Raw genomic sequence first — 46,523 nt, 5'->3', positions numbered from 1 at the left:
GTTTTGATGGAGGCCACAACTGCAAGATCGGCGGAGAGGGGGCACCGTGAGCGCCGCCGCACCGGCGGCACGCCGCCGCCGCACCGGCGACGTGCCGCCTCCCCACCACGGAATCAGGTTCTGCGGGCCGGTACGGCCGTGGCCAGGCGCGCGAGGGTCAGGGCGGCCAGCAGCAGGCCGAAGTCGCGCAGGGCGATGTCGTAGTAGTCGGGGATCAGGAGCAGGTTGAGGATGATGCCCGCGAGCCAGGCCGCCACCAGGTAGCCGCCGAAGCGGGGCATCAGCAGCACCACGATGCCGGCCACGATCTCGACGACCCCGACGGCGTACATCGCCTGCTGGGCGGTGCCGGGAACGAGGTCGTCGATGGTCGGGGCCAGGTAGCCGGGCCAGTCGGTGAGCAGGTTGAAGAACTTGTCGAGACCGAACAGCACCGGCGCCACCGTGAACCCGATGCGGAGCAGCCAGAACGCCTGGAAGACGGGATCGGTGCGCAGGCGTTCGCGGTTGTCTACGGCTGTCATTCGAGCTGTCCCTCCTTCTAGGAGAAGTCAATCTGTACGTTAGAAGGGTGGGATTCTTTCGTCAACTACTCTGTCTGTTAGAGGAGGGGTGCCGTGACTCCAGAGGACTTCGACACGCAGGTCGCGCGGGTGGCCGCGCTCGGTGAACCGGTCCGCCGGTCGCTGTACCGGTTCGTCGTGGGGCAGCCCGACGCGGTCAGCCGCGACCAGGCCGCCGCCGGCGTCGGCGTGGCCCACCACGTCGCCAAGTTCCACCTGGACAAGCTGGAGTCCGACGGGCTGCTCGACGTCGAGTACCGGCGGCCACCGGGTCGCGGCGGTCCCGGCGCCGGCCGTCCCACCAAGCTCTACCGGCGGGCGGCGCGCGACGTGGCGGTGAGCCTGCCGGAACGGCGCTACGACCTGGCCTCACGGATCATGGTCGAGGCGATCGCGGCGGCACAGAGCGGCGGGACCCCGGTGACCGAGGCGCTCGGTTCGGCCGCCCGCGCGTTCGGCACGGCGTTGGGGGAGCGGGCCACCGACCTCGCCGAGGTGCTCGCCGAGAACGGCTACGAACCGCGCGCCGACGACGCCGGCGTCACGCTGGCCAACTGCCCGTTCGGCGGGCTCGCGCAGACGCACACCGAGCTGGTGTGCGGCATGAACCTCGACCTGATCGACGGCGTGCTCACCGGGCTGCGGTCCACAGTGGACCGTCGTCGGGCGCGGCTCGCGCCGGCTCCGGGACGCTGCTGCGTGGTGGTCACCGAGGCGTGAGGCGGACGCTCGCCGGCGTGCGGCCGAACTCGCGGCGGAACGCACGGTGGAAGCTCGCGACGTCGCCGAACCCCGCCTCGGCGGCGATGTCGACCACCCGCAGGTGGCCCAGCCCGGGGTCGCGCAGCGTGCGCAGCGCCAGCTCCAGCCGCATCCGGCGGACGGTGCCGGCGTAGGAGCGTTCGCGGCCGGCGAACAGCCCGTGCAGCGAGCGCACCGAGATCCCCAACCGGCGGGCGGTCGCGGCCGGCGACAGGTCGTCGTCGGCGAGATGCTCCGCGATGTCGGTCAGCGCCGCGCGGTGGTCGCGGCCGGTCGCGGCGGTGTCGGCGGTGGTGACCGCGTCAGCGCTGGTCGCGACCTGGAGGAGACCGGCGGTCAGCGCGGCGAGCCGGGTGGCGGACCCGGGAGCCACCGACGATCCGGCGAGGGCGGTCATCGCGTGCCGCACCGCGGCACCCACGCCGACGGCGGTGCCCACGCGGGTGGCGGTGCGCCGGGTGTGCAGCAGCCGGCCGGGTACGAACAGCGACAGCTGGGTGAAGTCGGAGCCGAACTCGAACTCGAACGGCTCGTCGGTGTAGACCACGGCGAGGTCGCCGGGCGCGAGCACGGCGGTGCGGCCGGCCTGGCGCATCACGCTGCTGCCGCGCACCTGCAGGTTGGCGTAGTAGCCGGCGCGCGGCGCCCGCTCGATGTCGCGGCCGGTGCGCCGCACCCGCTGCGGCTGCGACCCGATGCGCGCGATCCCCGACGGCCACTGGGTGACCGTCCCGCGGAACCGGTCGCGCTGCGGCGACTCGGGGCTGAGGTCGAGGAAGGCCTCGCAGATCAGCTCGCGCCAGTAGGCGAACTGTTCCCGCGGTTGGGTGTCCACTGTGGACCAGGTGCGGGTCATTGTCGCCCCTGTCGGGTGGCCGACGGTTGCACGCGGTGCGAGGCGCCGTGCGCCGGATGCGACACCCGCACCGGCGCGGTCTGCCACCGTGCCGCCATGACATCGACGACGCTGCACACGCGGTTCACCGAAGCGTACGGTCTCACCACGCCGGTCGCCCAGGCCGGCATGGCCTTCGTCGGAATGACGCCAGATCTCGCCGTCGCGGTCAGCGAGGCGGGCGGGCTTGGCGCCGTGGGCGTCGGGCTGATGCCGCCGCCGGCCCTGGCCGCGCTGATCGCGGCCGTCCGCGCCCGGACGGCGAAGCCGTTCAACGTCAACCTGATCACGCCACTGGCCACGGTGGACCACGTCGCGGTCGCCTGCGAGGCCGGCGTTCCCGTGGTCTCGTTCCACTGGGGGCACCCGTCCCGGGCGTGGATCGACCGCCTGCACGCGGCCGGTGTGCGGGTCTTCGAGCAGGTGGGGTCCACAGTGGACGCGCGCCGCGCCGCCGACGACGGCGTCGACGTGATCGTGGCGCAGGGACAGGAGGCGGGCGGCCACAACTTCGCGACCCTGCCGACGTTCGTGCTCGTGCCGCTGGTCGTCGACGCCGTGGCGCCGACGCAGGTGCTGGCGTCGGGCGGCATCGCCGACGGTCGCGGACTGGCCGCCGCGCTGATGCTGGGCGCCGACGGCGCGTGGGTCGGCACGCGGTTCGTCGCCACCACCGAGTCGCAGGCCCACGACGGCTACAAGGAGCGGCTGGTAACCGCCTCGGCGACCGCGACGGCCCTGACCGGCATCTTCGGCCCGGAGAACCCCCGCTTCAACCCGACCCGGGTGCTGCGCAACCGCGTGGTGACCGAGTGGCACGACCGCCTCGCCGACATCGGACCCGACCAGCCCGTGATCGGGCACACCACCCTGGGCGGCGTGGACGTCGAGATGCGCCGGTTCTCCAACCTCGTCCCGATGCGCGACGCGACCACGGGCGACCTCGAGGAGATGGCCCTGCTCGCCGGGCAGGGCGTCGGCCTCGTCGGCACGATCGAACCCGCCGCGACGGTGGTGGAGACGATGACCGCCCGGGCCGCGGAGCTGCTCGCTAGGTAAGGCCGGGCGGCAGGCCGAATGCGGGGAACAGCGCCGGGACGTGGAACACGTCCATCGCGGCCAGGTCGCCGTCCCTGCCCGGGCTCAGGACGCTCAGCACGAACGGGCGGAACACCGTGTCGCCGGCGGCGCGGACGTACCCGGCGACCGCCGGTTGCCGGTTCGCCGACGTCGGGAGCATCCGCCACGCGCCGGGGGTGGTCATTCCCTCGTGGAGGGCGCCGGCGACCGCCGCGCGGCCGGTCCACTCGCCGACCTCCGGTTCGATGGTCAGCCGGACGTCCTCGCGTAGCAGGGCCACCAGCGCTGCCGGGTCGGCCCGCTCGTGGGCGGCGATGTAGCGCTCCAGCAGGTTCCGTTGGGTGGCGTCCGGGGCCTCGGCCGGCGCCCAGTCGCCGCGGCCCGCCGGCCAGCGGGCGCGGAGCGTCCCGCGGGCGCGTTGCAGGGCGCTGTTGGCGGCGGTGACGGTCGTGTCGAGGAGGTCGGCGACCTCGCGGGCCGACCAGTCGAGCACGTCGCGCAGGATGAGCGCGGCGCGCTGGCGGGGCGGCAGCAGCTGGATCGCGGCGAGGAACGCCAGCGAGATCGTCTCGCGGCCGACGGCGACGGCCTCCGGGCCCGGGTGCCCGTCGAGGAGGTGGTCCGGGTACGGCTGCGGGCGCGGGGTCGACCGGCGCAGCGTGTCGAGGCAGGCGTTGGTGGCGATCCGGTACAGCCACGTGCGCGTGCTCGACCGGGATTCGAACGAGTCGCGGGCACGCCAGGCCCGCAGGAACACCTCCTGCACGTGGTCCTCTGCGGCCTCGTAGGAGCCGAGCATCCGGTAACAGTGGACGTGCAGCTCACGGTGGTGCCGGCGGGTCAGGTCCGTGAAGTCCACACCAACGTTCATACCGGTAACGACGGAAGAAGATCTTCAGAATCACCGGTGAGTTCCGGCCGCGGCCGCGTCTACCCGGGTATGGCAACTGTGGAAGCGGACATCTCGATGTCGGTCGACGGCTACGTCACCGGCCCTGACCTGGACACCCACCCGGGCTACGGGCGCGGCGGTGAACGGCTGCACGCCTGGCTCGGTCACGACGAGGGACGACGGCTCAGCGCGGCGACGTTCGCCGCCTCCGGCGCGGTCGTCACCGGTCGGCGGGTGTACGACGACACCGACGGATGGGCGTCGGAGAACGGCTTCTTCGGGATGCCGGTGTTCGTGGTGACGCACCGTCCCCACGAGCCGGTGACCCGGGGCGGCACCACGTTCACGTTCGTCACCGGCGGGGTGCGGGCCGCGATCGGCGCGGCCGTCACGGCCGCGGGCGGCAGGAACGTGCACATCATGGGCGGCGCGTCGGTCATCCGACAGGCGTTGCGCGCCGGGCTGGTGAACCGGCTGCGGCTGCACGTCGTGCCGCTGCTGCTCGGGTCGGGCACCGCCCTGTTCGACACCGCCCTGTTCGACGGGGAACCGGGGCCGGCCCTGGAGATCGAGGAGGCCGTCGGGACGCCGGAGGCGACACATCTGTCGTACCGGTGTGATTGGTTGGCCCCATGACGACGGAGGTTCCCGGCCTGCGCTACCAACCGGACTGGCTCGACGAGGCCGCCCAGCGCGGTCTGCTCGCGACCATCGACGCCGCGCCGTGGTCGTCCGAGCTGCGCCGGCGGGTGCAGCACTACGGTCACCGGTACGACTACGGCCGCCGTTCGGTCGCCGGCGGACGGGAGGCGACCCCGGTGCCCGGCTGGGCACGCGAGTTGGCCGAGCGCCTGCACGCCGAGGGCCACACCGACGAGCCGGCCGACCAGGTCATCGTCAACGAGTACGAGCCGGGCCAGGGCATCAGCGCGCACATCGACTGCGTGCCCTGCTTCGGCCCGGCCGTGGCGGCGGTCAGCCTCGGGTCGGCCTGCGTCATGGACTTCACCGGGCCCACCGGCGCGCAGCGGGTCGGTGTCCGGCTCGGGCCGGGCAGCCTCAGCGTGATGACCGGGCCGTCGCGCTACGAGTGGCGGCACGCGATCGCGGCGCGCCGGAGCGACCCGGCTCCGGGTGGCGGGCGTGTCCAGCGGGGAAGGCGGGTGTCGGTCACGTTCCGGACGGTCCTCCAGGGCCGGGAGTGAGGTCGGCCGGGGCCGGAGCACCCGAGGAGGTCGGGCGGCTCGCGCGTAGCAGGCGGTCGAGGAGGGCGGGGTCGCCGGTCACGCTCACGCGGTCCCATGGCGGAGCGCCGTCGAGGACGGCCTGGACCTGAGCCTGGGGCCCGGCCACGACGACATCGGGCGTGTCGGCGGGGCCGCGGGCGAGCTCGGTGAGCCGGCCGTTCTCCACGCGCAGGCGGAACACGTGCCGGTCGAGGCGGAACTCGAAGAGGGCCGTCCACGGCCGCGGCACCCGGTCGGCGTCGAAGAACGTGCGCAGCCCGAGCATCACCGAGTCGGCGGTGAGGCGGCCCTCGCGGGGGACCGGCGACCCGACGCCCCAGCGCGCCAGCGCGCGGAACACCGGTTCGAGGTCGGCGCCCCACGGGGTCAGCTCGTAGACCTGCGCGGCGGCCGGCGGCGGCAGCGTGCGGCGGGTCAGCACGCCGCCGGCCTCCAGGTCGCGCAGCCGCCGGGTCAGCACGTTGGGGCCCGCGCCGGGCAGGGCCGTCTGGAGGTCGCTGTACCGCCTCGGCCCGAGCCGCAGCTCCCGGACCACGAGCAGCGCCCACCGGTCACCGATCACGTCCAGCGCGTGGGCCACCGGGCATGCCTCGCCGTACCGCCGCTCCGCCGTCACGGGGTCTCCTCAGCACTTGACCGAACCGACTATCGAGATGATAGCTTGAACTATCAAATCGATAGAAGGGCTGGCCATGCATCCGGAGAAGATGGTTTCCGGGAACGGGGTCGACCTGTGCGTGCAGGAGTTCGGCGCGCCCACCGACCCCGCCGTGCTGCTCATCGGCGGCGCGGCCAGCTCCATGGACTGGTGGGAGGACGCCTTCTGCGAACGGCTGGCCGCCGGAGGACGCCGGGTCGTGCGGTACGACCTGCGTGACACGGGGCGCAGCACCGCCTCGCCGGCCGGGAAGCCGAACTACGGCGGCCCCGACCTCGTCGCCGACGTGGTCGGGCTGGTCGACGCGCTGGGCCTCGCCCCGGTGCACCTCGTGGGCCTGTCGATGGGCGCCGGGATGTCCCAGCACCTCGCGGTCGACCACCCCGACCTCGTCGCCACGCTGACGCTCATGTCGACGTCACCCGGCGGACCGGGTGGCCCCGACCGGCCCGACCTGCCGGCACCCGAGCCGCGCGTCGCGGCCGCGTTCTCCAACCCCGCACCCGAACCCGACTGGGCCGACCGGGCCGCGGTCGTCGAGCACATCGTCGCCAGCTTCCACCCGTTCTCCGGCGGGTACGGCGTCGACGAACCGCGCGTCCGCGCGCTCGTCGGCCGGATCTACGACCGCACCACCGACATCGCGGCGAGCCAGACCAACCACTGGATCCTCGAGGGCGGCGAACCGGTCCGCGGCCGGCTGGGTGGGATCACCGCGCCGACGCTGGTCCTCCACGGCACCGACGACCCGCTGTTCCCGCTCGCCCACGGTGAGGCGCTGGCCCGCGAGATCCCGGGCGCCACCCTGCTGCCGCTGCCGAAGGTCGGCCACGAGTACCCGCCGGAACCGGTGTGGGACGTCGTGGTCGAGGCGATCCTGCGGCACACGTCCCGGTAGGTCACGGATGCGGCCTCCAGTTGGTACCGTCGATCCGTGGTGGAGCTACGGGGTGGGGTTTTCGGCCGGGGGTCGTCCGTCGGCGCGGTCGATCTGACGTATGACGAGTTCCATCGGCTGGTGGGGCAGGGCGGGCGGCTCGTCGTCAACTTCTGGGCCGACCGGTGTCCGTTGTCGCGCCAGTTCCACCCCATCTTCGAGCGGGCCGCGCCGCGCCACCCCGACGTGGTGTTCGGCAAGGTCGACGTCGACGCGGTAAAGGGGCTCACCGGCCCCCTGGAGATCTCCCAGCTGCCCACGTTGACGGCGATCTACGGCGGGTCCCTGCTGTACAAGGAGTCGGGCGTGCACCGGCCCGACCAGGTCGACGAGGTCGTCGCCGCGCTGCGCCGGGTCCGGTAGCGGCGGCCGTCGTGACGGTCGACGGCACGTCGACCGCCGCCGCGCAAGTCGGAGGTAGCCCTGGAATGCGGTGACGTCAACCATCCGACGTTCCCACCGCACGATGCCATCTGCCGTCAGGATCTGTGGTCAACTGCGCTCAGGCCACCGATCCGAGGAGCACAAATGTCGACCGCAGCCACGGCCGCCATCACGTTCGCCGCGCTGTACGCCTCGCACCAGGTCGGTGACCACGTGGTGCAGTCCGACTGGGCCGCGACCACCAAGGCCGCGCCGAGCGCCGAGGAGCTGGCCGCCGGCGTGCCACCGTGGACCGGCTGGTCGGCGTGCCTGCGTCACGTCGCGAGCTACACCGGTACGCAGGCGGTCGCCCTCGGGCTGGTCTGCTTCGTCGCGCCGCTCGGGATCGCCGGGATCGGTGCCGCCCTGCTGGTGTCGTCCAGCACCCACGCGGTCATCGACCGGCGGTGGATCGTGCGCCGGCTGATCCGCGCGAAGCGCTGCCACGGCTGGCGGGAGGGCCCGTACCTGATCGACCAGTCGTTGCACATGGGCGCGCTGCTCGTCGCGAGCGTCCTCGCCCCCACTGTCGGTGGCGTCATGGGGGTTCTGGCCGTCGGGGGCGCGGCGGTCGCGCTGGTGGCGGCCGCGTTGGCGGCCGAGCGGAGGCTGGGGGCGTGGTCGCGCTCCGCGGCGCCCGCGCACGGTTGAGGCTGGGACGCGGCGCCCGCACCGACGGTTCTGGACTGATTCCAGTAAGGCGACCTCTGGGCGCCGCACGCGCGACACATAGTATTATGCGCATGTGTGCACTACTGGGGGGACCTGATGGGTCACGGGCATGACCACGGGGTGACCGCCACCGGGCGGCACCGCCGCGTGCTGGCGCTCGTCGTCTGCGTGTCGGCGGTGATCTTCGCCGTGGAGGTCGTCGGCGCGTGGGTCACGGGCAGCCTCGCGCTGCTGGCCGACGCCGGGCACGTGCTCGCCGACGCCGGCGGGGTCGCGCTGGCCCTCGGTGCGGCGCTGCTCGCCGCGCGGCCTGCGTCGGGACACCGCACGTTCGGCTGGGCCCGAGCCGAGATCCTCGCGGCGGCCGTCAACGGGCTGGTGCTCGCCGGGATGGGCGTCTACATCCTGGTCGAGGGCGTGCGGCGGATGGTCGAGCCGGCCGAGGTCGAGGCCGGCGGGATGGCGGTGTTCGGCGTCGTCGGCCTGGTCGGCAACCTGGTGGGCGTCGCCCTGCTGTACCGGGCCCGGACGGCCAGCCTCAACCTGCGCGGCGCGTTCCTCGAGGTCGCCACCGACACCCTCACATCGGTCGGCGTCCTCGTGGCGGCCGCGGTGATCGCGCTGACCGGCTTCACCCGGGCCGACGCGATCGTGTCGGTGCTCATCGGCCTGATCGTCGCCCCGCGCGCGGTGAAGCTGCTCCGCGAGGCGGCGCACATCCTGCTCGAGGCGGCACCGGCCGGCGTCGACCTGGCCGAGATCCGCGCCCACATCACCGGCCTGGACCACGTGCAGGGCGTCCACGACCTGCACGTGCACACGGTCACCTCGGGCCTACCGGTGCTGACCGCCCACGTCGTGGTCGACGCCTCCTGCTTCCACGACGGACACGCCCCCCAGCTCCTCGACGAGCTGCAGGCCTGCCTGGCCGGCCACTTCGACGTCGAGCACTCGACGTTCCAGCTGGAGCCCGCCGGCCACGCCGACCACGAGTACGCCACCCACCACTGACCCGCGCGAGCGGCATACCGTTGCCGGGTGGGACGGCTGGCAGGTGTCGGAATCGTGGGCGGCGCCGCCGTCGTCGCGCTCTGCTGGGCGGTGGGTGCCGCGTTCTACGGGCCGTCGGCTGCGGCACCACCGCACCGACGTCGTGCACCAGGCCATCGACCCGGTGGTCGTCGCGGCGCCGTGGCTGATCGCCGCCGGCGCCGCGTACCTCGTGTTCCGTCACGTCTCCAGGAGGACCACGTCGACCCAGTAGTTGCCGGTTGACGCCGTCGTGGGGGCCTCGCCGCCGGAGCCGTAGCGGTACACCGAGCCCGTCGCCGTGAGCGGACCGCGGGTCACCGGCTCGGCGAAGCCGCCGGCCGTGAGCGAGTACCGCCCGACCGTCGTGTGGTACGAGACGGTGTACGTCACGCCCGGGTCGATCGCCACCGGCGTCGCGAACAGCAGCGTCTGCCAGCCGTCGGCGCTCTCGACGAAGGTGCCGGTCGCCATGCGTTCCCCGGTCGGCGACCACAGCGATCCCGTGTGGCTGCCGGTGTTCTGGCTGCCCTTGTGGAAGCGCACGCCGGCGACGGTGCCGGCCACGGTCGAGCTGAACCGCACGCCGAGCTCGACCGCGTCGGTGTCGTCCCAGTTGGTCGCCGCCGGGGTGTCGCCCGGCCCGAAGATCAGCTGGGACCCGGGCGGCGGGCTCGGCGGCGTCGGCGGACCCGGCGGCGGGCCGTCGGGCACGAACATCGCGTCGACCCAGTAGTTCGTGGAGTTGTAGGTGCCGGTGGGGAACCCGTCGGAGCCGTAACGGTAGACGCCGTTGGAGCCGGCCGGCGCCGTCAGCGTGCCGTCGCCGTTGGTCCAGCCGGTGCCGAAGAAGCCCGAGCTGACCGCGTAGTTGCCGTTCGGCGCGTAGTAGGCGACCACGTACGTCGTGCCCGCGGTCACCTCGACCGGCCCTCCGAACTCCACGCTCTGCCAACCGGTTCCGCTGGCGGCCGGGAACGTCGCCCTCGCCAGTTCGTCGCCGTCGGCCGAGTACAGCGTTCCCGTGTGCGGGCCGGTGTTGCCGGCGCCGCGCCAGAAGCGCACGCCGACGATCTCCCCGTCGACGGTCGGGGTGAACCGCACGCCGAGCGTGATCGCCTCGGTGTCACCCGACGACGTCACCGCCGGCGCGTCGCCGGAGCCGAACAGCGTCGACACCTGTTCGTACTGGGACGTGGTGAACGTCCACGTCGCCGGCGCATCCATCGGCGTGCCGGTGGCGCCGGTGGCCGTCACGGTCGCGGTGTACTGCTCGCCGTACGCCAGGGCCACCGCCGGGGTGAACGTCGCGGTGCGGGTGGGCGCGTCGTACCCGGTGGCGCCGCTCACCGGAGCGCCGCTCCCGTCGGTCACCGTGAACTGGACGCTCGCGGCCGCGACCGGTCGCGAGAAGAGCGCACCGGGACGGGCATCGACCGCGACGCCGGTGGCGCCGGCCACCGGCGAGGTGGTCAGCACCGACGGCGCCGCGCCACCGTCGACGAACATCACGTCGACGTAGTAGTTGACGTCCCGGGACGAGGCCTCGACGGGGAAGCCGGCACCGGGGCGGAACAGGCCGTTGCCGCCCGAGGTGCGCCCGCGCGGGGCGACCAGCGGCGCCGCGACGTGGTCGAGGCTGCTGAAGAACCGCTCGTCGGCGGCGTAGTGGCCGTTCGGCGCGAGGTAGGACGCGACGTAGGTGGTGCCCGCCGTGACCGGCAGCGGCTGGCTGAACTGCAGCGTCTGCCACCCGCTCGCGGACTCGTCGGTGAACGTGCCGGTCCGCAGGAGCTGGCCGTCGGCCGACCACACCTGGCCGGTGTGCGTGCCGCCGTTGCCGGTGCCCTTGTAGAACCGCACGCCGGTGATGGTGCCGTCGGTCTGCGGCACGACCTTCACGCCGAGCGTCACCGCGCCGGAGTCGTCGGTGGCCGGATGAGCCGGCACCCGCTGCCCGAACAGCGTGCTCGGACCGGTGAGCGTGAGGCCGAGCGTCGCCGGCGTCTGCCCGAGGTTCCCGCTGTCGTCGACCGCGCGCACCTTCACGACCTGGCTGCCCGGACCGTTGCTGTGGAACGTGTAGCTCCACGCCGACGTGCCGGTGGCCGGGTGCCACGTGGTGCCGCCGTCGGTGGAGACCTCGACGCCCGCGACCTCGCCGCTGCCGGCGTCGACCGCGGTTCCGGAGACCGTGACCGCCGCGCCGTTGGCGACCGACGTCCCGTTCGCCGGCGACGTGACCGTGACGCTCGGCGCGGTGAAGTCGGTCGACATGGTGGCCGGGTCGAGGCCGGACATCAACGTGGTCGGCTGCGCGCCCATGTCGGCGAGCAGGTTCACGGTCGCCTGCTGCATCGCCTCGTCGGGCGCCGACCGGATGCCGTCGTGGATGTCGTCGAGTCCCCACGCCCACTGGATCGTGCCGGCGCCGAACACCAGGGCACCGCTCGTGGCCCGGTACATCGTGACATGGTGGGTGGTGGTGCCGGTGTCGGTGAACCGGCCGAAGTCCTGCAGGTACTCCGGGGTCGGACCGGTGGTGGTCGACAGCCGGAACAGCCCCGGTGGCCGGAAGCCGTTGTCGTGGTCCTCGTTGGACTCGTACCCGACGGTGTGCGGCGCGAGCGTCGCGGTGTCGCCATCGTTCTGTGCGGCGACGGACGTGTTGCGCCAGAACCGGTTGCGGCCCTGCTGGGCCGGCACCTGGATCGCGAGGTCGGTGTTGTTGGACATGTAGAGGTTGCCGACCAGCGCATTCTCCGGCCGGCCGCCGTCGGAGGGCGGGCTGAATCGCGGGTCGCGCCAGGTGCCGGTCCACTCGGTGGTGCTCTCGTCGAGCTTGCGGTCGGCCCAGGTCTCCTTGTAGCAGACCAGCGTGCGGTACGGCGTGCCCGCACCGTCCACACTGGACTCCCACCTGGTCTTCCAGTACACCTCGTTGCCGGTGAAGAACGCCAGGTTGACGCCCGCGTCGCGGGCGGCCTCCACGTGCGACCGCTGCTGCGCCGACCAGTACTCGTCGTGCCCCACCGAGAGGAAGGTCCGGTGGTTGCGGATGAGGTTGCCGCGCCGGTCGGAGTCGACGTCGGTGGTGTAGCTGATGTCGTAGCCGTTGCGCTCGAGGAACCGGATCATCGGGTACTCGTTGCTGAAGAACCAGTCGCGGCCGTTCTCGACCCGCCGGGTGGCGAACGGCCGGTTGTAGCTCACCTTCAGCGCCCGGCCCTGCGGCCCGCCCCAGTAGAAGTTGGAGCCGCCGAAGTCGTTGTACGCCTGCCACGTCGCGTCGGACGTCTGGAAGAACAGGTCCGACGTGCTCGTGTCGTCGCGCACGACGAAGATCATGTGGCTGGTGCCGGACTCGCCGTCGGTGCGTACCAGTTTCGCCACGTACACCCCGGACACGGCGGTCGCCGGTACCGACCAGGTCGCGGAGACGCGCCAGGTGCCGCAGTCGTAGATCTCGGTGTCGGGGTCGGTGACGCAGTCGTCCTGGTCCTGCGCGAGCGCCGGATCGGGTTCGAGCGTGTGCACCTTGCGCGCGCCCTTCCCGCCGTACCAGCCGATGCGGTAGATGTCGACGCGGTACGCCGTGGCGACCGTCGACACCTTGAACTCGACGGTGCCGCCCCGGTTGACGCTGATGTCGGTCGTGAACCCCTGGATGTCGGAGTCGCCGGCGCCGTGGATGTCGTCCCACTCGGTGTCGTCGACGCCCGCGTTGTTCTGGTTCTCGCAGACGATCGCGTTGTGCGGGCAGAACTCCTCGGCCGAGGCGGGCTGCCCGGCCACGATCCCGGCGGCCAGCAACCAGAGGACCGACGTGGCCGCGACAAGGCGGCGCCTGGTCAACAGGCTCTTCGTCGTGAACGTCGGTATCGATGCGTGCCGGCCGCGACGGGACGAACCACCGCCGATTAACGGAACCACCGCGGGATAGTAGCGACCGGCGGAGTGTCGGCAACTCGTCCGGTCGGCTGAACCGTGTGGCGATCGTGTGGTGGTTGTTCATAACCTGCGCCGGTTTGCCGATCGGTGCTGTCGCATTCGCGTCAGCCGGCGGGAAACGCCTGCACACAAACGAAACCGCATTGTCCAAAGGGGACCATCATGACCACGACCGCCACCCAGACCGGCCAGAAGTCCTGGATCGTCGCGCTGCTGCTCTGCCTGTTCGTCGGCATGCTCGGCGCGCACCGCTTCTACGTCGGCAAGGTCGGCACCGCCATCGTGCAGATCCTGACCATCGGCGGCTTTTTCGGCATCTGGGTCCTCATCGACCTGATCATGATCCTGATCGGCAAGTTCTCCGACAAGGACGGCCACGCCCTGGCCCGCTGACGCGTCGACGCCGACGCGAACCCGCTGCCGCGGACCCCACAGGTTCGCGGCAGCGGCACGCCAGCCCCGAGCCCGGCCTCAGCGCAGCCCCGCCTCAGCGCAGCCCGGCCTCAGCCGAGGATCGCGGTGACCGCCTCGGTGTCGCCGGCCCGGTGGGCGGCGAGCAGCTTCGCGAACTCCTCCGACGGCAGGATGCGCACGCCGAGTTCCTCCGCCTTGGCGGCCTTGGACCCGGCGCCGTCGCCGACGACGACGAGGTCGGTCTTCTTCGACACCGAACCGGACGACTTTCCGCCCAGCTCCTCGACGGCCTCGTTGCCCTCGTTGCGGGTCAGGCCCGGCACCGAACCGGTGACGACCACGGTCATCGGCGTACCGTCGGCCCGCTGCAGGGGGAGCGCCCCGCCGGCGGCCGGCTCCGCGGGGGACGCCGACGGGGATGCTGACGGGGGAGTGGCACCCGGCTCGACCATGTTCACGCCGCGCTCGGTGAGCTTCGCGATGACCGGCGCGAGGTCGACCAGCTCGGCGGCGATGACCGTGGCGCGTTCCGGTCCGACGCCCTCGACCCGTTGCAGCGCCTCGACGTCGGCGTCGAGCAGGTTCCGCATCGTGGCGAAGTGCCTGGCCAGACGGCGGGACATCGACCGGCCGGTCATCCGCACGCCGAGGCCGGTGAGCACGCGGGACAGCGGCTTCTCCTTGCTGGCGCGGATGTTGTCGACGAGCTTGGTGGCCGACGTGCGACCGAGCCGGTCGAGCTGCGACAGCGTCTCGACGTCGAGGTCGTACAGGTCGGCCGGGTCGACGACGAGGGCGCGGGCGACCAGGTTGCGGATGATGGTGTCGCCGAGCCCCTCGATGTCCATGCTGTCGCGGGCGGCGAAGTACTGCAGCGCCTCGGCCGCGCCGCAGGCCCGGCCGCGCACGCAGCGCCAGCGCTTCTGGGACCGGTCGATGTCGCCGCCGCAGCGCGGGCACACGTCGGGTGGCTCGAACGCGACCGCGTCGCCGGGACGCAGGTCGTGCTGCGCACCGGTGATCTCGGGAATGACGTCGCCGGCCCGCCGCACGAACACCGTGTCGCCGACCCGCACGTCGCGGCGCACCAGGTCGTCGAAGTTGTGCAGCGTCGCCGAGGTGACCACGACGCCGCCGACCTGCACCGGCGCCAGCACCGCGACCGGAGTGATGACCCCGGTGCGCCCGACCTGCACCTCGATGCCCAGCAGGACCGTGGTGCGGGTGTCGGCCGGGAACTTGAACGCGATCGCCCACCGGGGAGCCCGGCTCGACGAGCCCGCCCGGTTGCGGTCGTCGGCCCGGTCGGCCTTGACCACCGCGCCGTCGACGGCGAACCCCAGCTCGCCCCGGCGGGCACCGAGCGAGCGCACCGCCTCGACCACCTCGTCGATCGTCGCGCAGCGGGCCATGCCGGCGGTCGACCCGCCGGTCGTCGCCAGTCCCAGCGCCGTGACCCGGGCCATCGCGCCGCTGTGCGTGTCGCCTCTCTCGGCGACAGATCCACCGTTTCCGCCGTTCTCGGCGGCCGGCAGATCCTGGACGCTGTAGGCGAAGAAGCTCAACGGCGCCTCGTACTTGCGGTCCTGCGCCCGGAGCGTGCCGGCGGCACCGCTGCGCGGGTTGGCGAACGGCGGCTCGCCGTGCCCGGTGCGCAGCTCGTTCGCCCGCTTGAAGTTGGCCTCGGTCATGAACACCTCGCCGCGCACCTCGACGGTGACCGGCTCGGCCAGCGTGGCCGGCAGACCGGCGACCAGCCGCGCCTGCGGCGTGACGTCCTCGCCGGCCAGGCCGTCGCCGCGGGTGACGAGCCGGTCGAGCCGCCCGTCGACGTACCGGGCGGAGACCGCCATCCCGTCGATCTTCGGCTCGACCGTGTACCCGCCGGTGGCTCCCCCCACCAGCTTCTCCAGCCGGACCGCCCAGGCGCGCAGCCCGTCGTCGTCGAACACGTTGTCGAGGCTGAGCATCGGCGTGCTGTGCGGCACGTCGCCACCGGCCGCGCCGGCGGCCACCGTGACCGTCGGCGACGCCTCGACCGTCCACTCCGGCCGCGCGGCCTCGGTGGCGGCGACCCGCGCGACGAGCGCGTCGTACTCGGCGTCGTCGATCACCAGGTCGGTGCCGGCATAGTACGCCTCGGCGGCGCCCCGGATCGCGACGACGGCCGCGCCGTACTCGGCCTCGCTCGGGTACGGCTCGGCGTGCCTCGCGTCGACTACCGGATCGACCGACGGAACAGACATGTATCCCCCCAACGCCTTCATGACAGCACCGATCCTAGAGAGCCGGTACGACACAAACAGGGGCCGTTCAGGATTCTGCAAGGTCTCCGCAGGCACCGTCCGCTTGGATCGACAGAGTTGCATCTGAACATCGGTCCCGGGGGGTGTCCGCATGTTTTCCCAGTTGCTGTACAGCCATCGGCGCCGCCGTGCGATGTCCCAGGAGGACCTCGCCCGGCGGGCCGGGCTCACCGCCCGCAGCATCCGCAACCTGGAGGGCGGCAGCGTCCGCACGCCCCGCCCGGGCACGGTGCAGCGGCTCGCCGACGGGCTGGCGCTCAACGGCGCCGACCGGGAGCGGTTCGAGTCGGCCGCCGTCGCCACCTACCTCGGTGAGCGCGAGTTCGAGACCGGCACCGCGCCGGGCCGCCCGCGGTTCGTGGTCACCGAGGGCGTGGTCAGCACGCCCGGCGGCGGCCTGTCCGTGCGGTGGACGCAGGAGTCGTCGGCCGACGCGTCCGACAACGAGTTCTGCGTGACCGTCCGGGGCTTCACCCCGCCACATACCGCCCGCCGTCCGGCCGACCTGCTGCGCGCGGTGCTCGACGCGTTGGGCGCGCACGCCCAGGACATCCCGGCGGATCCGGGCGTGGGGGCCGGCCCCGCAACGGGGGCGGACGCCGCGGCACCCGCGGCGTCCGTCGGGGCCGGGCCCCCGCCGGCGTCGCAGAACGGTCCGGCGTCGCAGAGTGGGCCGGCGTCCGTCGGGGCCGCACCACCGCTAGCGCCGCAGCGCGGTCCGGCGCCCGTCGTTGTCCCGCAGGTCGGGGTCGAGGCCGGCGTCGAGCAGCCGCCGCACCACCGCCGGGTCGAGGCCGTCCGCGACATGCAGCAGTGACTGACCCTGCGGCCCGCGCACGCCGCGCGGGTCGACGCCCGCGTCGAGCAGCCGGGCCACCTCGGCGGCGTCACCGTAGGCCGTCGCCAGGTAGAGGTGACGCGCGACAGCGCGCATCCTGCGCGGCAGCCGGCCGGCGCGCCGCTCCCAGGCGTGCTCGACCTCGAAGCAGCCGAACCGGCGCGCACCGAGCGCGTGGAGCACGCGTTCCCGGTCGGCGTCGCCGTGCGACAGCAGCCGGAGCTCGCCGTCGCGCCAGCCGACGTAGTGCCGGGCGCGGTGGCACTGCACGTGGAACCGCTCCGGCACGCTCACCCCGGGGGCGGGGAGGTACGGCCCGCGCGGCCGGTCGGAGAACACCGCCGTGCGTACCAGGGGCGGCAGTGCCGACGGGGCCAGGTCGCCGGTGTTCAGCGGGTCGAGGTACCAGGTGTAGGGAGGGGCCGCGTCGCGGAGGCCGTCGAGGTGCCGCACGTCCCACACGCAGCGGGGCAGGCGCGGCGGGTGGTAGACGGACCCGTCGACGACCAGCAGCACGAGCGGCACCGGCGCACCGGACTGGCGCGGCGCCCGCACCACCAGGGAGAGCTTCCCGTACCGGGCCAGCTCCAGCTGCCGGTGCACCAGCGGCTCCAGGTCGCCGCGGAGCAGGTGCCACCGCAGCACCTCCGGCGCCAGGTGGCGCATGTCGTCCTCGAACGCCGGCACGCCGTCGAGCCGTTCGAGAGTGAGGTCGAGGTCGACGCGGGTGACGCGGCACGCGCCGCGCCAGTCGCCCGCGTACCGCCGCACGGTGGCCGCGTGCACCACGTCGACACCCAGGTCGTACCGCCGCATCGGACCCCCTACCGGGCGGGACGGCCGGATTCGAACCGGCGTCCTCCGGGAAGATGAGTCCCGGCGCGACGACCTCTGCGCTACGCCCGCCGCGGGACATGCTAACCGGAGCCGGGATAGGTTCACGGCATGAAGATCCGGTGGCTCACGGTGTTCCTCGACCTCGCGCACGACCCGGACACCGCCGAGCCGTTCTGGGCCCGCGTCACCGGCACCGCGCTGTCCACCCGCCGCGGGCCCGACGGCGAGTTCGCCACGCTGCTGCCGCCGCACGGAGACGCGTACCTCCGCGTCCAGCGGGTGCGGTCGGAGGCCGGCGGCTGCCACCTCGACCTGCACGTCGACCCGGACGCGCTCGACAATGCCGCCGCCCGCGCGGTGGACCTCGGCGCGCGGGAGCGGTTCCGCGAGGCCGGCGAGGTGATCGTCCTCGACAGCCCCGGCGGGTTCCCGTTCTGCTTCGTGCCCTGGACCGGCGAGGCCACGGTCCCCGAGCCGCCGGACCTCGACGGCGCGGGACAGAGCCGGCTCGACCAGCTGTGCCTCGACGTGCCGCCGCACCTGCTCGACGCCGAGCGCGCGTTCTGGGCGGCGGTCACCGGCTGGGAGGCGCGCACCGGGTCGCGCCCGGAGTTCGGGTTCCTCGTCCGCCCCGCCGGCATGCCGGTCCGCATCCTGTTCCAACGGCTGGACAGCGACGGCGCGCGCGTCACCGGTCACGTCGACTTCTCCAGCGACGACCGCGAGCGCCTCGCGGCCGCGCACACGGCGGCGGGCGCGCGGACCGTCGCGACGTTCCCGATGTGGACCACGATGGCCGACCCCACCGGCCGGCTCTACTGCCTGACCGCCCGGGACCCCCGCACCGGCGGGCTGCCTCAACCGGCGCCGGGCAGGTAGTTCTCCAGCAGGGCCGGGGTGAGGCCGGCCGCCTTGATCGCCTGCAGGGCCGCGATGAAGTCGTCGACGAACCGCGGCCGGAAGTGCATGAGGATGATGTCGCCGCGCCGCACGGTCGCACCCTCCTGGAACCGGACCACGCCGTCGTTGACGGTCTCCTTCCAGAACAGGGCGGCGAGCATCCCGCAGTCGCGCATGACCTGCAGCGTGGTGGCGTCGTGCTCGCCGAACGGCGCCCGGAACAGCGTCGGCCGCCGGCCGTAGATCGCGCCGAGCTGGTCGGCCGACCCGCAGACCTCCCGCCGCTGGAAGGCGTACGGCATCCCCTTCAGCCGCGGATGGCTCACCGTGTGCGCCTGGATGCCGGCGCCGGGGAACCCGGTGAAGTAGGCCGGGTCGCCCCGGATGGCGTTGACGGTCAGGAACAGCGTCACCGGGACCCCGGCGGCCTTCACCAGCGCGACCGCCTCGGGCAGCCGCACCCACCCGTCGTCGATGGTGATGAACGCCACCGGCTGGTCGGTCGGGACCCGGGCCAGCCACGCCGCGCGCGGACCGGCGGCGAGCGGCACCGGGACGGCCGCCGGCGGCGGGTCGAACCGCGGCACCCGGCTCATCACCTCGGCGGGCACCCCCGGATGCGCCGGCCCGGCCGGGTCCGGCGGACGCACGGCCGCCGCGGGCGGTTCGAGCGCGAGGCGGCCGATGACCCGCACCGTCTGCCGGGCCGTGGCCGGTCCGAGCGTGGCGAGCAGCACGAGGGCGAGCAGCAGGCCGGTGATACGGGCCGGCGCGTTCTCCATATGCTCCTCGACGGGCCGGACCGGCAGATCGGTTGCCCGGGACCGTACCGGTGCCGACCCGTCGAATCAGGCGTTTGCTCATCTCCCCCGCCATCAGGTGATCCCGGGGTAAACCGGGTGTCCACCCCGCGCTCACGGAGCGCGTCCGTCACAATTGATCAGTGACGACCCATGCGGCGCAGGCATATCTCGATCTCGAGCGGGAGGTGGCCACCCGGGGCTCCGGCCTCGACCGGCTGCACCTCGTCGAGGTTCCGTTCGTGCCGGAGGTGCGGCTGCACCTCGCCGAGGACCCCACCGTGTGGTGGGCCAGGATGGAGGCCCGGGCCGACGCGCGGCTCGCGCCGCCCTACTGGGCCTCCGCGTGGGCCGGCGGCCGCGCCGTCGCCCGGTACGTGCTCGACCACCCGGAGACCGTCGCCGGCCGGCGGGTGCTCGACCTGGCCGCCGGGTCGGGCCTGGTGGCCATCGCGGCCGGGCTGGCCGGAGCCACGAAGGTCGTCGCCAACGACGTCGACCCGTACGCGATCGCGGCGATCACGCTCAACGCGAAGGCCAACGACGTGGCGGTCACCGAGTGCCACGCCGACCTCCTCGACGGAGACGACGGGTGCGGCGCCGACGCGCAGGTCGTGCTCGCCGGTGACGTGTTCTACGACGACGCGCTGGCCGGGCGCATGCTGGCGTTCCTGGACCGCATGGCCGCGCGGGGCGCCGTCGTGCTGGTCGGCGACCCCGGCCGGGGTCACGTACCCGAGGGCCGGTTCCAGACGCTCGAGACCTACCCGCTGCCCCGGGCCGACGCCTTCGCCGACGCCCAGCTGACCACGATGAACGTGCTCCGGCTGCTGGGCTAGCCCGCGTCCTGACCGGGCGCTACCGGGCCAGGGCGTCGACGATCGCGTTCACCACGCCCTGCCAGTGCTTGCGCTGCAGTTCCCGTTCCGCCGCGTCGGCCAGGCGCTCCTGGTGCACGCCCAGCCGCGCCCGACCCTCGCCGGCCGGCGTGACGCTCAGCTGCAGCGTCGTGTCGTGCCGCCAGTCCGGCGGCCGCCAGGTGAGCCGGATCCGGCGGTGCCGCGTGAAGCTGCGGGTCTCGCCACGCACGCCCGCCGTGGTCTCGTAGCCCTCGCCGGGCTCGGGCGACACCGTGACGCCCTCGCCCAGCCAGATCGCCGTGCCGGCGGAGGAGGTGAGGAAGTCCCACACCTCCTCGACGGAGTGGTCGAGCGTCTTCGAGACACCGATCTGCCAGCCGGCGTCCTTCGTCCGTCCCACCTCCGCCGGTCTCATGACGCCGGCACCGCCGCGACGGCACTGACCTCGACGAGCGCACCCGGCACGCCCAACCGCGCCACGAACGCGGCCGCGACCAGCGGCGCCGCGCCCTCCAGGCCCTCGGCCGCGACCGGGTAGGCCGCGGCGATGTCCTCGCCGTCGACCATCAGCACGTTCACCACCACCAGATCATGGACGGTGGCACCGGCGGCCGCCAGCGCGGTGCGCACGTTCTCCATCGTCTTCCGGGTCTGCGCGGCGATGTCGCCCTCGCCGACCAGCGTGCCGTCGGCGGTGACGGAGTTCTGGCCGCCCACGTACACCGTGGTCATACCCGGCGGCACGATCGCGACGTGGGTGAACGCGGGCGACTGGACGAGTCCTTCGGGACGCAGCAGTGTCTTCATACCGCCGAGCGTGGCAGCCAACCCGGACAGTTTCTGTCAGGGTATGGGGATGAGCGCCGTTTCCCGCCGGCTCGAGGTCCTCGCGCTCCTGCAGGCGCACCCGGGCATCTCCGCGGTCTCCCTGTCCGAGCGCCTCGGCGTCACCGAGCGGACCACCCGCCGTGACATCGCCCAGCTGCGCGACCTCGGCTACCACATCGAGGGCGAAGCCGGCCGCGCCGGCGGCTACCGGCTCGGGCCCGGCCGCGAGATGCCGCCGCTGCTCCTCGACGCCGACGAGGTGGCCGCCGTCGCGGTCGGGCTGCGTACGGCGGTCGCGGTCGACGGTCTGGAGGCCGCGGCGGTCACCGCGTTCGCGAAGCTCACCCGCGTCGTGCCGGCGAAATGGCGGACCCGCCTGAGCGCGCTCGGCGAGGTCCAGTCGCTACCGGACGCCCACCCGCGGCGGGCCGGCCGCGACGTGCTGGTCGCCCTGGCCCTCGCGTGCCGGGCCGGCGAGGCGGTGCGGATCCGGCACCGCCGCAACGGGACCGGTGCCCTGAAGCCGGTCGAGGTGCAGCCGCACCGGGTGGTGGCGGTGCGGCGGCGCTGGTACCTGGTCGCGTGCCCCCGCGGCGCCGACCGGTGGCTGGCGTACGGGGTCGACCGGGTCGAGTCGGCGCAGCCCCTGGGCGTCCGGCTGGACGTGCCCGACCCGCCACCCGACGCGGTCGCGTTCGTGGCGGAGAAGCTGGCCCACGGCCCGTGGCGCCACCGGGTGCGCGTCCGGGTCCACACCTCCGCCGACCTGGTCCGCGACCTGGTCGACCCGACCACCGCCACCGTCGTGGACGACGGCGACACGTGCGAGCTGAGGTTCGGCACCGACGACCTCGACTGGGCCGCGCGCTGGCTGACCTACCTGAACCTCGACTTCGACGTGATCGAGCCCGAGTCCCTGGCCACCCACCTGGGCGGGCTCGGCGCCTGGCTCGCCGACCGCTACTGACCCCATCCGCCGGCTTGACAGCCGCAGCGTTTGGTTGCATGGTTAGTTACACCTGTAGCTAACCAGTTGGGCGGCTAAGCAGACGATGGACGACGACCGACCGATCTTCCTTCAGATCGCCGAGCTGATCGAGAACTCGATCATCGACGGGTCGCTGGCGGAGGAGGCACAGGTCCCGTCCACCACCGAGCTCGCCGCCTTCCACCGGATCAACCCGGCCACCGCGCTCAAGGGCGTCAACCAGCTCGTGTCGGAGGGAACGCTCTACAAGCGACGCGGCATCGGCATGTTCGTCGCGGGTGGCGCCCGGGCCAGGCTGCGGGAGCGGCGACGGGAACGGTTCACCGAACAGTACGTGGAACCCCTGCTCGCCGAGGCGCGCAAGCTCGGCATCGGCCACGAGGAGCTGATGAAGATGATCGATTCATTCGGTGCGGATGTCGGGAGGGACCTGGGATGACGGCGGTGGTAACCGCACACGGGGTGACCAAGCGCTTTGGTGACGTCATGGCGCTCGACGGCGTGAGCTTCACGGTGGCCGAGAACACGATCTACGGCCTGCTCGGGCGCAACGGGGCGGGCAAGACCACCCTGATGCAGATCCTCACCGGGCAGGCGTTCGCGTCGTCGGGGAACGTGTCGGTCTTCGACGCGCCACCGGTGGAGAACCCGGCCGTCCTGTCGAAGGTATGTTTCGTCCGGGAGAGCCAGCGTTACCCCCACTTCTACACCGTGCGCCACGTCTTCGGCACCGCCCGCCGGCTGTTCGCGAACTGGGACGACGTGTTCGCGCGCGGCCTCGCCGCGGACTTCCAGCTACCGGCCGGGCGGCTGGTCCGCAAGCTCTCGCGGGGCATGCTGTCGGCCCTCGGCGTGACCGTCGGGCTGGCCGCACGGGCGCCCCTGACGCTCTTCGACGAGCCGTACCTCGGGCTCGACCCGGCCGCCCGGCAGCTGTTCTACGACCGCCTGCTCGCCGACTACGCGGGGCATCCCCGCACCGTGGTGCTGTCGACCCACCTCATCGACGAGGTGAGCGATCTGGTCGAGCGGGTGCTGCTCATCGACCGTGGCCGGCTGCTGCTCGACGAGGACGCCGACGACCTGCGCGGGCGGGCGGTGGCGGCCACCGGTCGGGCCGAGGCCGTGGACGGGTTCGCGGCCGGACGCACCGAGCTGCACCGCGAGCGGTTGAGCGGCCAGGTCCGGTCGACCATCCTCGGTGGGCTCGGACCGCACGCGACGGCGCTCGCGCAGGCGCTGGACGTGAAGCTGGAGCCGCTGTCGTTGCAGCAACTCGTGGTCCGCCTGACCGCACCACCGAAGACAACAGCGCCGCCGGCTTCGGCGCCCGCGGACCGGGAGGCCGCCCGATGAACCGCATCCGTCGGGTGGCCCGTCTCCAGCTACCGGCCTGGCCGCACATGGCGGGCTGGACGTGGGGCATGACGGCCGTCGTGTTCGGCATCAACCTGCTGAGCGTCATGGCGAACCGCGACCCGGGCGACGGCGTGGCGAACACCGGCGGCGTGGCCAGCCTGTACGCCATCGCGATCGGGATGGCCACCACCTCGGTCACCCAGATCTTCCCGTACGCGCTGGGCATGAGCGTGACCCGCCGGGAGTTCTACCTGGCCTGGTCGCTGCTCGCGGTCGTCCAGTCGGTGGTCTACGCGCTGGTGCTCTGCCTGCTGCGCGCCGTGGAACAGGCCACCGGCCACTGGGGGGTCGGGATGCGCTTCTTCGACCTGCCGTTCATGGACGACGTCGACCCGGTGCTGCTCCCGGTCGGGTACGCGGTACCCATGCTGGTCGTGACCCACCTCGGGATCCTGCTCGGCACGGTGTACCTGCGCTGGGGCAGCACGGGCGTCCTCACCGGCATCACCCTGGCGATCACGGCGCTCGGGCTGGCCGCGGCGCTGATCACGTGGACCCGGCAGTGGCACGAGATCGGCCGCTGGCTGCTCGACCAGTCGCACACGGCGCTGCTCGTCGGCTGGCCGGTCCTGGTGGCCGCCGCGTTCGCGGCGGGCGGGTACGGGCTCATCCGCCGCGCCACGGCGTAGTCGCGGCGCCGACATCGCCGCGGTCGACGCCCACCGGGCGGCGACGTTCATCGATACGATCGGGCGATGCGGCGGGTCACGGCCACACAGGCGCTCCTCGGTGGGATCGTCGCCGGCGGCGCGATCACCGCTCTCGTCGCCGCCAGCACCCTCTGGCTGAACCGCCCCGACCTCCTGCCCGACGCCGGCTCGCACTGGTACCGCTGGCAGCGCCCCGGCAGGTCGACCACCGTCATGGTCGGTGCCTGGACGCTCTACGCCCTGCACCAGGTCGGCTTCTGGGCCCTGATCCGGTACGGCCAGCAGCGCGTCGGGCGGTACACCCCGGGCCTGCACCGGGTGAACGTGCTCGCCCTGGCCTGGAACGGGTTCTTCGTCGCCGTCCACTATGTACAGACGCAGGCCGGGTACGACGGGCTGGCACAGGACGTGCCGATCTGGACGTCCCAGTGGTCGGTCATCGTGCTGCTGGTCTGGGTGCTGCTGATGGAGGAGGACCGGCGCGGCCTGTTCTTCGGCCGCACCGTGCCCACGCCCGGCGGGAAGGCGACGAGGGACTGGGCCCGGAAGTACCACGGCTACTACTTCGCCTGGGCGGCCGTCTACACGTTCTGGTTCCACCCGATGGAGACGACCACCGGCCACCTCGTCGGGTTCCTCTACATGTTCCTGATCCTGGTGCAGGGCAGCCTGTTCCTGACCCGCGCGCACGTCGACCGGCGCTGGACGGTCGTGCTCGAGGTGCTGGTGCTCTTCCACGGGTTCCTGGTCGCCCTGAACAGCCCGAAGCAGCTGTGGTTCCAGTTCGGCTGGGGCTTCGCCACCATCTTCGTCGTCACGCAGATGCACGGGCTCGGCTGGCCCCGCTGGGCGAAGTGGACCACCGGCCTCGCCTACGTGCTGTCGGTGTGCGCGGTGGTGGCCTGGTTCGGCACCGACCGGCTCACGGAGCTGCCGCGCGTACCGGTCGCCGAGTACGCGGCCGTGTTCGTTCTCGCCGGTCTGTTCGCGGCCGGCCTGGCCATCGCGAGAGCGGCCAGGGTCAACGCGCATCGATAGGGTCGCCTATCATGCCCGGAGCACACGTCACCCAATGACGTCGGTCGATGCTGGCCGTGCGCATCCCGAAGAGGTGAGCATGAGGCGCCGGAACTGGTCCATCAGGTCGCGGATCGTCGCGCTCGTCCTCCCGCCGATGTTCATGTTCGTCACGTACTGGCTCATCGGCATGATGGCCAGCGGCATCGCCTCGGTGAACCTGCTCAACGCGGAGGAGGCGCGCACCGGCGTCCTCGACCCGGGTGCCACGGTCGTCACCGAACTGCAGCGCGAGCGTCAGCTCTCGGCCGCGACCATCGCCGGGCGCGGCGACGCGCCGGCGGGCCTGCGCGAGCAGCGGACCCGCACCGACGCCGCCGTCGCCGACTACGGCCGCCGGGCGACGAACGCCGACGGGGTCTCCGACCGGGCCGCGACGCGCGTCGCGGAGAGCGTCACCGCGTTCGACTCCCTCGGCGCGACCCGGGCCACCGTCGACACCACGCTGCCGGAACGCGTCGCCGCGCTGGCCGACTACGACCGGCTCGTCGACGCGGTGTTCCGCGTGTACCAGCCGCTCATGGAGCTCGACGACCCCGAGGCGACCCGGCTGCTGCGCGCGTCGGTCCACGTCGCCGCGGCCCGTGAGCAGCTCGCGCGGCAGGACGCGATCCTCACGCTCGGCCGGTTCACCGCCGCCGAGCAGTCCCAGTTCAACCGCGCCACGGGTGCCCGCCGCCAGCTGCTGGCCGAGGCCTCGACCGAGCTCGACGGCGCGGCGCGCACCGGCTTCTCCGAGCTCGCCTCCTCCACCGAGCTGGTCGCCCTGGAGACGCTGGAGAACCGGGCGACCGCTCCCACGCCGGCCGAGTGGTCCGCGGTCCGCGGGCCGGCCGACCGGCGGATGCGGGCGTTCGAGGCCGACCTGAACGGGTGGCTCGCCGAGCGCGTCGACACGGTCAGCACGCTGTGGTACTGGCGGTTCGGGCTGGCCGCTGTCGTCGGTCTCGTCGCGATCGTCCTCACGATCGCGATCACGCTGCGCGTGGGCAGCTCGCTGATCCGCAGGCTGCGCGGCCTGCGCAGCGCCGCACTCGACCACGCCCTGGTGCGCCTGCCCGGCGTCGTGCGGCGGCTGCGCCACGGCGAGCCGGTCGACCTGGCCGCCGAGGCGCCCGAGCTGGAGTTCGGTACCGACGAGATCGGCGAGGTCGGGCGCGCGTTCAGCGCGGCGCAGCGCACGGCGGTGGAGTCGGCCGTGCAGGAGGCGCAGGTGCGGCGCGGTCTCAACGAGGTCTTCCTGAACATCGCCCGGCGCAGCCAGACGCTGCTGCACCGGCAGCTGACCCTGCTCGACCGGATGGAGCGGCGCACCACCGACCCGCAGGAGCTGGAGGACCTGTTCCGCATCGACCACATGGCCACCCGCATGCGCCGCCACGCGGAGGACCTGGTGATCCTGGCCGGTGCCGCGCCCGGGCGCGGCTGGCGCGAGCCGGTGCCGCTGGTCGACGTGGTGCGCGGCGCGGTGTCCGAGGTCGAGGACTACACGCGCGTCGAGATCCGCACGATCCCCGAGGCGTCGTTGAGCGGCCGCGCGGTGACCGACCTCATCCACCTGCTGGCCGAGCTGATCGAGAACGCCACCTCGTTCTCGCCGCCGCACACGAAGGTCAACGTCGTGGGCCAGCTGGTGCCGAACGGGTTCGCGGTCGAGGTCGAGGACCGCGGCCTCGGCATGAGCGAACCGGAGCTCGCCGACGCCAACGCCCGCCTGCGCCAGCCACCCGAGTTCGACCCGACCAACAGCGCCCGCCTCGGCCTGTTCGTCGTGGCACTGCTCGCCGCCCGGCTGGGCGCGCAGGTCACGCTGCGCCAGTCGCCGTTCGGCGGGGTCACGGCCGTGGTGCTGGTCCCGCCGGATCTCGTGGTCACGGAACCGGTGGCCGTCTCCGTCGGGGTCGAGGCCGTCGCGGCGCTGCCCGCTCCGCCGCCGGAGATTGTGAAACCGGCGTCGGGGCCGGAGCCACTCGACCAGCTTCGCGGGCCAACGCCGCTCGACCGGCCCGTCGGCGGCCCTACCGAACCGCTGGCCGAGCTGACCGAGGACGGCCTGCCCCGGCGCGTCCGCCGGTCGGCACCGCAACCGGCCGCCGACGCCACCGACGAGCCGGTCGCGCGGCGATCACCCGAACAGACCCGCGCCATGATGTCGGCGTTCCAGAGCGCCTCCACCCGTGGACGGCGCGACGCCGCGGCAGAACCCGAGCAGGAGACCTGATGTCCGACACGACCAGTCGCGCGACGCTGGACTGGCTGCTCGACGACCTCGTCAACCGGGTCCCGTCGACTCGGCACGCCGCCGTGATGTCGGCCGACGGGCTGCTCACCGGATGCTCGGCCGGCCTGGGGCGCGAGGACGCCGAGCACCTCGCCGCGATCGCGGCCGGGTACCAGAGCCTCGGCCGCGGGTCGGCGCGTCGGTTCGGTGGGGGCCGGTCGGTGCGCCAGACCATCGTGGAGATGGAGTCGGGTTTCCTGTTCGTCACCGCCGCCGGTCAGGGTGCCTGCCTGGCGGTCATCTCCGACGCCGACGCCGACATCGGTGTCATCGCCTACGAGATGGCGATGCTCGTCGCGCGCGTGGGTCCGTACCTGTCGACACCGACCCGGCCGGGTGTCCATGGTTGACCGGTCCCACAGATGGCTCGACGGTGACGCCGGCCCCCTGGTACGCCCGTACACGCTCACCGGTGGCCGGGTCCGCCCGTCGGCCGGGCTGAACCTGGTCGCCTACGTGGTGGCCACCGGTGCCGAGCCCGACCCGACGCGCTACCGGACGCCGGAGCACCGGCGCATCCTCGCGATGGCGGCCGCGCCGACGTCGGTCGTCGAACTGGCGGCGCGCCTCGATCTCGCGCTGAGCGTGGTGCGTATCATGCTCGGCGACCTCGTGGACGACGGGCTGATCAGCGTCCACGAGCCGGCCGGCGACGCCGACGACACCGCGACCCTGGAGGCGGTCATCCATGTCCTACGGGAGCTCTGAGCGGCGGCGGCCCGCTCCCGTCGCGTTGAAGATCCTCGTGGCGGGCGGGTTCGGGGTCGGCAAGACGACGATGGTCGGTGCGGTGAGCGAGATCATGCCGCTGCGCACCGAGGAGCAGCTCACCGACGCCGGCGTGGGCGTCGACGACGTGGCCGGCGTGGAGGAGAAGACGACCACCACGGTCGCACTCGACTTCGGCCGCATCACGATCAACGAACGCCTGGTGGTGTACCTGTTCGGCACGCCGGGCCAGAAGCGCTTCTGGTACCTTTGGGAGGACCTGGCGATCGGCGCCCTCGGCGCGGTGGTGCTGGCCGACACCCGCCGGCTCGCCGACTGCTTCCCGTCCCTGGACTACTTCGAGGAGCTGGGCCTGCCGTTCCTCGTGGCCGTCAACTGCTTCGACGGTCGGCAGATCCACACCTCCGACGCCGTGCGCCGGGCCCTCGACCTCGACCCGATGGTGCCGATCCTCCTGTGCGACGCCCGGGAGCGGAACTCGGCCCGGGACGTGCTGGTGGCCCTGGTCGAACACGTCCGCGACCTCCGCCTGGCCACCCGCCGCTGACCCGCGTTCCCTGACGCCCGGCGACACGGGCACCCCGTCGACCGGACGGTCAGGCGAACTCGTGGTACATGACGTGCAGGCCCACGCGGCCCAGCGTCGGGTGCTCGAACGCGCGCGGTACCGTGCCGACGACGTCGAACCCGAGCCGCCGGTACAGCTCGACCGCCGACCGGTTCGTCTCCACCACGGCGTTGAACTGCATGGCGGCGTACCCGTCGCGCCGGGCCCAGTCGAGCGCGTGGCGGCACAGCGCGGTGCCGACGCCCCGTCCCCGGTGGTCGGCGGCCACGAGGAACGTGGCGGTGCTCACGTGCGCACCGGGTCCGCTCCGGTTGGGTCCCATCTTCGCGGTCCCGACGACGGTGCCCTCCGCGGTGACCGCGACCACGACGCGGCCCGGCGGCGCCTCCGCCCAGACCGACCGGCCCTGCGACTCGCTCATGGCCGGGTCGTACGGAATAGTCTCCCGGGCGCCGACCACCTCCCGGAGAATCGCCCACACAGCGGGCCAGTCGTTCTCGTGGAAGTGGCGGATCAGCACACGTCGACCCTATGCGAGCCGGCCGAGGCCAGCGACCGTGGAGACGCGGCCCGGCTCAGTGCAGGGTGAGCCCGTGCACGAGGTCCGGCCCGAAGTGGCGCCTGGCGACCTCGTCGATGGCCGGGCACGGGTCGTGTTCGCCGAACTTGAAGGTGTGGACGATGCACACGCCCGCCTGCTGGGTCGGACCGCCGGGTTCGTCCATCAGCTGGTTCATGACCAGCCACCGGGCCTGCGGACGCGACAAGCCGTAACAGACCAGCACGGTACGCGCGTCCTCGTACCAGTAGTGCTCCAGGATCCGCGGGTTGTCGAAGTCGAGGCTGGCGAAGATCACCGCCACGTCCTCGTCGCCGACCGGCGCCCGCGCCAGGGCCGGCAGCACGTCGAGCACCTCGTCGCCCTTCGCCAGCACGCGGGCGTCGGTCAGCGGGTCGCCGGCGACGGCCTGCCACACGGCGCCGTCGCTCCACAGCAGGGTCTCGTTGACGTCCACGCGACCGGCGACGAGCGTCCACGGCGTCCGCACGATGCGGCTGCGCGCGAGGTCCAGCACGAGCCGCCCCAACGCCTCGGCGTCGGGCGCCGTCGCCTGCCGCGGCGCGACGAACGCGTCCTTCCAGATCCCCATCGCCGCCCAGTATGGCCGGCGCCGCAAGTGGGTACCGTGGCTGATCGTGCACGTCGCGCTCGAGCTGCTCGTTCTCGCCGGGGTGCTCGGGTTCGCGGTGGCCCGTCCGCGTGGGCTGCCGGAGGCGGTCGCGGCCGTGCCGGGCGCCGCGGTGGTCGTCGTGTTCGGGCTCGTGTCGTGGCGCGAGGTCCGCGGCGAGGTCGCCGCGCTCGCGCCGACCGTGGGGTTCCTGGCCGCCGTGCTCGTGCTCGCCCATCTGGCGGACCGGCACCGCGTGTTCCAGTACGCCGGGACGCTCATCGGCGCGGCCAGCCACGGCTCGCCCGTCCGGCTGCTGCGCCTGGTGTTCGTGCTCGCGGCGGTGGTCACGGCGGCCCTGAGCCTCGACGCGACGGTGGTACTGCTGACCCCGGTGGTGCTGGCGACCGCCACCCGCACCGGGATGCGCCCGGGTCCGCACGTGTACGCGTGCGGTCACCTGGCGAACTCGGCGTCGCTGCTGCTGCCGGTCTCGAACCTCACGAACCTGTTGGCCTTCCACGCCAGCGGCCTCAGCTTCGTGCGGTTCGCTCTGGTCATGGCGCTGCCGTGGGCCGCGGTCGTCGCGGTCGAGTACCTCGTGCTGCGCCGGGCGTTCGCGGCCGACCTGGCCGCGTCGGCCCCCGAGCCGCCGCCGCCGGATCCGCAGCGGCCGCCAATGTTCGCGCTGGCCGTTCTGGCGATGACCCTCGTGGGACTGGCGGTGGCCGAACCCGTCGGTGTACCGCCGGCCGTGGTGGCGGCGGTGGGCGCGCTGGCCCTGGCGGTTCCGCTGTTCCGCCGCGGGGAGGGCGGTGTGGTGGACCTGGTGCGTGCGGCGAACCTGCCGTTCTGCGCGTTCGTGTTCGCGTTGGGTGTCGTCGTGCTCGCGGTGCGCACCGGGCCGGTCGGGTCGTTCGTGGGGCGGTTCGTGCCCGACGGCGGCGGCCTCGTCGCCATGCTGGCCGTGGCGGTGCTCGCCGCCGTGCTGGCCAACCTCGTCAACAACCTGCCGGCGACGCTGATGCTGGTGCCGCTGGTGGCCCACTCGCCCGAGCTGGTGCTGGCGATGCTGGTGGGGGTGAACGTGGGCCCGAACCTCACCTACGTCGGTTCGCTGGCCACGCTGCTGTGGCGGCAGGTGCTGCACACGCGTGACCATCCGCCGGGGACCCGCGACTTCCTGCGTCTCGGCGCGCTGACCGTGCCCGCGTGCCTGCTCGTCGCGGTCGGTGCGTTGTGGGTGGGCCTGCAGGTGTTCGGGGTTCGTCCACAATGAGTCGGATGAGGATCGTCGTGTGGGTGGCCGAGGCCACGTGGCCGTCGTGTGTCGACGCCGCCCGGATGCTGCCGGCGTCGGAGGTCGTGCTGCTGCACGTCACCGGTCCGGACACCGAACGTGCCGTCGACGGCGCCCGCGCCGGTCTCCTCGGCCGGGGCCTGCCCGCCGACGGGTCGGCTGCCGCGCTGCTCGAGGCCGCCCGGAACGCGCTGCTCGACGACGCGACGGCGAGGCTGGGACGCGCCGCCACGCGCGTCACCCGCCAGGGCCGCCCCGAACGCGAGGTGGTCGCCGCGTGCGCCGAGGCCGACCTGCTGATCCTCGCCCGCGACGGCGACCGTGGCCGGCTGGGTCCGAAGAGCCTGGGCCCGCACACCCGGTTCGTCGTCGACCATGCGCCGTGCCGGGTGCTCCTCGTCTGGCCCGACGACCCACCCACCCTGGAGACGATGCCGCCCCCGCCGCCGCACTAGATTTAGCTAGTGCTGGACCGTGATGGCGACTTTTCGCGGTTCTGGCGCGGGCGAAACAGCAGAAAGTCGCCACCACCATGGATCTTGCCGACCGGGCGGTCAGGGCGTGACCCGTCAACCCTCGCAAGACTTCTGCGGGCGGTAATACTTCGTTACGTCGCAGACCGCACCGTGCCGCTGATGGCCGTGCGGCCGGCGGCCGGCGGCCGGGCAAAGCCGAAATTCTGCCTCGGATTCCCCCGGCTCTGATCGCTGAATGCGAGCGGCGGTGATCCGGCATGGCCTAGCGGCGCATCGTGCCGAAGAGCGCCTTCGCCTTCTCGGGTGGCACCGCGACGAACGTGCCGGTCGCCTCGACCAGGATGGCGTCCGGGTCGGCGGCGGTGGCGATGATGCCGTGTGCGGTGACCTTGCGGCCGTTGACGTCGGTGACGCGGCCGGTCAGGTGCAGCGGGGTCTGCAGCGGGACGGGCGCCCGGTAGACGGTGTCGAGCCTGACCGTCATGCCGGGGTGGCCCGACGCGGTGGTGGCGTAGCCGAGCATGTGGTCGAGCAGCAGCGCGCTGATGCCGCCGTGTGCGTACATTGGCGGACCCTCGTAGGCCAACCCGAGCGTGCACGCGCCGACCACCACCCCGTCGACGATCTCGGCCCGCACCGGTGGCGCGAGCGCGCTGCCGGTACCGGACACCGGGTTGTACATGCGGATGCCGCCGAGGAGGTCGTCGGCGGTGGGCAGCTGCGTGCGACCGCGCGGGCGGTCGGCGAGGGGACCGGTGACGCGGCGGACGTCGTCTGCGACCCGGCGGATCGTCTCGGCGTCGACCTCGGTGACGGTGGCCCGCTCGACCAGCTCGCGCAGCGCGGCACCCAGCTCGTCGATGGCGGTGCGCCGGTCGTGCAGCGCTTCGTCGTGTGCGCCGTTGCCGGTGCTTCCGTGTGTGGGGTGGTAGCTGCGCCAGATCATGTGGACCTCCGCGCAACGGTATCACGTTCTATTCCTGGCCCATCAAGTGCCATAGTCAAGCGCGGATCCGTCGGTATAACCTGTTCTAGTCTTGCGCCTCGCTCGAAGGGGGTCGGATGCCCGAGTTCGATGTGGTGGTGGTCGGTGCGGGTGCGGCCGGGATGGCCGGCGCGCTCACGGCCGCCAAGCGTGGGCTGCGCACCGTGGTCATCGAGAAGGCGGCGGTCTTCGGGGGCTCGGCCGCCCGGTCGGGCGCCGGCATCTGGGTCCCGAACAACGAGGTGATCCTCGCGGCGGGGGTGCCGGACACGCCCGCGAAGGCCAGCGAGTACATGTCGAGAGTGGTCGGCGACGACGTGCCGGCGGCCCGGATCCAGGCGTACCTCACCAACGGCCCGGCCATGATCGCGTTCCTGCTGCGCAACAGCCCGCTGCGGTTCGCGTGGATGGAGGGCTACTCCGACTACTATCCGGAGCTTCCCGGCGGCATGCCGAACGGCCGGTCGGTCGAGCCGCAGGCGCTCGACGCCAACATCCTCGGCGCGGAGTACGCGAACCTGAACCCGTCGTACATCCCGTCGCCGCCGGGAACGGTCGTCTACACCATCGACTACAAGTGGCTCGCGCTCATCGCCCGTCACCCCAAGGGTCTCGCCACGGCGACCGAGATGGTCAGCCGTTACCTGGCGCTGACGCTGCAGGGCAGGAAGCCCATCACGATGGGACAGGCGCTCGCCGGTGGGCTGCGCGCGGGTCTTCTCGCCGCCGGCGTGCCGGTGTGGCTGAACACGCCGCTGGTCGACCTGGTGGTCGAGGGTGGCCGGGTCACCGGGGTGAAGGCGGTGCAGAACGGTCAGGAACTGCTGATCCGGGCGCGGCGCGGGGTCATCGTCGGCTCGGGCGGGTTCGAGCACAACGAGGCGATGCGCAAGCAGTACCAGCAGGCGCCGATCGGTTCCGGGTGGACGGTCGGCGCGGCCGCCAACACCGGCGACGGCATCGAGGCGGGGCAGCGCGCCGGTGCCGAGCTCGACCTGATGGACAGCGCGTGGTGGGGTCCGATGATCCCGCTGCCCGAGGGCCCCTACTTCTGCCTGTCCGAGCGCACCCTGCCGGGCAACATCTTCGTCGACGCGACGGGGCGGCGGTTCGTCAACGAGGCCGCGCCGTACGGCGACGTCGTGCACGTCATGTACGAGGGGAACCACTTCCCCGCGTGGATGGTCACCGACCAGCGTTACCGGAACCGGTACCTCTTCAAGGACCTGTCGCCGGCGCTGCCGTACCCGGAGGAGTGGTACCGGTCCGGTGCGCTCGTCAGGGACTGGACCATCGAGGGGCTCGCGGCGAAGATCGGGGTGCCGCCGGCCGCGTTGCGGGCGACCGTCACCCGCTTCAACGCGATGGCCCGCGCCGGGCGCGACACCGACTTCCGCCGTGGCGACAGCCGCTACGACGCCTACTTCGCCGACCCGACCAACTCGCCGAGCCCGTGCCTCGCCGAGCTCGTGCTGCCGCCGTACTACGCGATGAAGATCGTGCCGGGTGACCTCGGCACGAACGGCGGCCTCCGTACCGACGCGCGGGCCCGCGTCCTGCGCGGGGACAACACCGTGATCCCCGGCCTGTACGCCGCCGGCAACGCCAGCTCCGCCGTGATGGGCTACGGCTACGCGGGAGCGGGCTCCACCCTCGGGCCCGCGATGACCTTCGGGTACGTGGCCGCCCGCGACATCGCCAGCTCTTGATCAAGCAGGGCCTGAGCTCTTTCAAGGAGGTTCGTAATGCCGAAGGTCAGCGTGTCCCAGGAAGCCGCCGTCCCGCCGGAGCGCGCGTGGGAGCTCGCGAGCAACCTGTCGCGGTACGGCGAGTGGCTCACCATGCACGAAGGGTTCACCACCGACGTTCCGTCCGACCCCAAGGCCGGCGACACCTACAAGCAGAAGGTGAAGCTGATGGGCATGCCGGCCGAGATCGCGTGGCGCGTGGTCGCCGCCGAGGCGCCCGGCAGGCTGGAGCTGGCGGGCGACGGTCCGATGAACGTGAAGGCCAGCAACCGCACCACGATCGAACCCTCGGAGACCGGCTCCCGGATCACCCTGGAGATGGAGTTCAACGGCCCCGCGCTGGCCGGCCCGATGGCCGGAATGGTGGAAAAGCAGGCCGGCTCCGCCGCAAAGGACTCGCTCGCGAAGTTCGTCGCACTGCTGAGCTGACGCCCGCTCACGGCGGACGCGAGGTGGTGGGGGCCGCATGTTGCGCAGCGGAGCTCGACGCTCTACTCCGCGGAGCAACATGCGGCCCCCACCACCGTCCTAACGCATCAGGAGGCGCGCCGCCAGTTCCAGATGGTTGAGGACGTCGTTCGCCGACGCCCGGCGGGTGACCCACGCCACCAGGTTGGACAGCCACACGTCGCCGATGACCCGTGCCACGGCCCGGTCGTCGGCCGACGCCTCGCCCTCGTGCATGGCGCGGACGAACATGTCCTCCATCAGGCGCGCCACCGTGTTGACCTCGGCCGCGGCCGACGGGTCGGCGAACATGAACGCGCGGGTCATCGCCTCGGTGAGCTGCGGTTCGCGCTGCATCGTGCGGGTCACCTTGCCGAGCACGAACAGCGTGCGCTCGTACGAGGAGTCGCCCGGGATGTTCATGCGGTCGAGCTTCTCGAGCGTGCGCTCGAACTCGCGGGCCAGCGCCGACACCAGCAGGTGGATCTTCGACGGGAAGTACCGGTACAGCGTTCCCAGGGCCACGTCGGCCTTCTCGGCCACCGTGCGCATCTGCACCGCGTCGTACCCGCCCTTGGACGCGAGGGCCAGCGTGGCGTCGAGGATGCGGCGACGGCGTTCGCGCTGGGCGGCCGATCCCTGTTCGGCATCGGTCGGGTCCTTCAGCTGCTTCAGCCCGCCCGTACTGGTACGTGTTTTAGGCGCTGCCATCGGGTCCTCTCGTGGCGTCGACTCGAGCCGGTCGCGCTCTATGGTTCCGGGTGCGTGTTTCTGTTCGATGAACTGCCCATTCTAACGTCGTGCCGGCAACCCGCCATCCAGCGGACGGCTGTCCCGCTCTGGCGCGAGTCCACTGAAACGTGTTCTACTTTTCGCGTGCCGGTCGTGATCGCCGCGGAGCAGGTGGCCCTTCAGGAGTCGATCGGGGCCTGGGCTGCGCGGGCCGCAACCGTGGCGACCGTGCGGGAGCAGGAACCGGGTCAGCCGAACGGGCGTCCCTGGGAGCGCCACTGGGCCGATCTGGTGGGGCTCGGGGTCCTCTCGATCGCGGTACCGGAGCACGCCGGCGGCGCCGGGGGGTCGGCGCTCGACGTCGCCGCCGCGGTGGAGTCGGTCGCCGGTGCACTGGTTCCCGGTCCGGTGATGTCCACTGTGCTCGGTGGGCTCCTGCTCGCCCCGCACGCCGACGTTCCGGCGGTGAAGGACCTGCTGCCGGCGATCGCCTCGGGCGGCGCGTCACTGGCGGTGGTGCTCCCGCCACCCGCACCACCCGGTACGGCTTCCGCCGCCCCCGGCCCCGCGTCCGCGCCGGCCTTTGATAGGCGACGCTCTATCCAGAGCGGTTCTCCGCCCGAATCCCGCACTGGATCGAGCGTCGTCAGTGCGACAACGGCAGTAGCGACGACGACCGCGGAGGGCGGTGCGGTCCGGCTCAGCGGCCGCGTCGGTCCGGTGCTCGACGCGGGCAGCACCACGCATCTGCTGGTGTCGGACGGATCCACGTGGTTCCTGCTCGACGCGTCGCATCCCGGCGTGCGGGTCGAGCCGCGCCCGCCGGTCGACTTCTCCCGGTCGCTCGGCGATGTGCACCTCGACGTCGTGGTCGGTGCGGACAGCGTCGTCCCGCTGGACGGCCACCGGGTCCGCGACACGGCCGCGATGCTCCACGCCGTGGAGGCCGCCGCCGTCGCCGGGTGGTGCCTGCGGACGGCGACGGAGTACGCGAAGGTCCGGCACCAGTTCGGCCGGCCGATCGGCTCGTTCCAGGCGGTCAAGCATCTGTGCGCCGGCATGTTGTGCCGGGCGGAGTCGGCCGCCGCCGCGGCGTGGGACGCGGCGTGCGCCCACGACGAGGATCCCGCGGAGCTCCCGTTGGCGGCCGCGGCCGCGGCGGCCACCGCGCTCGACGCGGCCGTCGACAACGCCAAGGACTGCGTGCAGGTGCTCGGCGGCATCGGGTTCACCTGGGAGCACGACGCGCACCTGTACCTGCGGCGGGCACTGGCGCTCCGGCAGCTGCTCGGCGGGAGCACGGTGTGGCGGCAGCGCGCCGCCGACCTCGTGCTCGCCGGCCAGCGCCGGGCGGCCGGCCGGGCGCACGCGGTCCCGGACAAGCACGCGGTCGCGGAAAAGGCCGACGACGAACCGGAACCGCCGAACCGGGCCATCGCCGGATGGGCCGTGCCGACGATCGAGCGGTTCGGTACCGACGCGCAGCGCGAGCGGTTCGTGGAGCCGTCGCGGCGCGGCGACATCGTGTGGTGCCAGCTGTTCAGCGAGCCCGAGGCCGGGTCCGACCTGGCGGGCCTGCGGACGCGGGCCGTGCGCGTCGACGGCGGCTGGCGGCTGACCGGGCAGAAGGTGTGGACGTCGCTCGCCGGGCAGGCCGACTGGGCGATCTGCCTGGCGCGTACCGACTTCGCGGCGCCGAAGCACAAGGGCCTCACCTACTTCCTCGTGGCGATGCGGGATCCGGACATCGACATCCGTCCCCTGCGCGAGATCACGGGGCGGTCGTTCTTCAACGAGGTGTTCCTCGACGACGTGTTCGTGCCCGACGACTGCGTGGTCGGCGACCCCGGCGACGGCTGGCGGCTGGCGCGATCGACGCTCGCGCACGAGCGGGTGGCGATGGGTCGCGGGTCGGCGCTCGGCGAGGACGTGGAGGCGCTCATCGGGCTCGTCGACGACCCCGGTCCCGTCGAGCTCGACCGCCTCGGCGCGCTCGTCGCGAGCGGGCTCGCGGTGTCGCGGCTCGACCTGCGCTCGTCATTGCGCCGCCGCGACGGCGACATCGACGCCGCCGGCTCGGCGGTCGCGAAGCTCGTCGGGGTCGCGCACCGTCAGGCGGTCGCGGAGGCCGCGTTGGTGTCGTTGGGACCCGACGGAGCGGCCGCCGACGGCGACGCGACCGATCCGGTGTACCAGTTCCTGCTGACCCGGTGCCTGAGCATCGCCGGTGGCACCACCCAGATCCTGTCGACCGTCGCGGCGGAGCGGGTGCTGGGCCTGCCGCGGGAGGAGCGCTGAATGCGGTTCACACCCGACGAGCGGCAGCAGGCGGTCGCCGACCTCGCCGCCGAGGTGCTCGACAGCACGAGCGCCGACTCGCCCGACCGGGCCTGGAAGGCGCTCGGCCAGGCCGGCCTGCTGTCGATCGCGGTGCCCCAACGGCTCGGCGGCGACGGGCTCGGCATGGTCGAGGTGTCCGTGCTGCTGGCCGAGATCGGGCGGCGGGCGGTGCCGTTGCCGGCGCTGGCCACGCTGGCGTTCGGCGTGCTGCCGGTCGCGCGGTGGGGGAGCGCGTCGCTGCAGGACGACGTGCTGTCGGGTATCGCGTCGGGGTCCGTGCTCACGGCCGCGGTCCGCGCGCGGGCCGTGTGTGACGGGAACCGCGTCGACGGGACGGCCGTGGGCGTGCCCTACGCCGAGCAGGCGCACCGGATGCTCGTTCCCGTCGGCCTGGCCGGTGGCGGATCCGCCGTCGCCGTGGTCGACCCGGGCCGGGCGTCGCTCACCCGGACGCCGGCGGCGGGCGCGATGCCGGAGTACACGGTGTCCTTCGTGGACACTCCGGTGGTCGGAACGCTCGACGCCGGCGCGACGCCCGACGGGTACGCGGTCGCGGGCACCTGCGCGCTCGGCGCGGGGGCGCTCGCCGGCGCGCTGGCGCTGACCGCGGCGCACGTCGGGTCGCGGGAACAGTTCGGGCGGCCGCTGGCCGCGTTCCAGGCCGTGGCGCAGCAGATCGCCGACGTGTACGTGGCGGCGCGCACCGTACGGTTGGCCGCGCTCGCGGCGTGCTGGGGGCTCGCCAACGACGCGGCCGACAGCCGCGACGTCGACGTCGCCGCCTACTGGTTCGCCGCCGAGGCGCCCGGCGCGGTGCGGACGTGCCACCACCTCCACGGCGGCCTCGGCCTCGACGTCACGTACCCGTTGCACCGGTACTCGTCGATGGTCCGGGACCTCGTCCGGTCGCTCGGCGGCGGCGAGTACAGGTTGGAGCGGCTGTGTTCATCGACCTGACCGACGGGCAGCGCGCCCTGCAGGCGGAGCTGCGCGCGTACTTCACCGGTCTGCTGTCCGACGAGGAGCGACGGGTCATGCTGCGCGAGCGGCACGGCGAGGTCTACCGCGACGTGGTGCGGCGGATGGGCCGTGACGGCTGGCTCGGCGTCGGCTGGCCGGTCGAGTACGGCGGCCGCGGCCTCGGCCAGGTCGAGCAGCAGATCTTCGTCAACGAGGCGGCCCGCGCCGACGTGCCGCTGCCGGCGGTGACGCTGCAGACCGTCGGACCGACGCTGCAGGCCCACGGCACCCCGGAGCAGAAGGAGTTCTTCCTGCCCCGCATCCTCGCCGGCGAGGTGCACTTCGCGATCGGGTACACCGAGCCGGGCGCCGGCACCGACCTCGCCGCGCTGCGCACCGCCGCCGTGCGACAGGGTGACGGGTACATAGTGGACGGTCAGAAGACGTTCACGACCGGCGCGCACGACGCCGACTACGTGTGGCTGGCCTGCCGCACCGACCCGGAGGCGCCGAAGCACAAGGGCATCTCGATCCTCATCGTCGACACCACCGACCCTGGCTACTCGTGGACGCCGATCATCACGTGTGACGGCGCGCACCACGTCAACGCGACGTACTACAGCGGCGTGCGGGTGCCGGTCGGCATGCGGGTCGGTGCCGAGAACGCGGGCTGGCGGCTGGTCACCACGCAGCTCAACCACGAGCGGGTGATGCTCGGCCCGGCCGGCCGGATCGCCGTGCTGTACGACCGGGTGCACGCCTGGGCCGCAAACAGCGACCTGCTCGGCGAGCCCGACATGCGCAGGGCGCTCGCGCGGACGTACGCGTGCCTGCGCGTCAACGAGCTGCTGAACTGGCAGGTGGCCGCGACCGACACCGTCGAGATCGCCGACGCGTCGGCGACGAAGGTCTTCGGCTCGGAACGCCTGCAGCGGCTGGGCCAGGAGCTGTCGGACGTCGTCGGCCGGCACGGCGACCCGGCCGACCCGGTGACCGCCGACCTGGCGACGTGGCTCGACGTCCAGGTGAAGCGCAACCTGGTGCTGACGTTCGGCGGCGGCGTCAACGAGGTCCTGCGCGAGCTGATCGCGACGTCCGGCCTCGGCCTGCCGAGGGTGCCCCGATGACGGAGGTGTCTACTGTGGACATCGAGGAGGCGGCGCGTCGGATCGCCGCGACCGGCGACAGCGCGCCGAGGGTCGCCCGCGACCCGGTGAACCTGCCGATGATCCACCACTGGCTCGACGCGATGGGCGACACCAACCCGGTGTACGAGCGCGACGGGCTCGCCCCGCCCGCGATGATCCAGGTGTGGACGATGCCGGGGCTGCGCCGGCCCACCGGGGTGACCGACCCGTTCGCGGAGATGCTGGCCGCGCTCGACGACGCCGGCTACACGTCGATCGTCGCGACCAACAGCGAGCAGTCCTACCACCGGTACCTGCGCCAGGGCGAGGTGATCGAGGTCCGCACCCGGCTGAGCGACGTCGTCGGCCCCAAGCGGACCGCGTTGGGCGAGGGCTACTTCGTCACCACCGAGAGCACCTGGTACTCCGGTACCGAAGCGGTCGGGACGATGCTGTTCCGGGTCCTGAAGTTCCGGCCGTCCGGGCAGGCGCCGGTCGCGAAACCGGCCGGCGACGTGATCCGGCCGGTCGTCAGCCGCGACACGAAGTTCTTCTGGGACGGCACGGCCCTCAACGAGCTGCGGATCCAGCGTTGCCGGGCGTGTGGCGAGCTGCGGCACCCGCCCGGCCCGGCCTGCCCCACGTGCGGCGCGCTGGAACCCGGCTACGTGGTGGCCGCCGGAACCGGGGAGATCTACAGCTACGTGGTGCACCGGCATCCGCCGGTTCCGGGGCGGGAGCTGCCGATCGTCGTCGCGTTGGTGGCGTTGACCGAAGGGGTGCGCATGGTCGGTGAGGTCCGCGGCGTCGAGCCCGACGAGGTCCGGATCGGCGCGCCGGTGCGGGTGGAGTTCGTGAAGGTCGACGACGACCTCACCTTGCCGGCGTGGCGGCTGGCATGACGAGCCTGCCGCCGCTCGTCCTCGACATCAGCCCGACGTTCATCATCAGCACCGCGCTCGCGACCCGGGACTACCAGGACGTGCACCACGACCGCGACAAGGCCGTCCAGCGCGGTTCGAAGGACATCTTCCTCAACATCCTCACCACCACCGGCCTGGTGCAGCGGTACGTCACCGACTGGGCCGGCCCGGACGCGCGGATCCTCGGCATCGCGATCCGGCTCGGCGTGCCCTGCTACGCCTACGAGACGCTGACGCTCACCGGCTCGGTGGTGTCCGAAGAGGACGGTGTGACGGTGGTCGAGGTGGTCGGCAGCAACAGCCTGGGCAACCACGTGACCGGCACCGTCCGCGTCGGGAGGGCGTCGTGATCGGGGGACGGGCCGCGGTCGTCGGCATCGGGGCGACCGAGTTCTCCAAGGACTCCGGCCGCAGCGAGCTCCGGCTGGCCGTCGAAGCGGTGAAGGCGGCCCTGGCCGACGCCGGACTCGAACCGTCCGATGTGGACGGCATGGTGACATTCACCATGGACAGCAACGCCCAGGTGGCCGTCGCCCGCGAGCTCGGCGTCGGCGATCTGCGGTTCTTCAGCCACATCGGCTACGGCGGCGGGGCGGCGTGCGCCACCGTGCAGCAGGCCGTGCTCGCGGTCGCCGGCGGAGTGGCCGACGTCGTGGTCTGCTACCGCGCGCTCAACGAGCGCTCCGGCCACCGGTTCGGGCAGGTGTCGCGGCTCGCCGCCAGCGCGCCGACCACGTCGGGAGTCGACAACAGCTGGCATTACCCGATGGGGCTGGGAACCCCGGCCGCGACCGTCGCGATGGTCGCCCGCCGGTACCAGCACGGGTACGGCGCGACGAGCGCCGACTTCGGCCGCGTGAGCGTGATCGCCCGCAGGCACGCGGCGACCAACCCGCACGCGTGGTTCTACCAGCGGCCGATCACCATCGACGACCACCAGGCGTCGCGGTGGATCGCGGAACCGTTGCGGCTGCTGGACTGCTGCCAGGAGAGCGACGGCGCGGTGGCGCTCGTGGTGACCAGCGTCGAACGCGCCGCCGACCTGCGGCAGGAACCGGCGGTGGTGCGCGCCGCCGCACAGGGCAGCGGCGCCGACCAGTTCATCATGAACAGCTACTACCGCGACGAGCTGACCGGTCTGCCGGAGATGGGCGTCGTCGGCCGCGAGCTGTGGCGCCAGTCGGGGTTCAGGCCCGCCGACATCCGCACCGCCGTGCTGTACGACCATTTCACGCCGTACGTGCTGATGCAGCTGGAGGAGCTGGGGTTCTGCGGACCGGGCGAGGCGCGGCACTTCCTCGCCGACGACCCGCTGCCGCTGAACACCCACGGCGGACAGCTCGGCGAGGCCTACATCCACGGCATGAACGGCATCGCCGAGGCGGTGCGGCAGGTGCGCGGCACCGCGGTGAACCAGGTCGACGGCGACGGACCCGTGCTCGTGACCGCCGGCACCGGCGTCCCCACGAGCGGGCTGCTGTTGAGCGGGTAGCGCCTCAGCCGGCCGTGACCTCGACGGTCGCGAGGTCGAGCGCCGCAACGTATCCGAACGTCATCGCGGGCCCGATCGTCGCGCCCGCACCGGCGTAGCTGTGCCCCATCACCGCCGCGCTCGCGTTGCCGGCCGCGTACAGCCCGGGGATCGGGATGCCGTCGGCGCGCAGCACCCGCGCGCGTTCGTCGGTGCGCAGCCCGCCCTTGGTACCCAGATCGCCGGGCACGATCCGCACCGCGTAGAACGGCGGATTCACGAGCGCGCCGAGGCACGGGTTCGGGCGGTTGCGCGGGTCACCGTAGTAGCGGTCGTAGGCCGAGTCACCCTTGGCGAAGTCCTCGTCGTGGCCGGTCTCCGCGTACCGGTTGAACCGCGTCACCGTCTCGGTCAGGGCCGTCGCCGGCAGCCGGGTCTTCCCGGCAAGACCTTCGAGAGATGACGCGCGCTGGAGGATTCCGGATTCGTACCAGCTTCGCGGCAACGCCTGGCGTGGAGACTTGCCGGCGAACAGGTACCGGTCGCGGTAACGCTGGTCGAAGACGAGCCACGACGGCACGTGCGGCACCTCGTCGGAGTGGTTGTCGTACATGGCGTGCACGACGTCGACGTACGGGGCCGCCTCGTTGACGTAGCGCCGGCCGGCGCCGTTGACCAGCACGCAGCCGGGCAGGCTCCGCTCGGCCAGCAGGAAGAACGGCCCGCGGGGCAACGGAACCGACGGGCCCCACCAGGCGTCGTCCATCAGGTCGAGCGCGGCACCGACGTCCTCGCCGGCGGTGATGCCGTCGCCGACGTTGCCGGGCGCACCGACCGTCCACTCCGTACCGATCGGCGCCCTCTGGTACTTCCGGCGCATCGCCCCGTTGTGCTCGAACCCGCCGGTGGCGAGCAGCACCCCGCGCCGGGCCCTGATGACGCGCCCGTCGACGCGGATGCCGACCACCCGGTCGCCGTCGAGTTCGAGGCCGCTCATCGGGGTGCCCAACCAGACCGGGACGCCCGCGTCGGCGAGACCGGCGCGCAGCCCGGCCGCGAGCGCCTGACCGAGGCCGAGAGTGCGCCGCCGCAACGCCTTCGACCGGAGCAGCCGGCCGGCGACGCGCACGCTGGCGATCGCGGCCCGCGGGTGGCGCATGCCGAGGCTCAGCCAGCGGTAGTCGCGGGCGGTGACGGTCACCTTGCTCTGCACCGCGAGGTACGGCGGTGCGAGATGGCGCAGCTCGGCGCCGAGCACGCGCGCGTCGAGCGGCCGGGGTTCGATGGAGCGGCCGGCGGGGAGGCCGCCGGGCGCCTCGGGGTAGTAGTCGGCGTATCCGGGCACCCACGCGAAACGCACCGGTGAGTGGGCGAGCACGAACGAGAGCATCGCGGGACCGTGCGACAGGAACGCGCGCTGCCTCGCGGTGGGCACGTCGGAGCCGACCACGTGGGCGAGGTACGTCTCGGCCTCCTCGGCGCTGTCGGTGACGCCGGCCCTACGCAGCACCTCGTTGCCGGGGATCCACACGCCGCCGCCGGAGCGGGCGGTCGAGCCGCCGAACGTGTCGGCCTTCTCGACCACCACGACGCTGAGCCCGTGGTGCGCGGCGGTGAGGGCGGCTGTCATGCCGGCGGCACCGCTCCCCACCACGACGACATCGAAGTCGCTCTCGTTCTCCCTCACTAGAACAGGTTATAGTTTTCCGGGTGCCGCTATCAATGGATGGAGGGCACGTGGACAAGGACCTGAGCGAACGTACGGATGTTGCCGACGTCACCGCGGATGTCATCGTCGTCGGGTTCGGCGCCGCGGGTGCCTGCACCGCCATCGAGGCCCGCGAGGCGGGCGCCGACGTGCTCGTGCTCGACCGGTTCGCCGGCGGTGGCGCGAGCGCGATGTCGGGCGGCGTGGTCTATGCCGGCGGCGGAACGGCGGTCCAGGAGGCGGCCGGGGTTCACGACACCCCGGAGGCGATGCGCGACTACCTCCGGCAGGAGGTCGGCGACGCCGTGTCGGAGGAGACGCTGCGCCGGTTCAGCGCCGGCAGCGTCGACATGATCGCGTGGCTGGCCGAGCGTGGCGTGCCGTTCGAGCCGAGCCTGTGCCCGTACAAGACCTCGTACCCCACGAACCGCCACTACCTGTACGCCTCGGGCAGCGAACTGTCCTTCCGTGACGTCGCCCCGCCGGCCGCCCGCGGGCACCGCACCCGGGGCCACGGCACGTCCGGGAAGCTGTTCTACGCGCGGCTCGCGGCCGCCGCCCGGGAGCGCGGGGTGCGGGTGCTCACGCAGACGAGCGCGGTGCGGGTGCTCACCGACGGCACCGGCCGCGTGACCGGGGTGGAGGCCAGCACGTTGCGCGACGCGCCGGCGTGGGCCCGCCTGGCGCACCGCGTGCTGCACCGGTACTCGGTGAAGCCGGGCCTGTACGTGCCGGCCCTCGGCCGCCTGCTGCACAAGCGGGTCGCGTCGATCGAGCGCCGCTACGCCCGTCCCATCAGGGTTTCCGCCACCCGGGGAGTGGTGCTCGCGGCCGGCGGGTTCGTGTTCAACCGCGCGATGCTGCGCGAGCACGCGCCGCTGTACCGGGGTGGCCTGCCGCTGGGAACGCCGGGCGACGACGGCAGCGGCATCCGGCTCGGCGTCGACGCCGGCGCCGCGACGGCCCGGCTCGACCGGCTGACGATCTGGCGGTTCATCACGCCGCCGGCGGCGCTGCTGCACGGCGTGCTGGTCGACCGGGCGGGGCGGCGGATCTGCGACGAGTCCCGCTACGGCGCGACGATCGGCGACGCCGTGCTGCACAGCGACGGCGCGAAGGCGTGGCTGCTGGTCGACAGCACCGTCCTGGCCGAGGCGCGGCGGCAGATCCGCGCACAGACCCTGTGGTTCCAACGGCTGCAGGCGTGGTCACTGCTGTCGGTCGACCGGGTGAGCGCGCCGACGCTGAGCGCGGTCGCCGCGAAGGTCGGCGTCGACGCCGACGCGCTCGCGCTCACCGTGAAGGCGTACAACGGGGCGGCGGCTGCCGGTGAGCCCGACCCGGCGGGCAAGGCGCCGGAGTTCGTGCGGGCGCTGGAACACCCGCCGTACTCGCTCATCGACTGCTCCATCCGCAACCGGATGGCCCAGCCGGCGCCGATGCTCACCCTCGGTGGGCTGATGGTCGACGAGGAGACCGGGCAGGTGCGTCGCGCCGACGGCACCGTGATCCGCGGGCTCTACGCCGCCGGGCGCAACGCGGTGGGCGTGTGCTCGAACTCCTACGTCAGCGGGCTGTCGCTCGCCGACTGCGTGTTCTCCGGCCGCCGGGCCGGGCGTCAGCTGGGAGCCCCGGATGCTCACGGACACTGAACTGTCCACAGTGGCCGACCGGCTGTGGGCCGCCGAGCGCGACCGCACGCCGGTCCGGCCCATCACCGACGAATACCCGAAGCTCGACGCGGCCGACGCGTACCGCATCCAGCTCCACAACATCCGCCGCCGGACCGGACCCGTGGTCGGCCACAAGGTGGGGCTGTCGTCGCTGGCGATGCAGCAGATGATGGGCGTCGACGAGCCCGACTACGGGCACCTGCTGGCCGACATGCGGGTGGACGAACGCGTTCCGGTCGAGGCGGCGCGGTACTGCTACCCGCGCGTCGAGGTCGAGGTGGGGTTCGTCCTCGGCCGCGACCTGCCCGGCGACGGCTGCACCGAGGAGGACGTCCTGAAAGCCACCGAGGCGTTCGCGCCGGCGATCGAGCTCATCGACAGCCGGATCGTCGACTGGCGGATCCGCCTCGCCGACACCATCGCCGACAACGCGTCGTCGGCCGGGTTCGTGCTCGGCGCCGCGCGCGTCCCACCGTCCGCTGTGGACGTCCGCGCGATCGACGCCGTGCTGCGGCGCGGCGACGAGGAGGTGGCGCGCGGCCGGTCCGACGCGGTGCTCGGGCATCCGGCCACCGCGGTCGCGTGGCTGGCCCGCACGGTGGCCCGGTTCGGGGTGCGGCTGCGCGCCGGCCACGTGATCCTGCCGGGCGCGTGCGCCCGTGCGGTCGACGCGCGGCCCGGCGACGCGTTCACCGCGTCGTTCACCGGTCTGGGCGACGTGTCCATCAGCTTCGTGTGAGGGGTGCTCATGGTGACGGCGGCGATCGTCGGGTCGGGGAACATCGGCACCGACCTGCTGCACAAGCTGCTGCGCTCGGAGGTGGTCGAGCCGCGGTGGATGGTGGGCATCGACCCGGCGA

Annotated in this window: 50 protein-coding genes and 1 tRNA gene (1 of these 51 only partly in view); 35 read left to right on the top strand and 16 right to left on the bottom strand. The window is 72.9% G+C overall.

Translation table 11 applies throughout. The features are described 5' to 3' along the window. Window positions 1-113: 113 nt before the first annotated feature. Window positions 114-524: a hypothetical protein gene (locus tag Voc01_RS30015; RefSeq protein WP_203930953.1), complete on the bottom strand. Its 411-nt coding sequence runs from the start codon at window positions 522-524 to the stop codon at window positions 114-116. 93 nt (window positions 525-617) lie between these two features. On the opposite strand from Voc01_RS30015, the gene Voc01_RS30010 reads away from it, so the two are divergent. Beyond that, window positions 618-1,283, top strand: a complete 666-nt coding sequence (locus Voc01_RS30010; protein WP_203930952.1) for a helix-turn-helix transcriptional regulator — start codon at window positions 618-620, stop codon at window positions 1,281-1,283. On the opposite strand, the gene Voc01_RS30005 is transcribed toward Voc01_RS30010, so the two are convergent. Beyond that, on the bottom strand, window positions 1,270-2,181 hold the full coding sequence (locus tag Voc01_RS30005; protein ID WP_203930951.1) for a helix-turn-helix domain-containing protein: 912 nt from the start codon (window positions 2,179-2,181) through the stop codon (window positions 1,270-1,272). The genes Voc01_RS30010 and Voc01_RS30005 overlap by 14 nt on opposite strands. Before the next feature lie 96 nt (window positions 2,182-2,277). Here Voc01_RS30005 and Voc01_RS30000 point away from each other — a divergent pair, with 96 nt between their 5' ends. Continuing rightward, a complete protein-coding gene (locus Voc01_RS30000) occupies window positions 2,278-3,279 on the top strand; it encodes an NAD(P)H-dependent flavin oxidoreductase (RefSeq protein ID WP_203930950.1) in 1,002 nt (333 codons plus the stop codon). Here Voc01_RS30000 and Voc01_RS29995 read toward each other — a convergent pair. Continuing rightward, complete coding sequence (locus tag Voc01_RS29995) at window positions 3,272-4,171, bottom strand: sigma-70 family RNA polymerase sigma factor (protein ID WP_203930949.1); 900 nt, start codon at window positions 4,169-4,171, stop codon at window positions 3,272-3,274. The genes Voc01_RS30000 and Voc01_RS29995 overlap by 8 nt on opposite strands. A gap of 36 nt (window positions 4,172-4,207) precedes the next feature. Here Voc01_RS29995 and Voc01_RS29990 point away from each other — a divergent pair, with 36 nt between their 5' ends. After that, window positions 4,208-4,828, top strand: coding sequence for a dihydrofolate reductase family protein (locus Voc01_RS29990; protein WP_203930948.1), 621 nt, complete (start codon window positions 4,208-4,210; stop codon window positions 4,826-4,828). Next, window positions 4,825-5,397 carry an alpha-ketoglutarate-dependent dioxygenase AlkB gene (locus Voc01_RS29985; RefSeq protein WP_203930947.1) on the top strand — a complete coding sequence of 191 codons (573 nt, stop codon included), beginning with the start codon at window positions 4,825-4,827 and terminating at the stop codon, window positions 5,395-5,397. Before Voc01_RS29990 ends, Voc01_RS29985 begins: the two co-directional genes overlap by 4 nt. On the opposite strand, the gene Voc01_RS29980 is transcribed toward Voc01_RS29985, so the two are convergent. Then, on the bottom strand, window positions 5,363-6,055 hold the full coding sequence (locus Voc01_RS29980; RefSeq protein WP_203930946.1) for a winged helix-turn-helix transcriptional regulator: 693 nt from the start codon (window positions 6,053-6,055) through the stop codon (window positions 5,363-5,365). The genes Voc01_RS29985 and Voc01_RS29980 overlap by 35 nt on opposite strands. Before the next feature lie 76 nt (window positions 6,056-6,131). Here Voc01_RS29980 and Voc01_RS29975 point away from each other — a divergent pair, with 76 nt between their 5' ends. From Voc01_RS29975 to Voc01_RS29955, 5 genes are all read left to right on the top strand, one after another. Further along, window positions 6,132-6,995, top strand: coding sequence for an alpha/beta fold hydrolase (locus Voc01_RS29975; RefSeq protein WP_203930945.1), 864 nt, complete (start codon window positions 6,132-6,134; stop codon window positions 6,993-6,995). Between the two features lie 36 nt (window positions 6,996-7,031). Then, window positions 7,032-7,397: a thioredoxin family protein gene (locus Voc01_RS29970; protein ID WP_203930944.1), complete on the top strand. Its 366-nt coding sequence runs from the start codon at window positions 7,032-7,034 to the stop codon at window positions 7,395-7,397. Between the two features lie 165 nt (window positions 7,398-7,562). Beyond that, window positions 7,563-8,108, top strand: coding sequence for a DUF3307 domain-containing protein (locus Voc01_RS29965; protein WP_203930943.1), 546 nt, complete (start codon window positions 7,563-7,565; stop codon window positions 8,106-8,108). A gap of 96 nt (window positions 8,109-8,204) precedes the next feature. Continuing rightward, a complete protein-coding gene (locus Voc01_RS29960; protein ID WP_239160574.1) occupies window positions 8,205-9,140 on the top strand; it encodes a cation diffusion facilitator family transporter in 936 nt (311 codons plus the stop codon). A 94-nt stretch (window positions 9,141-9,234) separates the two neighbouring features. Continuing rightward, window positions 9,235-9,393 (top strand): hypothetical protein, encoded by a 159-nt coding sequence (locus Voc01_RS29955; RefSeq protein ID WP_203930942.1) that lies wholly within the window; start codon window positions 9,235-9,237, stop codon window positions 9,391-9,393. Here Voc01_RS29955 and Voc01_RS29950 read toward each other — a convergent pair. After that, on the bottom strand, window positions 9,360-13,013 hold the full coding sequence (locus tag Voc01_RS29950; protein WP_203930941.1) for a DUF4082 domain-containing protein: 3,654 nt from the start codon (window positions 13,011-13,013) through the stop codon (window positions 9,360-9,362). The two genes, Voc01_RS29955 and Voc01_RS29950, sit on opposite strands and share 34 nt — an antisense overlap. A gap of 258 nt (window positions 13,014-13,271) precedes the next feature. Between Voc01_RS29950 and Voc01_RS29945 the strand changes: the two genes are divergently transcribed. Continuing rightward, window positions 13,272-13,502, top strand: coding sequence for a TM2 domain-containing protein (locus Voc01_RS29945; protein WP_203930940.1), 231 nt, complete (start codon window positions 13,272-13,274; stop codon window positions 13,500-13,502). A 110-nt stretch (window positions 13,503-13,612) separates the two neighbouring features. Here the strand turns inward: Voc01_RS29945 and ligA are convergent, their stop codons facing one another. After that, complete coding sequence (ligA, locus tag Voc01_RS29940) at window positions 13,613-15,769, bottom strand: NAD-dependent DNA ligase LigA (protein WP_203930939.1); 2,157 nt, start codon at window positions 15,767-15,769, stop codon at window positions 13,613-13,615. Window positions 15,770-15,920: 151 nt separating this feature from the next. Between ligA and Voc01_RS29935 the strand changes: the two genes are divergently transcribed. Then, the gene (locus Voc01_RS29935; protein WP_203930938.1) at window positions 15,921-16,646 is read left to right on the top strand and encodes a helix-turn-helix domain-containing protein; all 726 of its coding nucleotides are present in this window, start codon (window positions 15,921-15,923) and stop codon (window positions 16,644-16,646) included. On the opposite strand, the gene Voc01_RS29930 is transcribed toward Voc01_RS29935, so the two are convergent. Then, window positions 16,530-17,483, bottom strand: a complete 954-nt coding sequence (locus Voc01_RS29930) for an ankyrin repeat domain-containing protein (protein ID WP_203930937.1) — start codon at window positions 17,481-17,483, stop codon at window positions 16,530-16,532. The genes Voc01_RS29935 and Voc01_RS29930 overlap by 117 nt on opposite strands. Before the next feature lie 14 nt (window positions 17,484-17,497). Next, window positions 17,498-17,573, bottom strand: a tRNA-Met gene (locus Voc01_RS29925). A 39-nt stretch (window positions 17,574-17,612) separates the two neighbouring features. On the opposite strand from Voc01_RS29925, the gene Voc01_RS29920 reads away from it, so the two are divergent. Continuing rightward, a complete protein-coding gene (locus Voc01_RS29920; RefSeq protein ID WP_203930936.1) occupies window positions 17,613-18,383 on the top strand; it encodes a VOC family protein in 771 nt (256 codons plus the stop codon). Here Voc01_RS29920 and Voc01_RS29915 read toward each other — a convergent pair. Continuing rightward, on the bottom strand, window positions 18,362-19,186 hold the full coding sequence (locus Voc01_RS29915) for a polysaccharide deacetylase family protein (RefSeq protein WP_203930935.1): 825 nt from the start codon (window positions 19,184-19,186) through the stop codon (window positions 18,362-18,364). The genes Voc01_RS29920 and Voc01_RS29915 overlap by 22 nt on opposite strands. 161 nt (window positions 19,187-19,347) lie before the next feature. On the opposite strand from Voc01_RS29915, the gene Voc01_RS29910 reads away from it, so the two are divergent. After that, window positions 19,348-20,043, top strand: a complete 696-nt coding sequence (locus tag Voc01_RS29910; RefSeq protein WP_239160573.1) for a class I SAM-dependent methyltransferase — start codon at window positions 19,348-19,350, stop codon at window positions 20,041-20,043. A 19-nt stretch (window positions 20,044-20,062) separates the two neighbouring features. On the opposite strand, the gene Voc01_RS29905 is transcribed toward Voc01_RS29910, so the two are convergent. Together Voc01_RS29905 and Voc01_RS29900 are read right to left on the bottom strand one after the other, a co-directional pair. Continuing rightward, window positions 20,063-20,479: an SRPBCC family protein gene (locus Voc01_RS29905; RefSeq protein ID WP_203930934.1), complete on the bottom strand. Its 417-nt coding sequence runs from the start codon at window positions 20,477-20,479 to the stop codon at window positions 20,063-20,065. Next, window positions 20,476-20,871: a RidA family protein gene (locus Voc01_RS29900; protein WP_203930933.1), complete on the bottom strand. Its 396-nt coding sequence runs from the start codon at window positions 20,869-20,871 to the stop codon at window positions 20,476-20,478. The genes Voc01_RS29905 and Voc01_RS29900 overlap by 4 nt, the downstream gene beginning before the upstream one ends. Window positions 20,872-20,920: 49 nt before the next feature. On the opposite strand from Voc01_RS29900, the gene Voc01_RS29895 reads away from it, so the two are divergent. From Voc01_RS29895 to Voc01_RS29855, 9 genes are all read left to right on the top strand, one after another. Then, the gene (locus Voc01_RS29895) at window positions 20,921-21,859 is read left to right on the top strand and encodes a helix-turn-helix transcriptional regulator (protein ID WP_203930932.1); all 939 of its coding nucleotides are present in this window, start codon (window positions 20,921-20,923) and stop codon (window positions 21,857-21,859) included. Window positions 21,860-21,944: 85 nt separating this feature from the next. Beyond that, entirely contained in the window at window positions 21,945-22,319 is a 375-nt protein-coding gene (locus tag Voc01_RS29890) for a GntR family transcriptional regulator (protein WP_203930931.1), read from the top strand. Then, on the top strand, window positions 22,316-23,236 hold the full coding sequence (locus tag Voc01_RS29885) for an ABC transporter ATP-binding protein (protein ID WP_203930930.1): 921 nt from the start codon (window positions 22,316-22,318) through the stop codon (window positions 23,234-23,236). Before Voc01_RS29890 ends, Voc01_RS29885 begins: the two co-directional genes overlap by 4 nt. Beyond that, entirely contained in the window at window positions 23,233-23,928 is a 696-nt protein-coding gene (locus Voc01_RS29880) for an ABC transporter permease (RefSeq protein ID WP_203930929.1), read from the top strand. Before Voc01_RS29885 ends, Voc01_RS29880 begins: the two co-directional genes overlap by 4 nt. A gap of 66 nt (window positions 23,929-23,994) precedes the next feature. Further along, the gene (locus Voc01_RS29875; RefSeq protein ID WP_203930928.1) at window positions 23,995-24,987 is read left to right on the top strand and encodes a hypothetical protein; all 993 of its coding nucleotides are present in this window, start codon (window positions 23,995-23,997) and stop codon (window positions 24,985-24,987) included. 79 nt (window positions 24,988-25,066) lie between these two features. Further along, entirely contained in the window at window positions 25,067-27,247 is a 2,181-nt protein-coding gene (locus tag Voc01_RS29870; protein WP_203930927.1) for a sensor histidine kinase, read from the top strand. After that, a complete protein-coding gene (locus Voc01_RS29865; protein WP_203930926.1) occupies window positions 27,247-27,657 on the top strand; it encodes a roadblock/LC7 domain-containing protein in 411 nt (136 codons plus the stop codon). The genes Voc01_RS29870 and Voc01_RS29865 overlap by 1 nt, the downstream gene beginning before the upstream one ends. Beyond that, entirely contained in the window at window positions 27,650-28,015 is a 366-nt protein-coding gene (locus Voc01_RS29860) for a DUF742 domain-containing protein (protein WP_203930925.1), read from the top strand. Before Voc01_RS29865 ends, Voc01_RS29860 begins: the two co-directional genes overlap by 8 nt. Continuing rightward, complete coding sequence (locus Voc01_RS29855; protein ID WP_203930924.1) at window positions 27,996-28,583, top strand: GTP-binding protein; 588 nt, start codon at window positions 27,996-27,998, stop codon at window positions 28,581-28,583. The genes Voc01_RS29860 and Voc01_RS29855 overlap by 20 nt, the downstream gene beginning before the upstream one ends. A 49-nt stretch (window positions 28,584-28,632) precedes the next feature. Here Voc01_RS29855 and Voc01_RS29850 read toward each other — a convergent pair whose 3' ends face one another. Together Voc01_RS29850 and Voc01_RS29845 are read right to left on the bottom strand one after the other, a co-directional pair. After that, window positions 28,633-29,124, bottom strand: coding sequence for a GNAT family N-acetyltransferase (locus Voc01_RS29850; protein ID WP_203930923.1), 492 nt, complete (start codon window positions 29,122-29,124; stop codon window positions 28,633-28,635). Between the two features lie 55 nt (window positions 29,125-29,179). Then, the gene (locus tag Voc01_RS29845; protein WP_203930922.1) at window positions 29,180-29,755 is read right to left on the bottom strand and encodes a hypothetical protein; all 576 of its coding nucleotides are present in this window, start codon (window positions 29,753-29,755) and stop codon (window positions 29,180-29,182) included. 46 nt (window positions 29,756-29,801) lie between these two features. On the opposite strand from Voc01_RS29845, the gene Voc01_RS29840 reads away from it, so the two are divergent. Both Voc01_RS29840 and Voc01_RS29835 read left to right on the top strand, forming a co-directional pair. After that, on the top strand, window positions 29,802-31,052 hold the full coding sequence (locus Voc01_RS29840; RefSeq protein WP_203930921.1) for an SLC13 family permease: 1,251 nt from the start codon (window positions 29,802-29,804) through the stop codon (window positions 31,050-31,052). Window positions 31,053-31,057: 5 nt separating this feature from the next. Further along, a complete protein-coding gene (locus Voc01_RS29835) occupies window positions 31,058-31,528 on the top strand; it encodes a universal stress protein (protein WP_203930920.1) in 471 nt (156 codons plus the stop codon). 283 nt (window positions 31,529-31,811) lie between these two features. Here Voc01_RS29835 and Voc01_RS29830 read toward each other — a convergent pair whose 3' ends face one another. Continuing rightward, a complete protein-coding gene (locus Voc01_RS29830; protein ID WP_203930919.1) occupies window positions 31,812-32,495 on the bottom strand; it encodes a PaaI family thioesterase in 684 nt (227 codons plus the stop codon). A 116-nt stretch (window positions 32,496-32,611) separates the two neighbouring features. On the opposite strand from Voc01_RS29830, the gene kstD (Voc01_RS29825) reads away from it, so the two are divergent. Beyond that, entirely contained in the window at window positions 32,612-34,243 is a 1,632-nt protein-coding gene (gene kstD / locus Voc01_RS29825; RefSeq protein WP_203930918.1) for a 3-oxosteroid 1-dehydrogenase, read from the top strand. Between the two features lie 36 nt (window positions 34,244-34,279). Continuing rightward, window positions 34,280-34,711 (top strand): type II toxin-antitoxin system Rv0910 family toxin, encoded by a 432-nt coding sequence (locus Voc01_RS29820; protein WP_203930917.1) that lies wholly within the window; start codon window positions 34,280-34,282, stop codon window positions 34,709-34,711. Between the two features lie 99 nt (window positions 34,712-34,810). On the opposite strand, the gene kstR is transcribed toward Voc01_RS29820, so the two are convergent. Further along, on the bottom strand, window positions 34,811-35,440 hold the full coding sequence (gene kstR / locus Voc01_RS29815) for a cholesterol catabolism transcriptional regulator KstR (protein WP_203930916.1): 630 nt from the start codon (window positions 35,438-35,440) through the stop codon (window positions 34,811-34,813). Between the two features lie 165 nt (window positions 35,441-35,605). Between kstR and Voc01_RS29810 the strand changes: the two genes are divergently transcribed. The 6 genes from Voc01_RS29810 to Voc01_RS29785 are packed head-to-tail and all read left to right on the top strand — an operon-like array spanning window position 35,606 to window position 42,303. Next, window positions 35,606-37,759: an acyl-CoA dehydrogenase family protein gene (locus Voc01_RS29810; RefSeq protein ID WP_203930915.1), complete on the top strand. Its 2,154-nt coding sequence runs from the start codon at window positions 35,606-35,608 to the stop codon at window positions 37,757-37,759. Then, the gene (locus tag Voc01_RS29805) at window positions 37,760-38,758 is read left to right on the top strand and encodes an acyl-CoA dehydrogenase family protein (protein ID WP_203930914.1); all 999 of its coding nucleotides are present in this window, start codon (window positions 37,760-37,762) and stop codon (window positions 38,756-38,758) included. It abuts the gene before it with no gap. Then, window positions 38,743-39,888 (top strand): acyl-CoA dehydrogenase family protein, encoded by a 1,146-nt coding sequence (locus tag Voc01_RS29800; RefSeq protein WP_203930913.1) that lies wholly within the window; start codon window positions 38,743-38,745, stop codon window positions 39,886-39,888. The genes Voc01_RS29805 and Voc01_RS29800 overlap by 16 nt, the downstream gene beginning before the upstream one ends. Then, window positions 39,885-40,790 carry a bifunctional MaoC family dehydratase N-terminal/OB-fold nucleic acid binding domain-containing protein gene (locus tag Voc01_RS29795; protein ID WP_203930912.1) on the top strand — a complete coding sequence of 302 codons (906 nt, stop codon included), beginning with the start codon at window positions 39,885-39,887 and terminating at the stop codon, window positions 40,788-40,790. The genes Voc01_RS29800 and Voc01_RS29795 overlap by 4 nt, the downstream gene beginning before the upstream one ends. Continuing rightward, entirely contained in the window at window positions 40,787-41,161 is a 375-nt protein-coding gene (locus Voc01_RS29790) for a MaoC family dehydratase (RefSeq protein ID WP_203930960.1), read from the top strand. The genes Voc01_RS29795 and Voc01_RS29790 overlap by 4 nt, the downstream gene beginning before the upstream one ends. Then, a complete protein-coding gene (locus Voc01_RS29785) occupies window positions 41,158-42,303 on the top strand; it encodes a lipid-transfer protein (protein WP_203930911.1) in 1,146 nt (381 codons plus the stop codon). The genes Voc01_RS29790 and Voc01_RS29785 overlap by 4 nt, the downstream gene beginning before the upstream one ends. A gap of 4 nt (window positions 42,304-42,307) precedes the next feature. Here Voc01_RS29785 and kstD (Voc01_RS29780) read toward each other — a convergent pair whose 3' ends face one another. Beyond that, window positions 42,308-43,969, bottom strand: coding sequence for a 3-oxosteroid 1-dehydrogenase (kstD, locus tag Voc01_RS29780; protein ID WP_203930910.1), 1,662 nt, complete (start codon window positions 43,967-43,969; stop codon window positions 42,308-42,310). 50 nt (window positions 43,970-44,019) lie between these two features. Between kstD (Voc01_RS29780) and Voc01_RS29775 the strand changes: the two genes are divergently transcribed. The 3 genes in view from Voc01_RS29775 to Voc01_RS29765 are tightly spaced (at most 9 nt apart) and all read left to right on the top strand, a layout consistent with a single transcriptional unit that may run on beyond the window. Further along, a complete protein-coding gene (locus Voc01_RS29775; RefSeq protein WP_239160572.1) occupies window positions 44,020-45,642 on the top strand; it encodes an FAD-binding protein in 1,623 nt (540 codons plus the stop codon). Then, entirely contained in the window at window positions 45,626-46,402 is a 777-nt protein-coding gene (locus Voc01_RS29770; protein WP_203930909.1) for a 2-keto-4-pentenoate hydratase, read from the top strand. The genes Voc01_RS29775 and Voc01_RS29770 overlap by 17 nt, the downstream gene beginning before the upstream one ends. A gap of 9 nt (window positions 46,403-46,411) precedes the next feature. Further along, window positions 46,412-46,523, top strand: partial view of an acetaldehyde dehydrogenase (acetylating) gene (locus Voc01_RS29765; protein WP_203930908.1) — the 5' end (the start) only. Its footprint extends 758 nt past the window's final position; the window shows 112 of its 870 coding nt (coding positions 1-112); it begins with the start codon at window positions 46,412-46,414; its stop codon lies beyond the right edge, outside the window.

Origin of the sequence: Virgisporangium ochraceum (assembly GCF_016863655.1) — a bacterium.
Classification (GTDB): Bacteria; Actinomycetota; Actinomycetes; order Mycobacteriales; family Micromonosporaceae; genus Virgisporangium; species Virgisporangium ochraceum.
Note: the sequence above shows the minus strand (reverse complement) of the source record. Positions and strands in the feature narration are given on the sequence as shown.

Excerpts from the sequence above, each read along its gene's own strand:
- Voc01_RS29770 (WP_203930909.1), top strand. The coding sequence starts at position 45,626 with ATGCTCACGGACACTGAACTGTCCACAGTGGCCGACCGGCTGTGGGCC.
- Voc01_RS29895 (WP_203930932.1), top strand. The coding sequence starts at position 20,921 with ATGAGCGCCGTTTCCCGCCGGCTCGAGGTCCTCGCGCTCCTGCAGGCG.
- kstD (WP_203930918.1), top strand. The coding sequence starts at position 32,612 with ATGCCCGAGTTCGATGTGGTGGTGGTCGGTGCGGGTGCGGCCGGGATG.
- Voc01_RS29855 (WP_203930924.1), top strand. The coding sequence starts at position 27,996 with ATGTCCTACGGGAGCTCTGAGCGGCGGCGGCCCGCTCCCGTCGCGTTG.
- Voc01_RS29995 (WP_203930949.1), bottom strand. The coding sequence starts at position 4,171 with ATGAACGTTGGTGTGGACTTCACGGACCTGACCCGCCGGCACCACCGT.
- Voc01_RS29975 (WP_203930945.1), top strand. The coding sequence starts at position 6,132 with ATGCATCCGGAGAAGATGGTTTCCGGGAACGGGGTCGACCTGTGCGTG.
- Voc01_RS29805 (WP_203930914.1), top strand. The coding sequence starts at position 37,760 with ATGCGGTTCACACCCGACGAGCGGCAGCAGGCGGTCGCCGACCTCGCC.
- Voc01_RS29845 (WP_203930922.1), bottom strand. The coding sequence starts at position 29,755 with ATGGGGATCTGGAAGGACGCGTTCGTCGCGCCGCGGCAGGCGACGGCG.
- Voc01_RS29965 (WP_203930943.1), top strand. The coding sequence starts at position 7,563 with ATGTCGACCGCAGCCACGGCCGCCATCACGTTCGCCGCGCTGTACGCC.
- Voc01_RS29860 (WP_203930925.1), top strand. The coding sequence starts at position 27,650 with ATGGTTGACCGGTCCCACAGATGGCTCGACGGTGACGCCGGCCCCCTG.
- Voc01_RS30005 (WP_203930951.1), bottom strand. The coding sequence starts at position 2,181 with ATGACCCGCACCTGGTCCACAGTGGACACCCAACCGCGGGAACAGTTC.
- Voc01_RS29790 (WP_203930960.1), top strand. The coding sequence starts at position 40,787 with ATGACGAGCCTGCCGCCGCTCGTCCTCGACATCAGCCCGACGTTCATC.
- Voc01_RS29935 (WP_203930938.1), top strand. The coding sequence starts at position 15,921 with ATGTTTTCCCAGTTGCTGTACAGCCATCGGCGCCGCCGTGCGATGTCC.
- Voc01_RS29905 (WP_203930934.1), bottom strand. The coding sequence starts at position 20,479 with ATGAGACCGGCGGAGGTGGGACGGACGAAGGACGCCGGCTGGCAGATC.
- Voc01_RS29820 (WP_203930917.1), top strand. The coding sequence starts at position 34,280 with ATGCCGAAGGTCAGCGTGTCCCAGGAAGCCGCCGTCCCGCCGGAGCGC.
- kstR (WP_203930916.1), bottom strand. The coding sequence starts at position 35,440 with ATGGCAGCGCCTAAAACACGTACCAGTACGGGCGGGCTGAAGCAGCTG.
- Voc01_RS29835 (WP_203930920.1), top strand. The coding sequence starts at position 31,058 with ATGAGGATCGTCGTGTGGGTGGCCGAGGCCACGTGGCCGTCGTGTGTC.
- Voc01_RS29865 (WP_203930926.1), top strand. The coding sequence starts at position 27,247 with ATGTCCGACACGACCAGTCGCGCGACGCTGGACTGGCTGCTCGACGAC.
- Voc01_RS29870 (WP_203930927.1), top strand. The coding sequence starts at position 25,067 with ATGAGGCGCCGGAACTGGTCCATCAGGTCGCGGATCGTCGCGCTCGTC.
- Voc01_RS29985 (WP_203930947.1), top strand. The coding sequence starts at position 4,825 with ATGACGACGGAGGTTCCCGGCCTGCGCTACCAACCGGACTGGCTCGAC.
- Voc01_RS29880 (WP_203930929.1), top strand. The coding sequence starts at position 23,233 with ATGAACCGCATCCGTCGGGTGGCCCGTCTCCAGCTACCGGCCTGGCCG.
- Voc01_RS29920 (WP_203930936.1), top strand. The coding sequence starts at position 17,613 with ATGAAGATCCGGTGGCTCACGGTGTTCCTCGACCTCGCGCACGACCCG.
- Voc01_RS30000 (WP_203930950.1), top strand. The coding sequence starts at position 2,278 with ATGACATCGACGACGCTGCACACGCGGTTCACCGAAGCGTACGGTCTC.
- Voc01_RS29795 (WP_203930912.1), top strand. The coding sequence starts at position 39,885 with ATGACGGAGGTGTCTACTGTGGACATCGAGGAGGCGGCGCGTCGGATC.
- ligA (WP_203930939.1), bottom strand. The coding sequence starts at position 15,769 with ATGTCTGTTCCGTCGGTCGATCCGGTAGTCGACGCGAGGCACGCCGAG.
- Voc01_RS29830 (WP_203930919.1), bottom strand. The coding sequence starts at position 32,495 with ATGATCTGGCGCAGCTACCACCCCACACACGGAAGCACCGGCAACGGC.
- Voc01_RS30015 (WP_203930953.1), bottom strand. The coding sequence starts at position 524 with ATGACAGCCGTAGACAACCGCGAACGCCTGCGCACCGATCCCGTCTTC.
- Voc01_RS29915 (WP_203930935.1), bottom strand. The coding sequence starts at position 19,186 with ATGGAGAACGCGCCGGCCCGTATCACCGGCCTGCTGCTCGCCCTCGTG.
- Voc01_RS29930 (WP_203930937.1), bottom strand. The coding sequence starts at position 17,483 with ATGCGGCGGTACGACCTGGGTGTCGACGTGGTGCACGCGGCCACCGTG.
- Voc01_RS29890 (WP_203930931.1), top strand. The coding sequence starts at position 21,945 with ATGGACGACGACCGACCGATCTTCCTTCAGATCGCCGAGCTGATCGAG.
- Voc01_RS29945 (WP_203930940.1), top strand. The coding sequence starts at position 13,272 with ATGACCACGACCGCCACCCAGACCGGCCAGAAGTCCTGGATCGTCGCG.
- Voc01_RS29900 (WP_203930933.1), bottom strand. The coding sequence starts at position 20,871 with ATGAAGACACTGCTGCGTCCCGAAGGACTCGTCCAGTCGCCCGCGTTC.
- Voc01_RS29875 (WP_203930928.1), top strand. The coding sequence starts at position 23,995 with ATGCGGCGGGTCACGGCCACACAGGCGCTCCTCGGTGGGATCGTCGCC.
- Voc01_RS29885 (WP_203930930.1), top strand. The coding sequence starts at position 22,316 with ATGACGGCGGTGGTAACCGCACACGGGGTGACCAAGCGCTTTGGTGAC.